Origin of the sequence: Lacihabitans sp. LS3-19, assembly GCF_024343575.1 — a bacterium.
Lineage (GTDB): Bacteria > Bacteroidota > Bacteroidia > Cytophagales > Spirosomataceae > Leadbetterella.
In genome coordinates this window covers 115,344-173,014 of record NZ_RJUA01000120.1, presented here as the reverse complement: position 1 = coordinate 173,014, position 57,671 = coordinate 115,344, and the positions used below count along the sequence as shown (strand labels likewise).

At 35.0% G+C, this 57,671-nt stretch carries 50 protein-coding genes (2 of these 50 cut by a window edge); 21 read left to right on the top strand and 29 right to left on the bottom strand.

Features of this window, described 5'->3' with window-relative positions:
• Nucleotides 1-2,863: the 5' portion of an FG-GAP-like repeat-containing protein gene (locus EGI22_RS18355; protein WP_255069899.1), read on the bottom strand. 776 nt of this gene lie to the left of the window's left edge; the window shows 2,863 of its 3,639 coding nt (coding positions 1-2,863); the start codon lies at nt 2,861-2,863; its stop codon lies beyond the left edge, outside the window.
• 179 nt (nt 2,864-3,042) lie between these two features.
• Between EGI22_RS18355 and EGI22_RS18350 the strand changes: the two genes are divergently transcribed.
• Nucleotides 3,043-6,210, top strand: a complete 3,168-nt coding sequence (locus tag EGI22_RS18350) for a two-component regulator propeller domain-containing protein (RefSeq protein ID WP_255069898.1) — start codon at nt 3,043-3,045, stop codon at nt 6,208-6,210.
• A 66-nt stretch (nt 6,211-6,276) separates the two neighbouring features.
• Nucleotides 6,277-6,924 carry a response regulator transcription factor gene (locus tag EGI22_RS18345; RefSeq protein WP_255069897.1) on the top strand — a complete coding sequence of 216 codons (648 nt, stop codon included), beginning with the start codon at nt 6,277-6,279 and terminating at the stop codon, nt 6,922-6,924.
• A 410-nt stretch (nt 6,925-7,334) separates the two neighbouring features.
• On the opposite strand, the gene EGI22_RS24185 is transcribed toward EGI22_RS18345, so the two are convergent.
• The gene (locus EGI22_RS24185) at nt 7,335-7,541 is read right to left on the bottom strand and encodes an ATP-binding protein (RefSeq protein ID WP_369010884.1); all 207 of its coding nucleotides are present in this window, start codon (nt 7,539-7,541) and stop codon (nt 7,335-7,337) included.
• Nucleotides 7,542-7,744: 203 nt separating this feature from the next.
• On the opposite strand from EGI22_RS24185, the gene EGI22_RS18340 reads away from it, so the two are divergent.
• A complete protein-coding gene (locus EGI22_RS18340) occupies nt 7,745-8,728 on the top strand; it encodes an exo-alpha-sialidase (protein WP_255069896.1) in 984 nt (327 codons plus the stop codon).
• A gap of 38 nt (nt 8,729-8,766) precedes the next feature.
• On the opposite strand, the gene EGI22_RS18335 is transcribed toward EGI22_RS18340, so the two are convergent.
• The 7 genes from EGI22_RS18335 to EGI22_RS18305 all read right to left on the bottom strand — a co-directional run bounded on the left by EGI22_RS18335 (nt 8,767) and on the right by EGI22_RS18305 (nt 14,568).
• Complete coding sequence (locus tag EGI22_RS18335; protein WP_255069895.1) at nt 8,767-10,035, bottom strand: NAD(P)/FAD-dependent oxidoreductase; 1,269 nt, start codon at nt 10,033-10,035, stop codon at nt 8,767-8,769.
• A gap of 27 nt (nt 10,036-10,062) precedes the next feature.
• Nucleotides 10,063-10,614 (bottom strand): ferritin, encoded by a 552-nt coding sequence (locus EGI22_RS18330; RefSeq protein WP_255069894.1) that lies wholly within the window; start codon nt 10,612-10,614, stop codon nt 10,063-10,065.
• A 10-nt stretch (nt 10,615-10,624) separates the two neighbouring features.
• Nucleotides 10,625-11,296: a flavodoxin reductase gene (locus EGI22_RS18325; protein WP_255069893.1), complete on the bottom strand. Its 672-nt coding sequence runs from the start codon at nt 11,294-11,296 to the stop codon at nt 10,625-10,627.
• A 237-nt stretch (nt 11,297-11,533) separates the two neighbouring features.
• Entirely contained in the window at nt 11,534-11,848 is a 315-nt protein-coding gene (locus EGI22_RS18320; RefSeq protein WP_255069892.1) for an HPF/RaiA family ribosome-associated protein, read from the bottom strand.
• Between the two features lie 30 nt (nt 11,849-11,878).
• Nucleotides 11,879-13,051 carry a hypothetical protein gene (locus tag EGI22_RS18315; protein ID WP_255069891.1) on the bottom strand — a complete coding sequence of 391 codons (1,173 nt, stop codon included), beginning with the start codon at nt 13,049-13,051 and terminating at the stop codon, nt 11,879-11,881.
• Nucleotides 13,052-13,324: 273 nt separating this feature from the next.
• Nucleotides 13,325-13,831 carry a PRC-barrel domain-containing protein gene (locus tag EGI22_RS18310; protein ID WP_255069890.1) on the bottom strand — a complete coding sequence of 169 codons (507 nt, stop codon included), beginning with the start codon at nt 13,829-13,831 and terminating at the stop codon, nt 13,325-13,327.
• 134 nt (nt 13,832-13,965) lie between these two features.
• Nucleotides 13,966-14,568, bottom strand: coding sequence for a hypothetical protein (locus EGI22_RS18305; protein ID WP_255069889.1), 603 nt, complete (start codon nt 14,566-14,568; stop codon nt 13,966-13,968).
• A 939-nt stretch (nt 14,569-15,507) separates the two neighbouring features.
• Between EGI22_RS18305 and EGI22_RS18300 the strand changes: the two genes are divergently transcribed.
• The 6 genes from EGI22_RS18300 (at nt 15,508) to EGI22_RS18275 (ending at nt 23,668) form a co-directional block, all read left to right on the top strand.
• Nucleotides 15,508-17,757, top strand: a complete 2,250-nt coding sequence (locus tag EGI22_RS18300; RefSeq protein WP_255069888.1) for a tyrosinase family protein — start codon at nt 15,508-15,510, stop codon at nt 17,755-17,757.
• A gap of 15 nt (nt 17,758-17,772) precedes the next feature.
• Nucleotides 17,773-19,974, top strand: a complete 2,202-nt coding sequence (locus EGI22_RS18295) for a LodA/GoxA family CTQ-dependent oxidase (protein WP_255069887.1) — start codon at nt 17,773-17,775, stop codon at nt 19,972-19,974.
• Nucleotides 19,975-19,976: 2 nt separating this feature from the next.
• Nucleotides 19,977-20,414, top strand: a complete 438-nt coding sequence (locus EGI22_RS18290) for a hypothetical protein (protein WP_255069886.1) — start codon at nt 19,977-19,979, stop codon at nt 20,412-20,414.
• 9 nt (nt 20,415-20,423) lie between these two features.
• Nucleotides 20,424-21,539, top strand: a complete 1,116-nt coding sequence (locus tag EGI22_RS18285; protein WP_255069885.1) for an NAD(P)/FAD-dependent oxidoreductase — start codon at nt 20,424-20,426, stop codon at nt 21,537-21,539.
• Nucleotides 21,540-21,557: 18 nt separating this feature from the next.
• On the top strand, nt 21,558-23,150 hold the full coding sequence (locus EGI22_RS18280) for a hypothetical protein (protein ID WP_255069884.1): 1,593 nt from the start codon (nt 21,558-21,560) through the stop codon (nt 23,148-23,150).
• 86 nt (nt 23,151-23,236) lie between these two features.
• Complete coding sequence (locus EGI22_RS18275) at nt 23,237-23,668, top strand: hypothetical protein (protein ID WP_255069883.1); 432 nt, start codon at nt 23,237-23,239, stop codon at nt 23,666-23,668.
• Between the two features lie 36 nt (nt 23,669-23,704).
• Here the strand turns inward: EGI22_RS18275 and EGI22_RS18270 are convergent, their stop codons facing one another.
• From EGI22_RS18270 to EGI22_RS18240, 7 genes are all read right to left on the bottom strand, one after another.
• Nucleotides 23,705-24,799: an NAD(P)/FAD-dependent oxidoreductase gene (locus tag EGI22_RS18270; protein WP_255069882.1), complete on the bottom strand. Its 1,095-nt coding sequence runs from the start codon at nt 24,797-24,799 to the stop codon at nt 23,705-23,707.
• Nucleotides 24,789-26,702, bottom strand: coding sequence for a LodA/GoxA family CTQ-dependent oxidase (locus EGI22_RS18265; protein ID WP_255069881.1), 1,914 nt, complete (start codon nt 26,700-26,702; stop codon nt 24,789-24,791). Before EGI22_RS18265 ends, EGI22_RS18270 begins: the two co-directional genes overlap by 11 nt.
• Before the next feature lie 15 nt (nt 26,703-26,717).
• Nucleotides 26,718-28,715, bottom strand: a complete 1,998-nt coding sequence (locus tag EGI22_RS18260) for an FAD-dependent oxidoreductase (RefSeq protein ID WP_255069880.1) — start codon at nt 28,713-28,715, stop codon at nt 26,718-26,720.
• A 26-nt stretch (nt 28,716-28,741) separates the two neighbouring features.
• A complete protein-coding gene (locus EGI22_RS18255; protein WP_255069879.1) occupies nt 28,742-30,460 on the bottom strand; it encodes an alpha-keto acid decarboxylase family protein in 1,719 nt (572 codons plus the stop codon).
• A 726-nt stretch (nt 30,461-31,186) separates the two neighbouring features.
• Nucleotides 31,187-31,849, bottom strand: a complete 663-nt coding sequence (locus EGI22_RS18250) for a rubrerythrin family protein (RefSeq protein WP_255069878.1) — start codon at nt 31,847-31,849, stop codon at nt 31,187-31,189.
• Nucleotides 31,850-32,150: 301 nt separating this feature from the next.
• A complete protein-coding gene (locus EGI22_RS18245; RefSeq protein WP_255069877.1) occupies nt 32,151-32,567 on the bottom strand; it encodes an SRPBCC family protein in 417 nt (138 codons plus the stop codon).
• Between the two features lie 157 nt (nt 32,568-32,724).
• On the bottom strand, nt 32,725-36,474 hold the full coding sequence (locus EGI22_RS18240; RefSeq protein WP_255069876.1) for an AAA family ATPase: 3,750 nt from the start codon (nt 36,472-36,474) through the stop codon (nt 32,725-32,727).
• 461 nt (nt 36,475-36,935) lie between these two features.
• On the opposite strand from EGI22_RS18240, the gene EGI22_RS18235 reads away from it, so the two are divergent.
• Nucleotides 36,936-37,148 carry a hypothetical protein gene (locus EGI22_RS18235; RefSeq protein ID WP_255069875.1) on the top strand — a complete coding sequence of 71 codons (213 nt, stop codon included), beginning with the start codon at nt 36,936-36,938 and terminating at the stop codon, nt 37,146-37,148.
• Between the two features lie 160 nt (nt 37,149-37,308).
• Here EGI22_RS18235 and EGI22_RS18230 read toward each other — a convergent pair whose 3' ends face one another.
• From EGI22_RS18230 to EGI22_RS18220, 3 genes are all read right to left on the bottom strand, one after another.
• On the bottom strand, nt 37,309-37,854 hold the full coding sequence (locus tag EGI22_RS18230) for a hypothetical protein (protein WP_255069874.1): 546 nt from the start codon (nt 37,852-37,854) through the stop codon (nt 37,309-37,311).
• Nucleotides 37,855-38,103: 249 nt separating this feature from the next.
• Complete coding sequence (locus EGI22_RS18225; protein WP_255069873.1) at nt 38,104-38,457, bottom strand: hypothetical protein; 354 nt, start codon at nt 38,455-38,457, stop codon at nt 38,104-38,106.
• A 12-nt stretch (nt 38,458-38,469) separates the two neighbouring features.
• Nucleotides 38,470-39,357 carry a DnaJ C-terminal domain-containing protein gene (locus tag EGI22_RS18220; protein WP_255069872.1) on the bottom strand — a complete coding sequence of 296 codons (888 nt, stop codon included), beginning with the start codon at nt 39,355-39,357 and terminating at the stop codon, nt 38,470-38,472.
• A gap of 551 nt (nt 39,358-39,908) precedes the next feature.
• Between EGI22_RS18220 and EGI22_RS18215 the strand changes: the two genes are divergently transcribed.
• The 3 genes from EGI22_RS18215 to EGI22_RS24180 are packed head-to-tail and all read left to right on the top strand — an operon-like array spanning nt 39,909 to nt 40,366.
• On the top strand, nt 39,909-40,115 hold the full coding sequence (locus EGI22_RS18215) for a hypothetical protein (protein WP_255069871.1): 207 nt from the start codon (nt 39,909-39,911) through the stop codon (nt 40,113-40,115).
• Complete coding sequence (locus tag EGI22_RS18210) at nt 40,108-40,254, top strand: type II toxin-antitoxin system RelE/ParE family toxin (protein ID WP_255069870.1); 147 nt, start codon at nt 40,108-40,110, stop codon at nt 40,252-40,254. Before EGI22_RS18215 ends, EGI22_RS18210 begins: the two co-directional genes overlap by 8 nt.
• Entirely contained in the window at nt 40,229-40,366 is a 138-nt protein-coding gene (locus EGI22_RS24180; RefSeq protein WP_369010881.1) for a type II toxin-antitoxin system RelE/ParE family toxin, read from the top strand. Before EGI22_RS18210 ends, EGI22_RS24180 begins: the two co-directional genes overlap by 26 nt.
• A 139-nt stretch (nt 40,367-40,505) precedes the next feature.
• On the opposite strand, the gene EGI22_RS18205 is transcribed toward EGI22_RS24180, so the two are convergent.
• The 7 genes from EGI22_RS18205 to EGI22_RS18175 form a co-directional block, all read right to left on the bottom strand.
• Nucleotides 40,506-40,709 carry a VF530 family DNA-binding protein gene (locus EGI22_RS18205; RefSeq protein WP_255069869.1) on the bottom strand — a complete coding sequence of 68 codons (204 nt, stop codon included), beginning with the start codon at nt 40,707-40,709 and terminating at the stop codon, nt 40,506-40,508.
• Nucleotides 40,710-40,751: 42 nt separating this feature from the next.
• Entirely contained in the window at nt 40,752-44,396 is a 3,645-nt protein-coding gene (locus EGI22_RS18200; RefSeq protein ID WP_255069868.1) for a PVC-type heme-binding CxxCH protein, read from the bottom strand.
• A 111-nt stretch (nt 44,397-44,507) separates the two neighbouring features.
• On the bottom strand, nt 44,508-44,867 hold the full coding sequence (locus tag EGI22_RS18195; protein WP_255069867.1) for a type II toxin-antitoxin system PemK/MazF family toxin: 360 nt from the start codon (nt 44,865-44,867) through the stop codon (nt 44,508-44,510).
• Nucleotides 44,857-45,078 (bottom strand): hypothetical protein, encoded by a 222-nt coding sequence (locus tag EGI22_RS18190; RefSeq protein ID WP_255069866.1) that lies wholly within the window; start codon nt 45,076-45,078, stop codon nt 44,857-44,859. Before EGI22_RS18190 ends, EGI22_RS18195 begins: the two co-directional genes overlap by 11 nt.
• Before the next feature lie 71 nt (nt 45,079-45,149).
• The gene (locus tag EGI22_RS18185; protein WP_255069865.1) at nt 45,150-46,271 is read right to left on the bottom strand and encodes a Gfo/Idh/MocA family protein; all 1,122 of its coding nucleotides are present in this window, start codon (nt 46,269-46,271) and stop codon (nt 45,150-45,152) included.
• 5 nt (nt 46,272-46,276) lie between these two features.
• Complete coding sequence (locus tag EGI22_RS18180; RefSeq protein WP_255069864.1) at nt 46,277-46,441, bottom strand: hypothetical protein; 165 nt, start codon at nt 46,439-46,441, stop codon at nt 46,277-46,279.
• Nucleotides 46,442-46,446: 5 nt separating this feature from the next.
• Complete coding sequence (locus tag EGI22_RS18175) at nt 46,447-47,283, bottom strand: sugar phosphate isomerase/epimerase (RefSeq protein ID WP_255069863.1); 837 nt, start codon at nt 47,281-47,283, stop codon at nt 46,447-46,449.
• A 138-nt stretch (nt 47,284-47,421) separates the two neighbouring features.
• On the opposite strand from EGI22_RS18175, the gene EGI22_RS18170 reads away from it, so the two are divergent.
• From EGI22_RS18170 to EGI22_RS18150, 5 genes are all read left to right on the top strand, one after another.
• A complete protein-coding gene (locus EGI22_RS18170; RefSeq protein ID WP_255069862.1) occupies nt 47,422-48,288 on the top strand; it encodes an AraC family transcriptional regulator in 867 nt (288 codons plus the stop codon).
• A 23-nt stretch (nt 48,289-48,311) separates the two neighbouring features.
• Nucleotides 48,312-50,180 (top strand): AAA domain-containing protein, encoded by a 1,869-nt coding sequence (locus EGI22_RS18165; RefSeq protein ID WP_255069861.1) that lies wholly within the window; start codon nt 48,312-48,314, stop codon nt 50,178-50,180.
• 9 nt (nt 50,181-50,189) lie between these two features.
• Complete coding sequence (locus EGI22_RS18160; RefSeq protein ID WP_255069860.1) at nt 50,190-51,176, top strand: glycosyltransferase; 987 nt, start codon at nt 50,190-50,192, stop codon at nt 51,174-51,176.
• 118 nt (nt 51,177-51,294) lie between these two features.
• Nucleotides 51,295-51,753, top strand: a complete 459-nt coding sequence (locus EGI22_RS18155; protein ID WP_255069859.1) for a DinB family protein — start codon at nt 51,295-51,297, stop codon at nt 51,751-51,753.
• Nucleotides 51,754-51,765: 12 nt separating this feature from the next.
• Nucleotides 51,766-52,317 (top strand): DinB family protein, encoded by a 552-nt coding sequence (locus EGI22_RS18150; RefSeq protein ID WP_255069858.1) that lies wholly within the window; start codon nt 51,766-51,768, stop codon nt 52,315-52,317.
• A 49-nt stretch (nt 52,318-52,366) separates the two neighbouring features.
• On the opposite strand, the gene EGI22_RS18145 is transcribed toward EGI22_RS18150, so the two are convergent.
• The 3 genes from EGI22_RS18145 to trpS are packed head-to-tail and all read right to left on the bottom strand — an operon-like array spanning nt 52,367 to nt 54,320.
• Nucleotides 52,367-52,795 carry a DUF2147 domain-containing protein gene (locus tag EGI22_RS18145; protein WP_255069857.1) on the bottom strand — a complete coding sequence of 143 codons (429 nt, stop codon included), beginning with the start codon at nt 52,793-52,795 and terminating at the stop codon, nt 52,367-52,369.
• A complete protein-coding gene (locus EGI22_RS18140) occupies nt 52,792-53,343 on the bottom strand; it encodes a phosphatase PAP2 family protein (protein WP_255069856.1) in 552 nt (183 codons plus the stop codon). The genes EGI22_RS18145 and EGI22_RS18140 overlap by 4 nt, the downstream gene beginning before the upstream one ends.
• 2 nt (nt 53,344-53,345) lie before the next feature.
• Entirely contained in the window at nt 53,346-54,320 is a 975-nt protein-coding gene (trpS, locus tag EGI22_RS18135; RefSeq protein ID WP_255069855.1) for a tryptophan--tRNA ligase, read from the bottom strand.
• A gap of 55 nt (nt 54,321-54,375) precedes the next feature.
• On the opposite strand from trpS, the gene EGI22_RS18130 reads away from it, so the two are divergent.
• From EGI22_RS18130 to EGI22_RS18120, 3 genes are all read left to right on the top strand, one after another.
• A complete protein-coding gene (locus EGI22_RS18130) occupies nt 54,376-55,035 on the top strand; it encodes a DUF2461 domain-containing protein (protein ID WP_255069854.1) in 660 nt (219 codons plus the stop codon).
• Nucleotides 55,036-55,334: 299 nt separating this feature from the next.
• Nucleotides 55,335-55,625 (top strand): hypothetical protein, encoded by a 291-nt coding sequence (locus EGI22_RS18125; RefSeq protein WP_255069853.1) that lies wholly within the window; start codon nt 55,335-55,337, stop codon nt 55,623-55,625.
• Nucleotides 55,626-55,735: 110 nt separating this feature from the next.
• Nucleotides 55,736-57,671, top strand: partial view of a TonB-dependent receptor gene (locus EGI22_RS18120; RefSeq protein WP_255069852.1) — the 5' portion only. 497 nt of this gene lie beyond the right edge of the window; only the first 1,936 of its 2,433 coding nucleotides appear in the window; its start codon is at nt 55,736-55,738; its stop codon lies off the right edge, out of view.

The following is a 57,671-nucleotide window of genomic DNA, read 5'->3' as shown; positions in this document are numbered from 1 at the left end:
CAATATCCTGCTTGCCATCGCCATTGAAATCACCAATCGCTACCGAGTAAGTATAACCACCGACAAGTACATCAGGGGCGACTGTGAAACCACCCAAGCCATCACCCATGCTAATGGAAACAGTATTTAAAGTTTCATGTAATGTTGCAATATCCTGCCAGCCATCGCCATTGAAATCACCAATCGCTACCGAAGTACCACTAACAAGTCCAGGAGGGGCGGCTGTGAAGCCACCCGACCCATCGCCCAAAAGGATAGTACTAGTAGTATTTGGTCCAACGATGGCTATGACCATATCCTGCTTACCATCCTTATTAAAATCGCCAATGGCTACCGACCTGGGCGTATTGCCCACATTTACTGTAGATACGATGCTGAAACCACTCGACCCATTGCCCAAAAGGATAGAAACGTTGGCAGAACCCTCGTTTACAACCGCTATATCCTGCTTGCCATCGCTATTAAAATCGCCAATAGCTACCGAGCGAGGTTTGGTACCAACACTTATCTCGGCTATGGTAGGACTACTGAAGCTACCTAAACCATCTCCTAATCGAATGGAAATATCATTCGAATTATAGTTGGCTGTAACAATGTCATGCTTGCCATCGCCATTGAAATCGCCGACGGCCACCGAGCGAGGATTAGTACCAACAGTTACATTAGGACTACTGCTGAATCCACTTGTGCCATTGCCCAAAAGGATGGAAACGTTGGCTGATCCATAATTTGCTGTAGCGATGTCATGCTTGCCATCACCGTTGAAATCGCCAATAGCCGCCGACTGGGGTTGAGTCCCGACCGCTACATTGGTGGGGGATGAGAAAGTGCCTGGGCTACAAAGAGGGTTGGTAACAGTCAAGGTGAACATGCTTATAGTATATGTGTCGGGTACTTGAACGGTTACTACAAAACTTCCTGTTTGTTTGGCATCGGTTATGCGTACCACGCCTGTGGTAGCATCTACTGACAATACCCCCGTAAAGTTGGTGTTGGTTTTGGCTGTGATATTGCTGGCATGTGTTGGGGCAGCCGATGGGGTAACGGTGGTGTTTTGACCTGCTATCACACTCACGTTAGGATAAGAACCTAAGGTGGGTGCTGGTCCCCCTTGAATGGCAAATTTGTATAGATTTACGTCGCAATCGTCATTTATTATATTGACCATAGCTGTTTTAAGTCCTGTTGTATTGGGTGCAAATGTGATGGTAAAAGTTGCCGAATCACCCGCAGCTATGGTAGTAGGTAGGGTTATCCCCCCCAACGTAAACAAGTTGGCATCGGTGCCTGTTAGAGTGATAGCCCCTGTGGGAATAGTCAATGGTGCGAGACCACCAGTATTTTGAATGGTAAAGCTACGCACTAAGTTATTACCCACACTTACTACACCAAAGTCGGTATGGTCGTTTACAGTGGGGGTATTGTCGCCATTGGTAATGGTGGTGGCATTGCCTTGTAGGTTGATTTCAGCCATATTTTCCGACCCATTACCCAAAAGGATAGAAACGCTACCAGGATCAGAATTTCCGTAAGCAATATCCTGCATTCCATCGCCATTGAAATCGCCAATAGCCAACGAGTTAGCAGAAATACCGACATATACCTCAGTAGGGACCGTGAAGCCCCCCAGTCCATCGCCAAAGAGGATGGAAATATTATTTGAAGAAGAGTGGCTCACAACAATGTCCTGCTTACCATCGCCATTGAAGTCACCGACAGCCACCGAGAGAAGATCCGGATTAAAAATTGAATTAGGAATAAATCCATAATCAAAGGATACCCCACCATTGCCTAATAGGATCTCAAGTTGGCTCGACATATTCTTTACTTTGGCAATATCTTGCTTGCCATCGGCATTGAAATCGCCAATAGCCAACGATTCTGAACCATACACAAAAGGGTTGACACCCATGGTAAATCCACCCAACCCATCGCCAAAGATAACGTAAAGGCCACCTTCGCGGAAAATCGTGACAATATCCTGCTTACCATCGCCATTGAAATCACCAATAGCCAACGACCAAAGTTCGTTGCCAATTCCATTATCGATATCTACATTGGTGGTACTAGAGACCCCGCCTGTGCCAGTGCCGTAAAATATTTTAACTCCAGCATAGGTGATTCCATTAAAGTTAGTAGCTGCTATGGCAAAATCCTGATTACCATCGCCATTGAAATCACAAATAGCGAACGAATTAATAGTTCCAAATCCATGAAAACTTTGAATGTAACTACTGCTGAATCCACCCGACCCATTGCCCAAGAGGATGGAAAAGGTGTAAACGCTGATATAGGCAATATCCTGATTACCATCGCCATTGAAATCACCAATAGCCATCGAACTAATTCCATCAGCACGTACATCGGGACTACTGGTGAATCCACCCAACCCATCGCCCAAGCGGATGGAAATGTTACCTCCAGTTGATAGGGCAACATCCTGTTTACCATCGCCATTAAAATCGCCAATAGCCACCGATTGGGAACCACCAGTCGCTACATTGGTGGGGGTAAAAGAGCCTGGGCTACAAATAGGCTTGGTAACAGTCAAGATGAAAGTGCTGGTAACATTGGTGTTGGATATCCTCACCGTTACGCGATAAGTTCCTGCCTGTTTGGCATCAGTGATGCGTACGACACCTGTGGTAGGATCTACAGTCAATAACCCCGTAAAGTTGGTTGTCGAAGCAGTGATACTGCTGGCACCCGTAGGGGCTACCGAAGGTGTAACGGTGGTATTTTGACCCGCCACCACACTCACATCAGCATAAGTGCCTAAGGTTTGTGCAAAACTTGGCATCACCGCCAAACACAGTAAGATGGTTATTGCACTTTTGAGTCTTAGAAATAAACGAGTTTTCATGATAGGTATCGTACATAAACTGTTTTTTATTGCAAAAATATCTTGAAACAATACCACTGACAATCGTTGATTCTATTGATTTTTGATTAATATTGTTGTGAAAAATCATTGATACCAATGAGTTTTGATTAATATTGATTTTAATGAGCTTTGATGAACACGAATTCTAATTGCAAAATATGAAACCATTTATTGTGCTTCTTTCAAGGATTACAATTACCTCTTTTTTGATTTTTGCAGGTGCTGTCAATCTTTTTGCCCAGCAAAAAGTTTTACATCAATCTTCCAGTGAAATCAGGGAAATAGCGATGCAACATTTATCTACAGCCGAGGGGTTATCTCAGGGTATGATAAATGAAATGGTAGTTGACAAATTGGGCTACCTATATGTAGCTACCAAAGAAGGCTTGAACCGTTTTGATGGTATTTCTTTCAAAGTTTATCGACATACACCAAAAGACACAAAATCTATAGCCGATAATTTTGTATCAGCCTTATATGTAGATGAAAAAAATCGAATTTGGGTAGGCACTTATAACAGCGGTTTAGATTGCTTTGACCCAAGCACAGAAACTTTTACTCATGTAAGTCTAAATCAATTAAAGGAGAAAGGCTCAGGTTTACATAATATTGCTTCGATACAAAGTGTTGGCAATGGTCGTATAATTGTATGGATTGGTGAAAATTTAAAAATAATTGAATTAAATACATCAAAAAAAAGCATTCATTTAAGAGAAATTGAAGATTTGTACCCTGGTCTTAATAGTGCTTTTCAAGGTAATTTTAAGAATAAAAGTATAATTTGTCAATCTAATGGTTTGATTTGGATAAAAAGTGGGAAAAACATTTTTCGCTATTCAGCAAAAGGTTTAGAGCATATATTGATAGATAAACCGCTACAAAATGATTTCTTAACAACAGAAAGGTTATGGGAAAACCCTCATACCAAACAAATGTGTTTAGTATTGGAAAATAGCATATTACAATTTGATAATACTACAAATAAATTTTTGCCATGGCTTGTCTTGCCTTCACCTTTTTCATTTTCAAACTTGATATTTGCCGACCGTGAAGGGAATATTTGGTCGACTTCTAAAAATAAATATTACCTTAGGATTAACACGAAAACTGCATCATTTGAATTAGTTGAGCCAACGTCAATTGGTTTGAATGATGGTACAATCATGCTTAAATCAAAAGTAGATAACCAAGGAAACATTTGGCTGGGGTCAAATGGCTGGGGTTTGTTTAAAATATCACCAACCTATATTTATTTCAAAAAAATAAAACCTTATTCCACCAAAAACTTTTACTATGCGTGGCCCTTTCGCATTTCAAAAAAAGGACTCAATGCAGTTTACGACCCCATGTTAATTGCAGATTGGGCTAATAAGATTGAACGGACAGACTTGTTTGGAAAAGGTTTTAGAAATTCTGAATATAAAGAACATTTTGCTGTAGATGGCAATGGCAATTATTGGTATGCAATGAGCAATATATTGAATAAAAACACTGTGATTTTTAAAATGGATGCTTTTTCTGGAGCTTACAGCATAATGAAAGAAAAAAAATCAACCGTTTCTGATAACGGATTCAGAGATTTTCAGCCTATTTTTTCAGACAAAAAAAATCGAATTTGGGCAGCAGAACATAGCAGATTAGATACTGCTAAAATATATTTATTTGAGGGTGGTAAAACGACTAAAGAATTTATCCTTCCAATTCTTCAAAAATCACCTTCAGAACAAAGAACAGTTAGTGATTGGGCCGAAGACCAAGACGGAACAATTTGGTTGGCAACCACCATGGGCTTATTTGCACTTTCACCCGAAACGGGTCAATGGACAGTATATAGCGAAGGCGGAGAAAAAAACAAATCTCTGTCGTTGAATAAATTACTAAGTGTATGCCTTGACCCAAATCAACCTCAAAAATATATTTGGATAGGTACAGAGGGCGGCGGACTAAATAGACTTGATAAAACAACAGGCATCATAACGATTTTTACTATTAAAAATGGCTTGCCAAACAATGTAATCTATTCGATTCAAAGTGACAAACATAAAAATTTATGGCTGAGTACCAACAATGGATTTTGCCTTTTTAATCCAAATACATTGATATGTCGAAACTTTGATAAATCGCATGGTTTGGAAGGAAATGAATTCAATCGCTATCAATTTAGTAAATCAAATACAGGCGAAATATATCTTGGCGGAGTTGGATTTAATATTCATTTCAATCCCGAAGATTTTTACAATTTAACACCCCCTGCAAAAATTGTGATTAATGGGCTTAAAATCTTGAACAAAGAAATAGGAATTGAAAATCAAGATAAACTAAAAGAGCCAATTATAAGCAAAGCAATAGAGTACACCAAAAAAATCACATTACAGCACAATCAAAGTATGGTAAGTTTCAATTATGCTTTGTTAGACCTTAAAAACCCTTCATCTAATTATTATAGATATAAGTTGGTAGGGTTATATAACGATTGGGTTGACAATGGAAACAAAAACGAAGCTATTTTTACCAATCTTAGCCCAGGTACCTATACTTTTATGGTTTCAGGGCAGAACGGCAATGGCGTATGGAGCAAACCAGCCCAAATGCAGTTAGTTATTAAGCCCGCTTGGTGGCAAACTTGGTGGTTTTATACCATTCTTTCTATTGGTTTTTTAGCCTTACTTTATTCGTTTTTTCAAAATAGGGTTTCAAAAGCTGTTGAGTTGGAAAAACTCCGTAATCGTATTGCCCAAGATTTACATGACGAAATCGGCTCTACACTCAGTAGCGTTAGCATTTATAGCTCTGCACTATCAAAGTCATTTAATAATTTGCCCAAAAAACAATCAGAAATTATTGATAAAATATCTGATAGCACCATCAATATGATGGCGACAATGAACGATATTGTTTGGAGCATAAACCCAGCTAATGATTCATTTGAAAATTTGATAAATCGCATGAGAGCTTATGCTTCTTCGGTTACAGAAGCGACGCATATTAAACTTAATTTTGAGAATAATTTAGATAATCACAAAATTCAAATCAGCATGTTACAGCGAAAAAACTTATATCTAATTTTTAAAGAGGCTGTTAACAACTCGTTGAAACATTCAGATTGCACCCATTTGAGTATTAAATTGTCAATAACAAACAAAAAATTAACTCTTTTTGTATCCGATAATGGAAAGGGACTGGTAGGTGAAAATAATTTTGAGCCCAAAATGGGAGGTAATGGTTTTACAAATATGCATTCAAGGGCAAAAGAATCTGGTGGTACAATTAGTATCCTTTCAAGTCCAAAAGAAGGAACAAGCGTTCAGTTTTGTATAAATGTATGATAAATAGCTATAAAAATCATTATAATCAATGATTTTTAGAAAAGGTTAATTAATCTACTTTTGTTTATGAAATATAGAATAGTAATTTTTGATGATAATAAAAGTCGTCGAGATAGCTTAAGAACATTAATCTCAATGATTGATGACATGGAATGTGTGGGAGAGTTTGAAGATTGCCGACAAGTTTTGGATAAAATTGCCAAAAGTCAGCCCGATTTAGTGCTGATGGATATTGATATGCCTCATGTAAATGGGATTGATGGTGTGAAGATAATAAGAACTGAATATCCCACCCTTAAAATTATTATGCAGACTGTTTTTGAGGACAACGATAAGGTATTTAGAGCCATTTGTGCTGGAGCTGACGGTTATATACTCAAGCAGACTGCTCCCAATAAATTATTAGATGGTATGCGTGAAGTAATGGAAGGTGGAGCTCCCATGAGTCCAACAATTGCCAAAAAAGTATTATCTCTTATAAAAATACCAGACAAAATATTTCGTAAATCAGATTTTGAACTAACCAAAAGGGAACTTGAAATTTTAAAATTTTTAGCAATGGGATACAGTTATAAAATGATAGCCGAGGCTTGTTTTATTTCATACGCTACTGTAAATACCCATATCTCTAATATCTATGCCAAACTCAAAGTTGAGTCAGTCGGAGGGGCTGTCTCTATCGCAATCAATAAAGGACTTATAAAAATGGAATAATTCCCTATAAAAACAACTGTCCTTATATTAATTAAAGGGTGTTTTAAACTTAGTCTTATTTTAAGTATATTGATGTTATTATGGTTCAAATTATTTTAAGTATTTACCTTTTTTGAGCTTTTGCTAACTTCCAAAAATGTCCAAATCAGATTAAAAATTAATTGTAAATATCCGCGTCATTTTTTCTTAAGAGAGTATTTTTTGTTTTCTTTCTAAAAAGAAAAAATCAATTCTAATGTATTTACTTTCGAAAATCCCCATTTGGATAAATTTTCATTCCTTAAATTAAACAAGCCAAAGACTCGGCTTAAAGTACTAAAAATCAATATTTTAAAATATTGTCGAGGGGTATAAGTTATTAGGTTTGGCGATTTCCAATTTTGATTAAATTTTATATTTAAACCAAGTTACTACTGGAAATTGCGTTGCCAATATAATTGAGCTTTCCCTATGTCAATCTTCAATATTTGAAGTAAATAGAGTTTGGTTTGGATGTCTAATGGTTGCATACCCCAATCATCCAGGATTATTAGTTGCACTTTTTCTATTTTGGTAAGTTCTTTAATTAATGAGCCATCGCCTTTTGACAGCTGAAGAAGTTGCAGGAGTTTTGAAATTGATAGAAGCTACATTATTTTTTTAGAAATGGTGATTTATACCTAATCCAAATATTTTTTTGAGTTGAACTTAGTTTTGATTTTTTTTCGGAACTTGCCAATATCATTTTTACATTCCTTTTACATTTTTTTACAAAATACATCAATGTCAAAGTTTTAGGAATTATACCTTTACCTCATTATTTCACGAAATTTTTATTTACATGAATATTCTAAAGTTATTTTCAATTGCCATCCTTTTGTATTTTGCTAAGACTTCGAATTTTTTAGTTTCTAATGTGGCAGGCTCAAATGCAAAATTCAATACTGAGTCTGGAGTAAAAAATGTTATTTTTCAATCAATAGACAATGGAAAGACTTGGCAAGATATTAGTAAAGGTTTGCCAGATAATATGGAGAATTATGATTTTTTCTCCTTCGAAAAAGATCTTTTTATCCATGCTGGCAATGAAATATTTCAAAGGAAGTCTGATTTCTCTACACCTATATGGACTAAGGCATATTCTATGAAAGATTTAGGAGATGTAGCTGTTTGTAAAACTGGATTGTATGCTATTAGATATGATGGCATAATTTCAAAAAAACATTTTTCTGACAATTCATGGGCATCTCCCTATCCCACTTTTTATGAAAAAAATCTTAGGACAGTATATGAAACAAACAGCGGTGCGGTATTAATAGGCACAGACAATGGGCTTTTTAAATCAACAAATGAGGGCAAAACCTGGAAGAAAGTGCTTGAAAAAGGTTGGGTAATAAAAATTGTGGAGTCAAAAGGAGTGTTGGTAGCGACAAGCCAAAATGGAATAATACGTTCGACTGACGATGGAGAAAACTGGAATGTAGTGATAAGTGAAGGTGGAGTAGGCATAGATGTGGCCATTATCAAAGATGGATTTGCCGCTATTTCTTATAATACTATTACGAAGACCAGAAGAGTACGCACGTCTCATGATACTGGTAAAACTTGGCAAACTATAGACGAAGACCTTCCTCCTCATGACCTAATCGCAAACATTTTGCAAGTTGATAATTACCTTTATTGTGGCCATCCAAAGGGAATTTTTAGGTCACCAAATAAAGGGAGAAATTGGGACTTAATATTGCCTGCCATAGGAAATAAGGTATTTAGTGTATACTCTATGGGTAATATAATTTATGCTATTCCAAAAGCGGGAGGTTGTTGAAATGGCTTAGAATTGCTAAAGTAAAGGAAAACCAAATATTAAGCTTCTGTTGGTTCTTTATTACTTTGAGGTAATATTAAACGAAGAGAGGTATCTGTTGAAAAATAGGCCCATGCCCAATTTATAAAAATAATTAGTTTGTTTTTGACACTTAAGATTAGCATAAGATGAAGAAACATCCAAATCAACCAAGCGAAATAGCCATTGAACTTTATAAAAGGTAAGTCTACCACCGCCTTATTTCTGCCAATGGTAGCCATAGAGCCAAGGTCCTTGTATTCATAAACTAATGTATCTTTTCCTTCTTGTATTTTCTTGAAATTCTTAGCTAAATTCTTCGCTTGGTTAATGGCCACATTTGCTAACTGTGGATGTCCTTTCGGAAAAGCAAGTGTTTCCATAAAGGCAATATCGCCCAATGCAAAAATATTCCTGCTTCCTTCCACTTTATTAATTCGGTTTACTTTTATTCTATTTGATGGTGCAAAACAAGTAGCTGGCATTCCTTCTATTACGTTTCCTGTCACTCCGGCTGTCCATATAACTGTTTTTGATTTGATATTTTCTCCATTAAATAAAGATATAGTATCACCATCATAACTTTTAACAATCGTTTCTGCTATAAAACTTACGCCCATTTCGAGCAGATATTTCTGAGAAGCGATTTTTGCATTTTCACTCATATTATTTAAAGTATTTTTTGTGCCTTCTATCAATATGATTTTGAATCTTGAAAAATCTATTCCATGGTAATCTTTGGGTAAAATATTTTTTTTAATTTCCGAAAAAGCCCCTGCCATTTCCACTCCAGTTGGCCCTGCCCCTACAATTACCAGATTAAACAAACTTTCTTTGTCTTCCTCTTTGGCAGATATAATATTCTCAAAAGTTTGCAAAATGTGATTCCGAATAATTATGGCATCATAAGTGGTTTTTAAAGTAAATGAATGCTTGGAAATCTCGTTGTTTCCAAAAAAAATTGTCTTACATCCTATTGCAATCACCAAATAATCATAATCAAAATCCCCGATGTTTGTTTTTATTTTATTGTTTTCCTCATCAATGCTCAAAACCTCCGCTAGTCTAATTTGAACGCTATTGTTATTTTTAAATATGCTTCTTAAAGGGAATGAAATACTGGAAGGATCTAGCTGCGAAGTAGCAACTTGATAAAACAAGGGTTGGAATTGATGGTGATTGATTTTGTCAATTAGCAAAATATCAAACAAATTTTCATCTAGTTTTTGCACAAGCTTTAAACCTGCAAACCCTGCCCCAACTACAACGATTTTCGTTTTGATTACCATAATATTAAAAAAACAATACGCTTATGTTCAAGGATTTGCAGTAGTTACATCTTGGGCTGGAGTAATTTCTTGGGATGTATTTTCAATATCTCTATCGAAAGAATATTGGGCCATGTTGCTCATGTTTTCTCCACCGGCAATTTTTATTTTATCTAATAAATTCATAGCTAAAGTTTCTTCTTCAACTTGCTCGTTTACAAACCATTGCAAAAAGTTCCAAGTGGCCCAGTCTCCTTCTTCATGACTTTTTTTAACTACTTTATATATAGCTTTTGTATTTTCAACTTCCTGGCCAAATACTTTTTCGAAACAATTATACAAATTCAATGGGTTTTCGGGAGGGTTTGGAATAGAAGTCACCTCCACTTTGGCACCTCTTTTTAGGATATATTCCAATATTTTCATCATGTGGTTTCGTTCTTCGTGTGCATGTTTGAAAAGAAAATTTGCTATACCTGCATAACCTTGACTTGACGCCCAAGCGGCAAAAGACAAGTATATTTGAGAAGCATGTGCTTCTTTGGTGATTTGTGCGTTCAGTGCCGCTTCTATAGTTTTCGAAAGTCTGTTGGTATTCATTTGATTTAATTTAAAATGCTTCTTTGATAATTGATTTTTTGTTTACAGCCAAATCAGCGAGTTGCTTTTCGATGGCGTCCATCATTGGCGGTGGTCCACACAGATAAAACAGTTTATCTATTCCGCCACAGTTGGTTTTTATAAAATCTTCGGTGATATATCCGTTGGCATAACCTTCTACTTTTTCATCTGACAGTATATTGATAAAATTGTAGCCTAGCAATTTGTCGAATTCTGCTTCAAGAATAATATCAGCCTTTTTTTTATTGGCAAAGATTAGTTTGTTGTTTCCAATTTTATTTTTTGCTTCCAGATCTCTGAAAATAGAAATAAATGGAGTAACCCCAGCCCCTCCAGCTATGAATGTTCCCTCTCCTTGATAAGAAATCGCTCCAAAAACCGAATGCAATATCAATTCGTCTTGGATTTTTAGCTTAAGCAATTCGTTAGTCACATTTTGGTGTTTCGGATAGGTTTTGATAGTAAACTCGAGGTAGCTATCTTCAGGCAAACATGTAAAAGTGAAGGGATTTTTCTTAGTTTTCCATCCCTTTTTATTAATAGAAATTTCAGTGGCTTGTCCAGGTGTGAAACTGAAATTTTCAGGCTTTTCTGTTACAATTTTTAAAACATCATGTGTGACGTGATTAATGGCTTCTATTTTTACGATATGTTGCTGCATAATATTTAAATTTTCATGGTTTAAAAAATAGTCTATTGATAGTCAGGTATTTAGATTGAATTAACCTTTACATTTGACTAAAATTTTTAAGTGTATATTATTGATAAAATAATCTAAACTTAGGTAAAATGATGATTATTTTTTATAAAAATTTCATCTTTCACTGATGAATTTTTCATAGAGCTAATTTATTTCTGGTAAAGTAAATTTTACTGCAACAGACTCAATATTAAAGATTTAATAATTTCTTTCTTTCCCACTTATAGTTTCGAGCGAAGTTTTGAGTTTGTCTAGAGCACCACTAACTGCTTGCTCAGAGGTATCTGCCTGATTTGTTACTGCAATTGGCTGCTTTCCCTCCTGCCTAGCTTCCATCATACAGCGTATGTCGTTCAGCCCCTCATTTTTCCCATTTTCGTCAGAAAGATGTACTTCTATTCGGGTTATATTCGAACTAAACCTGCTAAGTCCTTCTTTTATCTGAGTTAAAAATGGATTTATATTTTCCTTACTCCCACTTATGGTTTTATCTGTATTAATTTGAACAGTCATAATTTTATTGATTATTTATTTGTAAATTCCCTATCTGCCTATTGATATATTAATATCGAAATATGGCAGCCAAACCTGTTTAGTCGGCATTTCGGAGGCCTGAATGACTAAGACCTCCGTTCCCATTTTATTAGACATTGTCGAAATATCATCCAAAAGATCATCTGTCTCAGGGTCATTTATTGAACCTTTTTCTATTGCTCCTGTATCACTATTTGTAATTTTGCCTGGTATTATTTTTCCAGCCTCAACAATTAAAGTAGCTACTCTGCCTGTAGAAGCGGCCGCCGATATTATTTCTAAATCATCACTTGCCAATTTATTAGCCTTTGCCAGTGAATATTGCTCACCTAGTTTTTTGATTTTTAAAAGATATACAGGCTCCATTAATTCCCAGGCCATTTCTGCCAACACATTAGCGGATATATATTCTGGATTTTTAAGTATGCCCTCTTTTAAAAGAAAAGGATTTTTACTAACCTCATGGAAAAGCGAATGATGCTCTGGCAATGCCGCAAGTATGAGTGGAAGACCAGAAGGTTTAGAATAGTTTTCTAATAAATCTTTGTCTATAAATCGGTAAAATTTCTCTGTGTCCACATCAATTTGGTCTTTTTTCCCTCCATCACCGTGATGCATACCCTCGCCTCCAACATGTACTCCTCCATATGATCCAGTTGTAGAATACTTTTCTGTAAGCTGTTTGCCCAATACTTCCGTTAGTGTTTTTGGCATTTCTTCTGGTAGCATAATTTCTACCAAACTATTCCTATTCCCCTCAAAAAGTTGAATTCTATCAAGGCTTAAGCCTAAAACTTGGTAGCGGCCCACAGTTTGTAAATATTGACTGAGAGGTTTTGTATGGAAACTTTCAGCCACTATAGCTAGTTTTTTAAAGCTCATTTGCAAACCAATAATTTTAAATATTCCATTGGCACTAAAAATCGCAATACTCGGGCTAGTATGATCCCAAAAGTCTTTATTATTAATGAGCAACTCAAATGGTTCAAGGTATTGTGCGACTTCTGTTAAGGTATATATTTGCATTAAAGAACCTTCCAATTGCTTTAGTAGATGTTTGTATTCAATTGGGTCTTGCAGGTTTTCGGGATGCGTTAGATGCGTAGGCATGTAAAGGGAAATACAGGTTTCGCTATTTACCTTCCTTAACTCTAGCAATGTTTTTTTACTTAATATTTCCATGATTTGGTTTGATTAAAATTTATATAAATACCTGAAATACAATCTCTTTGCTGTTTTTTTTTAATGGAAAAATTGTTAGTATTTATGTTAATCTAATTTGAAAAAAAAAATTCTAGTTCAAATTTTTCAGTAGTTTGAATGGGTTTTATTTAGGTAATAAAATAGCTGGATGATTCTGTTTTTGAATTGATTATATTTGAAAATTTAGTTCAAGTACCAGATATTCAAAAGCTAATTTCGAATCTAAAATTGAGTTGGAGTCCAAATCTTCAATTAAAACAAATAGTTAAACTCTTCTCGGTCATAAAAACCACCTGAGGTATTTTTTCCATGAATCGTATGGTCGCCCATATAATAGCCAACAATAATCATTTCATATTCAAAGTCTATGACATCTCCTTTTTTAAAACGTTTTGCTTTGGAAAAGGTCGCACTATCTATCTTATCAGTATTAACTATTTTATTCTCCTTATCTAATTTTGCCATGCCGATAGGTATAATCAAATGGTTTTCACCTTCCTTGTTCAGAAACTCATGCACTCCACCATTTGCGGCATCTTTATATGTTTTAAAACCTTCTTCTATTAAAGATTCATCAACTTCCACGTCAAGATACACCACGCGTTCGGCAGATTTACTAACCAAAAGATGGTCCACTTTCCCAACAACTCTGTCGTTGGCATCTTTTACTTCCCAGCCCCGTACATCGCTGTAGCCTTCGGCTACTTTGTAATCTGTCAATTCATCAAGATTAAAAAGATTTTTTTCTGTAACTGTCATAATTTTAATTGTTTAAGGATTATTTCGGAATAATAAAAAAACTCAATTCTTTTGGCTCATGTTTTCAGAACAACCGGAACGGCTGACTTAAGCTTGGGGTTTGTACAGAATATTTTGTTCTTTCAGAAAATCCCTTAATTCATTTTTTGAAGAAGCTCAGCTGCCTTAGCAAAATAATTTTTTACGGCATCTTTTTGATCCAAGGTCAGAATACCCGGTTTTATAGATTCTGAAGCATTTTTCAAATCTTCTACCTCACTCGCCAAACTTGGATATTTAGCCTTTTGTATGTTCTGCAATACTTTTGAAAGCATATCATCAGCTTTTCTAATATTGTCCGCATGGGTTGTTTCAAAAGGGTCAACGGTAATCATTTCTGAATATTCTTTCACTTTTTCCATATCCGCCTGCACCTCAAAGCCAACTTCATTGGCCATTGCTTCCGTGGCCCCTATAAGTTTTAATAGTGCCTCATTGGTATAGGCATGATCTAGACTCATTAGTTTTTTGGAATCTTCAACGAAATTTACATAAGCCACCACAGTGCCATTGTTTTCATTTATCCCTATCAGATTAGGTGCATATGTGCTGCTGTTATATACTGCTTCTGTTGCGGTTTCTGAATTGTTTTTGCTGTCACGAAATACCAAGAAGTAAATCAATAATGCTAAAATTGCTAGACCGGCCACAATCCAAGGCCAAATCTGTTGTTTCTGTTCTATCTTTATTTCTGCCATGATTTTATTTAGTTTAATGGTTTAAAAAATTGGTTTTCTCTCGAATTCTGAAAGCACAAAGTTCAGAAACTATGTAAGTAGAAGCGTTACATAACTATGGTTAAAGCTTACATCATTCACACATATCCAATGTGAATTTACTTTTAATTGGCATTTAAAATTGCTAAGAGTAACCTTATAAGAAGAGTTGATTATTTACCTATTTAATAAAATACTAAATATGTTGGCTAGATAAAAAACAAAAAATATTTATTCAAATACTGAATAAACGTCTTTTCAACTTATCCAACTTATTGAAGCACAATGAATTTTTTCATCTTATTTAATGATTCAATTCATGCTAATTTCTACAGTTAAAAATGCTTCAAATAAATAGTTTAAGTTTTCTTTGTTTTGTTTTCAAAAGGCTATTGAATTTGAAGGTTTTTATCTTAAAAATTTCCTGCAATTATTTCTAGAAACAAGAAAATTATTTTTCCCAAAGGAACTCAGCCATTTTTTATAAAACGGGTATTTATACGCTGTTTCTTAATTTAATAACTGAATACTTTTACAATCAGAAATTAAGTCATGAAGCTAATAAATGTTTTACCTAATAAATCGACAGCCGGATTTATTCAAAGTTTACTATGCCAAATAATTCTAATCTATAGAGTTTATTTATGAAACCTGTGTTTATGAAAACTTCATAGTAAAGCCTCTGACGTATTTAATTATTCATCATTTATGCATCCTTATTAAGTGTGTATGAAAATTCTTTGATGTATTTAATATTCTTTTTTTGACTAATTCTTATTTGTAGAATAATACCCAATAGTAAAAACAAAAAGGCAATTTTTAATAATTGAATAAAATTCAATTGTTAAAAATAATGCTTATAAGACTGGGTCGTAATTTTCTGATAAAGAAGTATTTAAATGTTATTTATTGTAAAAAAATATGAATCAAGAAACAAACCTAAAGTCAAAGTATAGTCAAGTAGTTGATATACTTAATGAACTACAAGGCGAAAAAGTACCCAGCTATCAATGCTTACATGCATTTTGGCTTAATCCTGATGTTTTCTTAAATGCCTCATTGTATGGCCAGCGGCTCATAGCTCCAAAAGACGGTGAAGGTACTATTTTGGAAACAAAAAAATGCTGTGGTTCCACAATGGATGCTGCAATCCCGATCCAACCAGTAGCCCCAGAAAAAACCGAAAGTTGCTGTGGCTCGCAAAACCAAACCCAAGGTGAAGCATTAGAGAAAATGCCTGACAATTCTATCAGTTGTTGGCCATCGGGTGGTCCGGGTGGAGGTGGTTCTGGAGGAGGCGGTCCTCAAATTAAAAGAAGCGAAAAGTCAGGCATAATTTTGGGACTTAAAGGAGAATATCCTTTTGATGGTCAAATGTTTCCGAAGTTACTTTGGGATACCCAAAATGTAGCCAATGCAGATCAAATAAAAACTATAGCAGACTGGATAGATTCAGATTGTCCACTGGATATTGAGTCGGAAAATGAAGGAAAGGCGATTCAAGCACAGTTATCAATTAGGAGTACTTTACATGCTTTGGCACATGGTGAAGCCTTGCATAAAGTTTCGTTAAACAAAACCAACGTAGATCAAAAAGAGGCAAAAGGATTAAGTATTCGTAAAGAAATTAGCTCTTTAAATCCGGAAGAATTGAGAACCTTCAGAGAGGCTTTGAGCTGTATGAACCAATTCAATGATTATTGGCAGGACGAGCGTAGTTTTAATTATTGGGCACGAATCCATACCAATTCTTGTCAGCATGGTTGGGAACAATTTGTAACTTGGCATAGGTTGTATCTTTATTTTTTCGAACAAAAACTAAAAGATTTCAACCCAGATATATCTTTACCCTATTGGTCATATACCGATTACAGTGATGTAAATAAGACATCATTCAATAATTCGAAATACGATTTAGGTGTAATACCAGAGGCTTATGGATGTTTCTTAAATACAAAAGGGCTAATGTCCCTAAAAAATGCTAATACTGCATCAAACAACACACTATTTAGTAGCAAAGAAATTGCAGCTTTTGAATCTTTGACAAAAAAGGGGACGGTTTTCAATTCAGGTTTGAGGTTTTTGAATGCAGCAGGTATTGAATATGAAATCATCAATAAAAACAATGCCGCCGTTTGGTCAGATAAAATCAGAGCAATTTATAAGGTATTATTAGATGTAAATCCTCTTTGGTTTGCCAATAGATGGCCAGGTTCTATGGGTCCTCTATCTACTTATCCTACCAAAGAAGATGTAGATTTGATTTTGACTATTAATAATTTTGGAGATTTCGGAGGTGGACCTTCTTATGACCACCATTTTGGTTCATTGGAAAAACTACACAATGGAATGCACAATTTCTCTGGAGGAACTAATCCAAATTTTCCGGGAAATGCAAACGACAATAAACCCAATAAGGAATGGGTAGATAAATATACAAAATTAAATTTAAATCCTGACCCTCAGAGTCTTGAGAATCCCCAATATGGTTGGATGACAGACAATAGAGTGACTGCCTTTGATCCATTGTTTTGGGGACATCATTCTAATGTAGATCGGCTTTGGTCAGTTTGGCAAGAATCTCACAGCGGCACACCGCAAGAAATGAACGCTTCTTTGGCTCCTTGGGCTTTAAATGTGCAAGATTCTATGAGTATTCAAAAGTTAGGCTATCAATACATGAAAGACTCCGTTTTTTACAAAGTCAATAATTCTTTGGGCTTAGTAAAATTTAAAAGTGAGCCAGCACCAGTTTCCTTAAACACTTTAGATACGCACAGGAAGGCTGAAATCAAATTGCATAGAGTTCAAAGTGGCAATTTGCTCAATGCAAGAATACGCGTTTTCTTAAACACCCCTGGTGCCAATTCATCTACGCCAACTGTCGGAAACGAAAATTTTGTTGAAGAAATCAACACTTTTAATGGCTCGTGTTATGGAGGTCCAGGACACTGCAACTTGCCGCTGGAAAACACCAGAATATCAGACCATAGGCCCTTACAACATCATGAACCTAGAAACTATAAAATCGATGCGACAGATGCGGTTAATAGAGTTTTAAATAAAGGGGATAAAAACATCACAGTTCAGCTGGTAGTCACTGGCTTAAATGGCCAAGTAGAGACCAATGCGGTATTTATGGAAGGGGTATCTTTAAATTTTATGGACTAAAAATCAATAATAAAAATGAGTATTTCATATACAAACTTTAAAATTCATCCAAGTATCGGTATCGCCAGATTGGGAAATTCAGATGAAAACTTTTATCTATCACCAGAGCAACCAGGTGCTTTGCCTATAGCCTGTGATGACATGGGAAGAGAAAAAATGGATGAAAAAGGAAATCCTATAAGAATTAAGTCTTTTAAAGATGGTGGCGACCTTTCAAAAATTTTGAAACAAGGAGCCCGCTTTAGGATTTTTGCCTACAAGGATGAAAATGATACAGACGGAAAAGAAATTGAAATTGGCGGAACCTATGATTTCATTTATCAAAACTCTGTAACTGCACCCGTGGTAGTTAAGGGAAAAGTTACGGATATAGACTGGACCGTTCATTTGGCTAATAAAAAATCGTCTTGGTATGAATTTAAAGAAACAGACGGACAGCAGGGCTATGCCCCTAATCACCCACTTAGAAACCCTGAGATTACGCAGCCAGACTTGCGAAGACAGTTAATAACAGATCCAGGGCCATTAACTGTTAATCTTAAACAAAACAGAGGGGCATTTGCCAAATATGGCTCGGGGAGTAAGAAAAATGATTTCAGCAAAAATAAGAAAGTAGCTTATCCTCAGTCGTTTCCACCTGATGATATCAAACCTAATCCAATAGAAACATTAGGAAATTTGATAGTCAATGAACAAGACAAAAAAATCAGATTAATAGTATTGGGTGGCAATGGAAACTCAGGATCTACTAAAACGCCTGTAATTACTAGTTTTGTCAATAACGATGGTTGGTTTGATGACATTTCTGACGGACCCGTAAATGCCACTATTGAATACACTTTTATGACCACAACATACGACGGAGATAAAAAGATAGAAACTCCTACGAAAGGCACGATGCAGGTTCAGGTACCTTCGTGGGTGGTAGTTGGATATCCAAGGTATATTCCCGAAATGGAAGACATGATTACGATGGACGAGACCATGCACGATGTTTTTGTACGAAAGCTAGCCTATAACCCTCAGATTTTTGGTGTTCCACCGTTCGATAAAGCAAGTAATAGCCCTAAAACACAAGAAGAATTAGATATTTGGAGGAATTCTGCCAAATTTAATCCTGACTATTACCCTAAGTTTTGGAAAGATATTTGGCCAATATTCCGTAGACCATATGAGCAAACCACATATACTATGGTTTTTGACCCAAGCGATGGCGGCGATCCTCACAACTCTGGAACTGGCGGTAATTTAAGTCCTGAAAAACTGTCGATTCCACCGAGCAATGGCCAAGATCCAAATCTAAAACTTCGACTTTTTATACTGGGTATAATGAGAGGAGAAAATCAGCTGAATCAATATACTGTTGAAAGTTTAAGCAAAACACCCAATAAACCTAGGCTCATGCCTATGTTGTGTGGAAACAACCCGCTTTCCAATACCGCACCAGAAAAATTCTTGGCGGTAAGAGAAACCCAACTATTCTTTTTAAAGCAATGGGCAGCAGGAAAATTTGTAAATGAATGTATGGAATGGGGAGAAAGCAATCCAAATTGTAAAAACCCATGGGCTTTACCTCCAACTACAGGAGTTGAAATAGACCGAGGGGTTCTTGGCACTGCATTAGGCGGGGCGTTTTGTCCTGGCGGCGAAATGTCGTGGATCATGCAAAATCCCGCGATTTATAGTGAACCCTATCGCATTAAGCATGCCCCCTATTTGGCTGGTGGCTTAACAATACCAAAACCAATAGCAGACATTGATGGTAGTGCCGCACCCGATTTGTCAAAAGGCTTGGAGCCAGGTGATATAACCAAATACATTGGCGTGCCATGGCAAGCAGACTTTCACGAGTGTACCGACAATGATACAGATATCACCTACGAAAAGTGGAACAATTTGAATTTAGATTCTATTGGCGACCCTATACAGCAGCGAATTGCCTATAATATTCCTTGGTGGCCAGCTCATAGACCTATTGTTGTTTCTAATTCTGCCAATGACCCTCAGGTATATTGGGCTTCTGGAATCCCTGACAACAATGCAGGCGATTTGCAAATGGTGCAAGCCTGGAAAGATCTTGGATTTTTAATCAAAAACGGACCTGTAGGTGACAACGGGTTTTACCAAATAGAAAGAAACAACGATGCCTTAGGCGATCCTGTAAAACCAGGGGATTTAAGTCTGGGACAAGAAATAACAAGAACAAAAAACATATAAACATGAGCAATAATAGTTTTGGTGTTCCAGAAATCCTAACTGGATTGTGGACCTACAGAAGTTTTTTAAGTGATCCTAATATCGATGCAGATTTTGATTCCTTGGAATTTGGAAGAGGAAACATAAAAATCAATGAAGGACCAATGCAAACCTTGGATGGATTGATATACGGACCAGGCTGGGAACTGAAACTTGCCGGTTCTATCGGCTACGGAAATCCATTTACCTTACAATTTCAAGGAAAAGGAATAGTAGGAGGAGCTGAGTGGATTTATAATTATGTCGGATATTATGTGCCCAATTGGGTAAACGGCGTGGATCAAAGGCCTGCCATTGTGGGTACAATAGTTAGGGTTATTCCTCATCCAACGGGTAACCAAGGCCAATCCACTGCACCTGCTGGCGTTGTGGCTCAATGGATTGCCGTAAAACAAAATTAACTTAACAAAATGGAGGAAGGTTTCACCTACGATGTGGTCATATTGGGCGGTGGAGTGGCTGGTTGTGCTACTGCCATTGCTTTAAAAAACCATCAAGAATCACTAAAAATAGCGATTTTAGAGCGTGATGGTTTTGTAGGAGAAGCTTTTCGTGTTGGCGAAACATTACCACCGCATGCCGGCCAACAATTACAGCATTTGGGCATATTTGAAAACTTTAATGCTTTGGGATTCAATCGCTCCTTTGGTACATCCTCAGCTTGGGGATCTTCTGAGCTGAAAACCAACGAATTCCTGTTTTCGCCATTTGGCTACGGCTGGAACATAGACAGAGGTTTGTTTGATCAATTTATGATAAATGAAGCCAAAAGTAAAGGCGTTACTTTTTTTCATAAGACTAGCTGCTATGATGCGGCCTGGGAAGGTGAAAAATGGAATTTAAAATGCAAACAAGACGGAAAAGAAAAGCAATTCATTGCCAAGTTTGTTGTTGATGCTACAGGCAAAAAATCAGCTTTCTCAAAACTCCAAGGTGCCAGTAAGCTAGTAAAAGATCAGCTAATTGGAATTTATAGGTATTACAGTTTAAAAAATATACCTAAAACTGACCTTCAATATGGTACTTGTATAGAAACAAATAGCATGGGTTGGTGGTACAGTGCTACTTTACCAAATGATACCTTGGTCTTGAGTTATTTAACTGATGCTGATATTGCCAATGATTTTCAATTCCGCAAAACTGAGGTTTTTGACGATTTAATGAAGGATTCTAATTATACTTTTAAAAGAATAAAAGGGGCAGAAGTTATTTCAGAAATCAAAGTTGTGGCTGCACATACGCAGTATTTAAACAACGTAGTCGGCAAAGGCTGGTTAGCTGTGGGAGACGCCGCCTCAAGCTACGACCCTATTTCTTCTTTGGGTATATTTAAGTCTTTGATTATGAGTAGATTTGCTGCATTTTCTATATGTGATAACTTGAAAGGAGACGTCAATGCATTAAAGAAATATGAGCATATTGTAAAACAAGATTTTGAAGCATATCAATCTAAAAAAACAGCCTATTATAACCAAGAAATACGATTTAAAAATCATTTTTTTTGGAAAAGAAGACAATCATTTTAAACATAAAACAAAAAAAACATGAAAACTAAATTACTTTTTAAAACAAGGAAAAGCCCTTTCTATTTCTTGTTAGTTCCTTTTGTCTTAATCTTTTTTATTACTTCATCTTGCAAAGAGCAAACGGAAGCAACAAAGTCGCCCATTGCACTTTCGCCAGATATTCCTGTCGACGTAGACCCTGTTTTACAAGCTGAGCTAAAAGCCAAAAATGATAATTATTATCAGTTAAATCAGGCATTCAATAAATATAGTTGGCAAGCAATAGTAGCAATATTTTGGCCTTATGGCAAAGACCAAAAACCGATGCCTAGTTTTACGGATAAAGGCAAACCTTATTGGCTTACTTGGAAAGAGGCCATGCAAGTTTATCGTCCAGACGGTGGTGAGCCAGCTAAATGGGATGGTAAAAGAATTGGTAAAGACCTTGGCTTAGAAAACGGGGCTGTTGCCGAAGAAGACATCAGGATTTATTTATCATCTGAAACGCCGGCTCATAAAGGAAAGGCTAAGTTTAGAAACTTTGCTGACGAAACCGACCAAGCCTTTGCAGGTGAGTTATTTGACCAAAACGGAAACGTGGTTTTGTATGAGGTTTTGATGAACAAAGCCGAATATGAATATCTAGTAGCCAATAAGTTGTACAATATCAATGGTCAAATAGAATTTACGAGTAAAAATCAAATTGCCAATTTTCCTCCAGGAGATTTTAAAACAAATCAAGTTGGAGCTGTAGAGATAAAATTTGCTTGGAAAGTACTCCAAGAAACCGATATCAAAGAGAGATATTTTGTAAACAAAGGCTATGTGGTGGATGAAAAAACCAAGAAACTCGTCATTAAAGATTTGGGAATGATTGGCTTTCACATTAGCCAAAAAACGCCTACCGGCAAGCAGTGGGTTTGGTCTACTTTCGAACAAATTGATAACTTAGATCAGAATGTAGTGGATATCAATGGAATTAAAAAAACTATTCACCCTACGCTGACCGATCCTAATTGTGAGCTTTGCCCCGTTAATATCAATGTGGTAGACGCCAATGGAACTCCGACTACCTTTACTTATAATTCAAATGAGCACAGCAATTATTGGCTAATCAAGGATAACCCCACTAAATTTTATGCCAATACCAATATATTCAAAACACAAGCAAAACGCATGATTGATATTCCTGTAAGAGTGCAGGATTTAAATAAAGAAATGCAAGCTTATTTTAAATCACAAAATAGTGTATTTCAATATTACCAACTCATTGATACACAATACCCAATAGACCAAAATGTTTTGCCAGCTAATAGTACCGAAAAAGGTTATAAACTGCCTGAATCTGCAACCAATAAGCCAGGTGGAAACCCGAACTTGGCATTTTTGACCAATATTACAATGGAGACATTTTTTCAAATAGGAAACCAGCCGGCATCAGCTTTTATGGAAGCAAATCCCAAAAGCGATATTCAAGTATTTGGAACTGAAAGCTGTATGGGTTGCCATTCAAGTGCGGGAATCTATAACGGTGTTGGCAAAAACAATACGCCTACCACTTTGCCTCAGTTGTCAGGAGATTTCAGTTGGCTACTAACGCAAAAAGCACAATGGTATAAACCCAAAAAATAGATAAACGTTAAAGAAAATTGCAAGCGAAGCGAATGACAATTTGCTTCGCTTGCTTCTAATTCTATTAAAACTTAAACACTTATTTTATGGAAAATAAAGCAAAAAGTACTTGTTCATGTTCGAGCACCAAAATTCCTGATACTAAGAAAATGAATGCTCTAAACATAGTTTCCGCTATATTTCTTTTCTTGTTTCCAAAGTGTCCCATCTGCTGGGCAGCCTATGCTTCTTTTTTTAGTTTTATAGGTTTGAACCATATTAAGTACAATTCCAACTGGAAATATGCCATATTATTGGTCTTTCTATTCGGCAGTTTTTTACTCCTCAAAAGACATTTTCAAAATAAAGCTTGGATAAATATCACCTTATATGGTGTGGGTTTGAGTCTTTTATTTGCAGTTCGATATCTGAATTTTTCACAAATTGGTTGGTTAGTCTTGATTTCCTTATTGATGATGGCCAGCAATATCAAATTTAATTCTAAAATTTCTGGTAAATTCAAGTTCAATCCGATGTAATGGTTTTTAAAACAGAATTTCGTGCTTAAGCGAAACTTAGAAATATTTAATTCTATTTTTCCAATATAAGCTTTCAGGCCATCTTTTTTCAATATCATAATGTTGAACTAACTTTTCCATATAGGTTGCAAAAGCACTTTCCAAAATATACCTATAAGCGTTAAATCCGTCTTTATTTCCTAGAAGATAATCTGAAATTGCATTTCCGGCATAATAGCCTGATCCTAAGGCCGAAGTAATACCGTAAGAAGATATTGGGTCATAAGAAAAAGCGGCATCCCCTACCGCCAACCAATTTTCTCCAAAAGGAATACTTAACCTGGTAGTTCCTGCAGGTATTTGCTTTACGTTTTCTAATGATGATCCAGAAAGCATTACAAATTTGTATAAATGTATAGTACTTTTTAATTCTCTTTTTAAAAATTGAGGCAAATCTTTCTTTAGTGGTATTAGGTTTTGCAATGTAAAAAACATAATATTAAGCTCATTATTACCTAATGGTGCCACATAAAACCAACCGTTCTCAGTAGCTTCTACAAAAATCTGCTGTTCGATTTGCTCGTTTAATTTTACTTTAAAAATTAAAGCAAACTGGGTATCCAAAGTCTGTTTTAAATGACCTAGCTTTATAGATACAGAAGCCTTTCTTCCTGTAGCATCTACAATAAAAGAACCCGCTAATTTAATAATTTTAGAATCTTTTTCGATTTCAACTTCTATTCTTGATGGCTTGTTTTCAATGGTTATTAATTTAAAACCTTCATAAAGTATTGAAGATGTGGTTTTTACCCGGTCTCGTAATTGTTTCTCAAAATATTGTCTGTCTAATAAGTATCCGTGGCCAAAAACTCCTTTTAGAAATTCCTTTTGCTGGAGTTCGGTATCGCCCCAACAACTCTTGTTTCCATAATAAGGAATATGCTTGGAATGCTTTACTAAATCTAAAATATTTAACTGTATCAAAAGCTGTTTGGCGTTAGGTGGTAAGGCTTCACCAGCTTTAACTTTAGGTTGATTATCTGCTTCAATTATACAGTTTGAAATTCCTCTTGCCGTTAAAGTCAAAGAGGTGGCGATCCCTGCTGGGCCACCACCTACTATTATAACCTGGTAATTAATTCTATCGCTCATCACGGGCAAGGGTTCTTCGAACTCTACTACTTTTTGGAGCCGAAGCTTTTAATAAAAATCTTCTTTCAGCGGCTGCCTCTAAGCTTGGGATTTCTGCTTTTTCGGCAAAAAGTACCTGGGCGAATGTAGGGTCTTTGTCTTCTTCCCTAAAATTTCTGCCTTTTTCAATCCAAGCTAATTCTGGAAGATATTCATTTTCACTGTTTGGTGAATTTTCTTCTTCTCTTGTAACAATTCCTAATTCATTCCATTCTTTTACCATTAGATTGATTTTTTTTAGATAGTCGCCGTCTATATCTCGCAACCAATCCTGCCTGTAATCAAAATGTTTCAGCCGTTGAGCTATATTTACAGTGCCATCCTTCATTCTTAAGTACCCGTCTTCTGCAAGCACTTGATTTGGCACGCGTGCTGCCCAAAACGAAGGCAATGGAAGATAATTGGAGACTGTGTAACCCGAAAGACAGCTGGCTTCGTCTGTTTGCCAGGGTACGCCCAACCATCTAGTTAATGACCCAGGACCACTTACAGAACAAGGCCCATTTACACCTAGTGCTATTTCTGGGGTTAACTCAGGACCAAAATCTAATTTTGTAGGCACACCTTCAGCTACAATTTTTAGTCTATAAGGTTTTTGCCACATTTGTTTTTCTCGCATAGGCCAGGTTAGTTCTATTCCTGGATGAAATGGCCCACCAAGACATTCTTCTAGCGGTGCTTGATTTAGGGAATCAATTTGTTCTTGTGGACTAAGAAGCTCAAATTCGGTTGGTACTGTAGGTTTACCCTCTATAAAGTTTCCAGAAGCCCATTTTGACAACCAATCATATTGAGTAATGGTCAAAGGTAAATCTACCATTGCAATTTCAGGCCATTCAGAAAATCCGTCGCCATAAAATGGGGGAACTTTTGCAGATGATAAATCCGTAGATTGTGGATTTCTAAACCAACTAAATACTCGCTCTCTAATTGATTTTGAACTTTCAGATGGGTCTTTTAAAAGATTTAATAGCTTTGGATCTGTAAAATCAGATGGGGAGTTTTTTCCAAAAAGCATAAAGAAACCTTGGTTAACCCATTGCGTATTGGTCATACGTTCAAAAATCGGATATATATGTTTCCAAAACTCTAGGCAAGCCTGAGCAGGGTTAGGATAGTTCATTTCTCTTATAAACATATCCTGAACCACGTCGTTCATCGTAACCACGCCATACAGACCTGGACCAAAATTTGGCGGTGTTACTGCCACCACTGCTGGTTCGGCCACTAAGCTTTTTCCATTTATTTCTACTGTTGCTCTAATTACACCGTCGCAGGTATCATCATGCCAGCCATCGTTATTTGCAAAAGTGGTTGCAGGAATATTGTCTTTTGAAGCCGCACCTCCGTTACCAGAGAAAAATAGTAAGCGACCGTCTTCATCGGTTTGCAAATGCCCCAAGTCTACTTTTGTACCATAGAAAGAGCCATCGTCAAAATGTGGACTTGTTTGGTTTTGACCTTGGATAGTTCTCTGACTCGGGATAATGGCCAATTGACTTCTATCAGACCCAATAACATTATTGTTTCTCGGCAATGATGGTGATTTGCTATAATTTCCAAGATCCATGGCATTGTTAAATTGATACCAAGCAGCTTTTACATTTGCTACATCAACCGTCCATTTGATGGTTGCCATATCAGATTTTACTTCGCCCAGAGCTATACCTGCTTTATCAAAAGCATATACTCTGAACCTTGCTACTTGTTTTTTTATTTTGCCAAATCGGTCTTTATACCCACCATCTGGTGTTTTTTCCATGCCAGGTATATCCGAAGCGAGAAAATATGCATCAGAGTTTCCTATTCTTGCAATACCTATCGGAGGATAGATTGCTAAACTGTTAATTTCATTAATATTCATTTTTCTTTTGCTTTATTATTCTGGACAAATAAATGGATAGTGTTTCTCGTCTATAATTGGTTTTATACTAAAAAAATCATTTAAAACCGATTCTGAAGTACAAAAAGCTCCCTCTACCCAAGCCTGGTCATTTGAGTAGGTTTCACCTACGATAAAAATATTGCTGTCTTTTCCATGAATCAACTGCGAAGGCTTTCTGATTTTTCTTTGCACATCGCCTAAATTATAATGCGACTTATATGCATGGTAACCCGCATTAAACGGCGGGAGAGACCAGTCCATGTACTTGGTTTCGAGTGGCTCTGGTACTGATGAATAATCAGACTGAGGACCGAAATGTAATGCTGCCAACTGTTGGCGTAACATTTTTATCATTACCGGCGGTGCTGCTCGTGGTCCCTCAAGTGGTTGTATGTCTCTTGATTCTGGAATTTTCCTTTTTGCGAAAGGCCCAAGTTCTAGCGGTTTCCAAAATGTGGTGTACACTATATCATCATAACTGGCCAATATGCCATAGACTTTTTTACCTTTCTTATTCAAAGCATTGTCTCCAAAATATACCACCTGTCGGATTGGCATATCTGTTATACTTGGCCCAATCGTATCCAATTCTGCCACCGCTAAGATTTGATTTTCCTCCTTAATGCTTAATCTCTCCTCTGTTTGTGATTGAATAGCCTCTAAAAAACTCGCTTTATCATTATACGAAGTTCCGATAATTTGAAATGGTTTTTTAGCGTTTTCAATTGCTTTTAAATATTTAGCTGGAAATTTCTCCTTTTCTAATTTTCCAATTCCTTCCTTGGTTAAGAAATAGCTCGTAAGTTTTGCTGGATAGGTCGGGCCGCCGGTTGGGGTGTTTCTCCACCATGGTTCGTCAAAAAACATTCCTATTTTATAAGAAGGCTCCATCATAACAGACTCAAGGTACAATTGAACTTTTTCATCATTCAGAACATCCAAGCCTTCTTTATCGCTGTATCTTGTGGCTTGAGCTACCAATTCTATGGCCGCTCTTGGCATGGCTAAAAACGCGGCATCACAAGTTTTGCTTTCTGATAAATTGTCAGGTGCTGCCCGAGTGGCAGTGGTGTAATTGATGCCCTCTTCGGTATCAAGTATTGAGCGAAGTCTTGTATTTGGATGATATTCTAATATTATACCTTTCTTTTTTGCTAACTCGACTACTTCATTAAATAAACCATCAAAAAGACTCGAAAAGCCCTTGACTAGGGTTTTGTACTCAGTTCCTGGCGTAAACTCATCGTTGACATTAAAGGATTGTGCACTATGGCTATTTACTACATTCGATGAGTAGCCGTTGCCGTCTGACAAATAGGAAAAGCCCTCTTGGCCTAGTCTGTCATAGCCAAGATTCCAATAGCCGATATCTTTCAATAAGTCGCCTTTTTTGAAAATTGCACTCTCTGCTGTTTCAATATTTATTTTTCCTTCTTCATAAAACCTGCACCACTCTCTGCGAGTGGTAGGACCCGACTCTTGTGTTATAGCCACCGTCTGGATAGTCGTAAAACCATCATCTGGTGGAGCATCGGCTCCGTAGTTAGCGGAATTATATGGTGCTGACTGATTTGAATTGATGTCTGATATATACATGTTTTTAGCCCTCAAAGACATCAGCGGGTCTGCAGATTCATTAAATGGCACAGAATATTTTTTAAGATCTAACTTGTGAATAGTTTCAGTAACCACTCTATGGCCAGCACCCATTGGAGAGCCGTCCCAGTGCGAATACCGCATACCACCTAATTCTAAATAGGAATTTTCCTTATTGTCTTGATAATGCCAGGTGCATACTCTAGCACCCGGAGCTCTTGTACCGCTTTGTTTTTTAGAAAAATCGTACTGCCCCCAATCGTATAATTCCAATACGTCGCCTGGTACCAGCATTTTCTCATTATTTTCTTCTTTCGATTTACCGTCGAGCAATCGCCAAGCCGTGTAAAGTCCTGCAGCTCCAGCTCCAAAAATGGAATAAGTTTTTTTATTCATGACTATATATTTTTTTGTTATAATTTTTATTCATTTCCCAGCCTAGCCATCTGCTGAGCAAGGTCTTTTTGTGGTATTACGATTTCCACCAAAGTCGGTAGATTTGTTTTTTCCTTAAGTTTATGCAATACTTTTTTTAAGTCTGATATTGTTTCAGCACGATAGCTATTTGCTCCAAATGCCTTTGCTAATGCTTGATAGTCCCATTTAGGTAGAATATCAAAGGCATCAAATTTGTGCTGTGGACCGGCCTTAAATGAGTTAATATCCACATAAACTTGCTCTATCGCATAGACCCCATTGCTCATCACAAATATTATGGCGTTTAATTTATATTTTACCAATGTAGAAAGCGATTGTGCTATCATCATAAAACCACCATCTCCAGCTACAGTCCAGGCTTGTTTTCGGCTTCCTAGCTGAGCACCCGATGCTGCTCCTGTTTCAAATCCAATACATTGCCAAGCAGCAGACGATATGTAGGTATTTTGAGACATTCCGTAAATATTAGTAGCCACATACATGGCCGAACTTACGCCATAAGTCATTATTATTTCATCTAGCATTTTATTCTTTTTCAGAAATGCCGTTGTTTGCTCAAAAAACCGATTATAGGTAATAGTTTCATCATTTTCCTTGTATTTCGGGTCAGAATTTGAGCTCCATGGCTCTGGAAATTTTGGCTGAGCAGGGGCTTTTAATGTTAAAGGATATGCTTTGGCTTTTTTAAATAGTTCTATTAAACCATCAAGAAAATCTCCAAGACTGACATTTTGATAAGTAAAATAGCCCGCTCGCATTTCTTGGGTAGTGCATATTATCATATCTGAAAACTTATTTTCGACCAACCATAGGTAGTCGTCAGTGATGATGGTCCCTAAAGAAATTATACAGTCGGCTGCTTCTACTATTTGGATGACCTCCGGAATGGAGGCTTGGTCGGCATAAGTTCCAATAAATTTATCGCCTTTTTCGTCCAGAACAGTCTTTCCTAATGTGGTGGTTGTGTATAAAAAACCACTTTCTTTTATCAATTTTTCTAATTTTTCTGCCAAACCATGTCTTAGAATCTCAACCCCGGCAAAGATTAAAGGCGATTTTGCCAATTGTATTTGACTCCAAGCTTGTGTTAAGGCATTTTGAAGAGACGCAGGCTCACTTTTAGGAACAATAGCCTTGAGTTTGGTATTTGATGGTTTCGGACATGGTTCTGCCCAAACTTCTTTATAGCAGGCAATATACACAGGACGCTGGTGCGTAAGAGCCGCTATAATAAGCTTGTCGATTTTTTCAGGAGCGTTTGCAGATGTGCTTAAAGTTTCTGCAGCTACAGTAACCCTCTCAAAAATCTCTTGGTCAGCATTTAAATTCCCCGTAGAATGATGGTAAAGTACATTATACATATTTCCGATTTGGCGAGCATCTGCACCAGGCGAGGCACTAATTACTATAACTGGGCTACGCTCCACATATGCTCCAGCTATGGCATTTAAGGCACTGTATGTACTTACGCCATATTGTAATGACACAGCACCAAGGCCTCTGGTTCGGCCATAGGCATCAGCTGCGTATGCCGCATCTAGCTCATTTGAGGTGCCTATAGTTTCTATGCCTTCAAAATCCTCTAGAGCTTGTGTAAAGTGTTTTACATAATCTCCCGGTATTTGGAATACCTCCGTTACATTTAATTGTAACATCCTAGTAAGCAAATAGTCTGCCACTGTAAATTCTTTTTTAGTTTTCATGTATGCTTATTTAATTTTTAAACATTCTCTCTAAAACTCCAATTTTTTACCATTTATAATCTAATCTTGGACTTCAAATGGACAATAGTTTTACCCATAGAACAAGTATTAAATATGCCCTATTTTTGAATCCTAAGCATTTAAAATTTCTTTATCTAAGTACTATTTTAGCTTTGATGGTTTACAATGTTTTTATTATAGATGTAGGATGAAAATGGAATTTTGAAGGGCTTTTATTTTGCTTACTTAAATATTTCTTGAAGATATTTAAACGCTCAAATTAGCTTTCATTTATTTGGCTTGGGCTATATTTTTTAATTGTGAATTTGATAAATAATACAATCTTTTCTTTGACGATTGTACAAAATCAATAACTAATCGCTTACCTTATCAAAAGTAACCACTGCTTTTAATAATTCCAAAAAGTAGTTCAAAATCAGGTATTTATACCTATTAAGGCAGATGTTTTCCGCTAAAAGGATCTAAGAAGTAAATAGCCAAAACATAGGAAAGCATTAAGTTTAAAGCTTGAGATTTTTAAAAAGTTGGGTGTGCTGTATTCTAAAAATACTTTCCCTGATGAATTTTATCAGGAGCGGAATATTCGTAGGTTTTGTTTTTGAAAATTAATAATATATGGGATTGGAAATCCTATATTATCTAGCTTAGACAAGTATTTGAGAACTTGCCAAATAAGGGTCAATGGAGTTTTGCCCTAAAAATATCTTATTGAAACACAATAAATTTTTCTCGGTCAGTTAGTGAAAAATCGCAATGCCTTGGAGCGTCCGTATAGATATTTCCGCAGGCAGGACAAACGTAATATTTTGAGGGTAAACTATTCAATGTATTGCTATTGATATCTCCAAGAGCTTGCTCAAAAAAGAACTTATGTTTTTGTTCGGTTTTCATCGCATAAGTGAGACTTAAATGAGCTATTAAGTCCTCGGCGATTTCTGCTGTTTTTAAATAATCTGGATATTTTGTTTTAGCCGCTAAGGTTTCTTCTTTTATATTGTTTTCTAAATTCTCTTTGGTTGAATTTACCTGGAACTGAGGCGTAAATATAGGCAAAGTACCTCCGTCATCCTCTATTACAGCTTTATGATTTATAGCATGAATATTTTCGGATGCAGCCGCTGCATTATATAGCAAAGCCACATTGTGAAAGCCATCTTCCTCGGCTTTCTTTGAAAACGCTTCATATTTTGCTATTGAGGTCTTCTCAGCCTTATAGGCCGACAGCATATTTTCAATGGTTTTCTCTTTTGCCACCTTACGTTGTTCACTTGTTGGCGTTTTTTCAATCGTTTTATTGTTGCATGAGAAGATAAGAATGCAACAAAACATTCCTAAAAAAATACTAGAAGAAGTGAGATTCGATTTCATTTGCTTATAATTAATTAGCTGCAAATTAAACCTTTATCCTTATTCTGTATGTTATGCAATTTTTCTTTTAAATTGTAAAATTCTCACTTTTCTTCGGTTATGCTTAATAGACTTCGGCGTTTTTTGGTATAAGTAACTAGATATTTCTATTCACTAAGAAAAAATTAATTGAGCATTCTTAAAAATCAATTCCATTGATCCTCACTCCGATTGAGAAGAAGGGATTGGTCGACAATAACCTTGAGGTTTTAGTGAAAATATTTCTAATTTTTTAAAATTGATTAAGAGAAAGAGCCAAAATTTAAGAGGGAATTCGCTTGAGCTTCTCGATATTTTTAAAAAGCTGAGTATGTTGTTTTCTGAAAATACTTTTCATTATGAATTTTATCGGGAGTGGAGATTTAAAACTTATTTGTTCAGTAACGACCGTGTAATCGCCATCTTTTTTCAAGTTAAATTCCATTTCTATTTTTGTCATTTTCATTACCGTAGCCAGAATTTTTACCTGCTTTTCTTGCTCGTTTTTTTCGATTATTACAGGATAAGTAAACGAAAACGGTATAAAACCCAATTTCAAAGTCTCATGGACCAAATAATTTTCACCTCCCCTATCATCCATTTTAGAAATAACAGGATGTACCGAAACAAACTTTTCCATATCGGTCAGATACTCAAAAATTAGGTTTGGAGGTTTGTTTATGGTGAAGGTTTGGGTCATTGATGGTTTGTTTTTTAAAGTCAACAAAAAAAAGATTAAAACAAATTCATTTAGAACTATTATTTTAGATTGTTTTCAAACTTATTAATTTTAAAAATATGCTTAAAGTTTTTTTTTTGAATGATAATTAATAAGAAATAAAGCTTATGGATATATTTTATTTAAAATCTTCATAGAATTCACTTTTCATCTCATCCTTAATTCTTAAATTACAATAATCAATCTGACGATTTGCAAATTCTTTGTGTTCAAAATAATTTAATCTGTTGGGAAGTCCATTAATAACAGAAATTACATTCTTCCATGTCTTTTTTTCACTTTCTAATTTTGGTATTCTACTTCCAGAATAACTTTGAAAACTTTGAATAATTTCCAAATTCCTGAAAATCTCAAAATCACTATTTAGTTTAAGAAATCTTTCAAGAAACTCCATTTTTAAATCAGGATATTTATTGCAAATGATGCTAAAAACAACAACTATATATTTGTCGTTTATGAAATTTTTATCTATTGTAGATTCCAAATATTTTATTGGCTTATTTCCGTGTTTATCTCTTGCAGGCGAGAAAAAGGAAGCTACTGCATTCTCTGAAAAATAATAAGTTTCAGAACTTATATAAAATTCAAATATTGAGTCAATTATATCTATGTAATTATCCAAATCCCAAATAAAATCAAAGTTCTCATGCCCTAAGTCATGATATGATATTCTGTTTGGAGAATTAAATTTTAAAAGTCGAATTAAAACATTTGAATCAAGTTGCAACAAAGTTCTAAGTAACTTTTTCTCATAGTCGAAATGTTCCTCTATATCATTTGAATATAAATAAGCTTCAATTAGAGTTTCAATTGAGAAATTGTTAAATGAAAAACACTTTTCAATAAAATGCTGACCAACACTAATTTTAACTTGTTCCGTTTTAATTTTTGATAAAGCAATTTCAAGAATTTCAGAATAAATTTCTTTTTCTTCCTTTATCGCCTTATACTTACTAGCGAAAGTTAAATCCCAGAAAATACATTGTGAGTTCAAAGATTTAATTGAATCCAACAAATCTGAATATAGCAGTGATAAATGCTTTCCACTTATATTATCGACATTTAATGTTTGATGAAAACAGAACTTCGTATTTTTATTTAAACCAATAATTAATTTATAAAGCTCAAAATAAAGTTGTGGGGCGGTTTGAAAAAAGCGATTAAAAATGTAAGCAAGATTGAGGTTAAAACTAAACTTTGTGAAGTTGAGGCTAAGTGCTTTTAAAAAGAGATTTGCATCTGTTTCGGCAAGATTCCCAAATATTGTATTTAAAGAATTTTCATATTGCCATACTAGATTTCCTCGACTTACTTTTTTTACATTTTCTAATATTAAAGAAACATTGGTGAAAAGAGAATCATATTTAATTATATCAAAATCGCTACAAAACTCTTTTAGTTCCTTTTGATGAACTTTTTCCTCTTCTTGCCAACCTAATTCTTTTTTTCGTTTCCTGTCTCTTTTTAATACTTCTGCTAAATGATACAGCTTACTGTTATATTCACTTTTAATTGCATTAGAATAATCAACTTTAAGCCAGTCTAATCCTTCAAGTACATTTTGAAGGACAAAACAATCTTCAAATTCTTCAGGAGAAAAATGTTTATTAATTATCTGATAAATAAAATGTAAGTCATGTTTTAATATATCATCGGAATGTTTGTATTCATAATAATTTAGCCGATAAAATATTTGCAATACAATTGACTTATTTCCAGTTTGTAAAAGATAATTAAAACATTTAGTTCTAAATGATTTTATCGAATCTGAAAGCCATAAGTGATACGTATAAAATGTTATTGTTCTACCATTTCCTTCATCTTCTCTATACTCTAATTTTAAAAAACTTGGAAGTATTTCAGTTAAGACATTTTCATAAATTGCTTTATTTTTATTAGTTTGAGCATTTGCAATCAAAAAATCAAAGAGTATATGCTGAATGCGATATCCATAAATATAACCTAATCTCGAAAAGCTGAATTTCTCTTTTAGAGTATAAATTACAGCTGGCATTTTAGATGGAACTTTTATTGCATAATAAAACATAAGCTCCAATGCATCCTTAAAAAGTTCATCACTATGATATCTGAATCGAGATAAAATTTCAAGGTCTTTCCCCGTTCCATATGAGAATTCATTTAATTCATAACTATATCTATATTCTATTGTTGATTCCGCTTCTTGATTATCAATTTGTTTTTTTAAGAAATTGATTACTTGTGGACTTAAATAGAACCAAAATAAATCAAGATACTTTAATGAATTTTGATTTTCACCTTGCTTCTCAATATCGAACCATTTTTTTAGAATTAATGGTTTTAACTTTTTCTCTATATGCTTGTAGTTGAAAGTATTTATAACAGGAACAATAGTGTCAGTGATTCTGTTTTCATAGTCCAAGTAATTATTAAGAAAGAAATTAAAACTTAAAGTTTCGTTATCAATGACAGCTTTATAGAAAATATAAGTTGAAAATATCTGGTCTGATATTTTGACAACTTGTTGTTCGAACAAGTCGACTAATTCGGATTCATGCAGAGTATAACAAATCTCCCAAAACTTATTCTCTTCAACTTCAAGACTTTTAAAAATAAAATCACATAGTTCACGATTTTCTCTGTCAATCCGTGAAAAGAATGATATTAGAGCTAATGATTTCTGAGTAATTGGTTCTTTTAAAAGTTCAACTTCTTTAAATAAAGGTTCAAAGTATTCATCATAAATCTGGGATACGTCATTAAGCTCTAATATATTTTTAGCTTTAAGAGCAACTTTTGCACACATAATTGCCAATCGGGCATTTCCTTGAGCAATTTTTAGAATTCTATCAACATATGATGGTTCATTAATTTTAAAATCATCCGATTGAATAATATTTTTAATTTCATCATTTGAAAACGCTCCAATTTCAATCGATGCAGAATCGTAATTTATAGCAATTGACTTCACCTGTGGTAATGCATAATCTCTTACAGTAACTATTACCTTTAACGTTCTTGAAGCTCTTTCTTCAAATAGACTTAATATCCATTGGAAATTCTTGGCTAACCTATTTGCATCATCAACTAACAGTACATATTTTTTATCAATTCTGACAATAGTCTTAAGGTCTTCCCATATTGGAATCCCTTTATTTCCGATACATAAAAAGGAGAATTCATTTTTATCTGCATAAAGTTTTGCAAGTTCAATTGCAAACTTTGATTTTCCAGTTCCAGGAGCTCCATGAACTAATAATAAATCATTTGTTTCTAAATGCCTTAACCCATCTTCTAATTCCTTAACCCTACCAAAAAAGATATTACTTAAGGGTGTTGAGATTTTATTTTTTTCATAGTTAGCAATAAATTCAGAAGGTTCTTGAATTTGACCAGTTCCTACTTTGATTCCAACGTAAGTTCCTAAAATTGGATAATCAAGTACTGCAAATGCTAAATCTCTTATCCCTTTTAAATCAAGAATACACTTGGGATTATGTTTTTTACATAACTCTTCAAGATTTTTCTTTTCAACTGGTTTAATACGTTCAGTAAAGCATAAAATTACTTTATCAATTTCTTCTTTCTTTAAACAAGTCTTTGAAGTATCGAAGCAGTTTTCAATATCTGATTTTAATTTATTGTAAAAACTTTGACCTTTTTCTAATCTTTCTCTTGTAGTATATTCAGCAAAAATTAGTTCATTTTCAGCACTAGTAAAATATGAATCAGGAATACCTTTTCTTGACTTTTCTTTACCAATAACACTACCAATCGGTGTGATTGTATTTGGATTCAGTTTCAGATACAAAAAATGATTACAAAATTCTTGGAAGATGTCTCCATTAATTCTATCTAGAGCATTTTCTATTTGTACAGTGTCTATCATTTGCTCTAGTGAGTTAAGAAAAAAAATATTTTTTTCAAAATTGAGTTATTTACCATTGCTTTTGGACATATAAATGTTCAGTTTATGAATTATATTTTCATGATTATCGAAAAGTAAATAGTGTATTTTAGGAAGATTCAAAGGATTCAATTTTCGATACTTTTCTAATTAATTTCTATTTAATAAATTTAGATGATCAATAATTAAATCGTCTATTTACAGAGATTCATTAATTTTTCATTAATAATTTTCTTACAAACAAATATAGATATTGAGAACTTTATTTACAATAGTTTATTGGCCTTTTGGTTATTACTTGTTTAGGTTTAAAAAATGGGTTTCAGAATGTTTGTTTTTGAGTTATTTTACCAATTATCTTTTAGCATAATTTGGCTTTGAATTTATAGGCAACAATTTTAGCATTATTTGGCTAATAAAATTACCTTTGCTTATTTTACGGCATGTTAAAGTACACCTTAAAACGGGCCAAGGGTAAGAACCGCGTAGAGCAGATTACTGAAAAGTATGAGGATCGCACGCTTTTGCAAACCCGCAGTGATATTATCAGTGATGAAATGGCCAAGATTATGCTAAAACATGGCAATTGGAAGAAAGAGGAAGTTCGGCTGCGTGATGGTACTTTTTATGTTCAGATGGTGAAAAAGATATTTTAGAGCATCTTGATTGCTTAAAATTTAGTTTTTTAGATTAGTTTAGAATTGTTCAATTGTATTTTTATTTCGCTTTAATGCTATTATAAACAGAAAAACCGTCAAAAATGACGGCTTTTCTAAAATCTGAAAATATGTATCAAAAAGCTATTCCTTTTTTAGCTTAAATTTTTGAAGTTTTGGACAAATTATAATTTTCATCAAATAATAAGTGCAGTTTCTCTTTGCCTTTTTTGATTTCTATGTTGTAAAATATGCTTTTTTTGCCATTTCTTTTTAATGTTATGGATTCACTATTCTTTGCAAAATGCCATCCTGGGTATGTTTCTACGATGGTTTTATCGATTTCAATAGGCAGGGCTACGTCTTTCATTTTGGAGCGATAGCTGATTAATTTCCCGTCTTTATCATACATGGCCATGATTTTTTCATCTTTTCCCATCAAGTTTACCTGATATGCATCGAACTTTTGATTAGGATCAATGTTTAAGTTTTCTTTTACCACCCAAGTTTCGCCGACCAATTCTAATGGAAGTGCCTTGTAAACTATGCTTTTCCCATCTAGAAAGTCAGACTTTACTTTCGAAATTACCTCAATAGGCACCACGTTTTCTTTAAGCTTTATGGTAAATAACTCGGTATCTTGTGCCGATACTTTGCTAGCAAGAGCAGAAGCTAAAATGGCTGATGTGATGATTATATTTTTCATTTTTGTAAGTATTTAATTTCTCTCAACAAACCGTATGTTGATTATACTTCAAAAGTGAAAACACAGCATCAATTTGGACTCAAAATGAAATTAAATGATCGTTAAAAATTAAAAAAGCAGATTAGTTTTAGTCGTGTGAAAATTAAACATTCCCCTTTAGAAAATTAACGGATTATTAGAGCATAATACTCTATTCTGCCTTATTGTAGTTCCAATAAAGCAATTTGGAATATCAGTCACAAAAGGCTTTTATTCAGCCATTTCCCAATAACATTTGGCGATGTTTTCGTTGAGCAATGGCATTTGCATCAACAATAGATTTAGGCCTTTTTGGGTCATTTTCCATTCTATCAGCAGCGAATTGGTTTGTTCATCATAAATGTAAATTTTACAAAAATGATGTTTGCTGTTGATGCCTGCCAATTGACATACTTTTAGGCAATCTTGCAAGGCTTGGGTAAGACTTTCTTCAGACAAACCTCTAACCAAAGGCACCTGATGAAGCGAATATTTGCGGTTAACATCAAAAAAAGCCTCTTCAAAATTCTCTATGACTTTGGCTTGAGGATTAGAAAAATAGAGCGTAATGTCATTTGTTCTCATGATTTTGAAATTTTATTGTTCCGATTTCAGTTTTTCAAAAAGTTCCTTTTGAGTTTCAGTAAGCTTATCAGGTATCAAAACTTGGATTTGTACATATAAATCGCCGAAGTTACCCTCCTTTCCATACACGGGCATTCCTTTGCCTTTTAGTCGTAAAGTTTTGCCGTTTTGTGTTCCCGCTTCTATCTTCATTTTGACTTTTCCCGTCATGGTTTCGGCCAAAATCTCTCCACCTAGTACTGCATCATATACAGAAACGTTCTGCGAAACATAAAGATTGTCGCCACGCCTCTGGAACGGAACCTTATCTTGAACTTTGATTCTGACATACAAATCCCCACGCAAAGCCGCTGTACTTCCTTTAGCTCCCTTGCCAGCAATCTTCAACAACTGGTCGGTATATGCCCCAGGTTTAGTGCTTATTCTTAATTTTTCGCTTTCCACATTGATGATTCTGCTCGTTCCTTTGTAGGCTTCATCTAAGCTGATGGTCATCTCGGTTTCGTAGTCGCCACCTTTTCTATTTCTAGGTCGTTGCCTTCCACCCGAACCAAAAAACTGCTCGAAAAAATCAGAAAAATCTCCGTCATTGCTAAATCCGCCTGTGTTTCCGGCATATTGTCTGCCATTTCCACCGAAAGGATTTCCGCCTTGTTGCTTGCCGTATTGTTCGTATTGTTGCCAGTTTTCGCCCAATTCGTCGTACTTTTTACGTTTTTCAGGATCGCTCAAAACGCCATTGGCTTCGTTGATAAGTTTAAATTGTGCTTCGGCTATTTTATCATCTGGATTTTTGTCTGGATGGTATTTTACGGCCAATTTCCGAAAGGCTTTTTTTATCTCATCCTGCGAAGCTTTTTTGTCGATGCCGAGGGTTTTATAATAATCTTTGTATTCCATGCTTATGTAAATTTTGCTTCATAGTAATAACAAAATTTATACGATAATCATTGCTTTTTTCTTGAAAAAGATAAAACAAATTGGCGGCATATTTTTAGAAAATCCGTTTCTATAAATTATTGGAAATTAATAAATAATGGGCGGATTATTTGTTTTTTGTTGAATTTGGTTGAGGTGAATAATTTTATGTACTTCGCTAAGTTTCAGACTAAGTGGAAGTTTACTTAGGTTTTAGATTAGAGAAATATGAAAATGTTTTATTGGTCTGAAGACCAATTGACACCGCACCTTAGTCTGAAGACTAAGGAGAGCTAAGAGCTAAATCAATCTTTATTTTGCGTATATTTTCTTTTTTGACTAGTTTTGTTAAGGAACAATAAATTATTTTTGCTCGGGAAACCTAAAAAAAAGCATAAACTAACATATAGAATTTAGGTTTACTTTTTAAACATGTTTGATAAATTAATAAATATTTAACTGTTGAAAATATGTTTCCAGAAAAAATAGATTTTAGAGGTTCTTTTTTATATTAAATTTCAAATTTTAAGAGAATGGTAAAAGTTCACCCTCAATATATTAAAGATGCAAATGGCGACAAATCCTTTGTAATTCTTTCAACCAAAGAGTTTGAAACTATTATGGAAGAATTGGAAGAGTTAAAGGATATAAAGCTATTCGACCAAGCTAAAAAAGAAGATACAGGAGAACGTATTTTGTTTTCTGATTATTTAAAAAGCCGAGAATCCAAAAATGCCTAATTATACTGCGGTTTTATCTAAAAAAGCACAAAAACAGCTGGATAAACTTTCTGATAACATTGCCGCACCAATCATTGAAGCTATCCTGGGCTTAGAATTAAATCCGCGTCCTGTTGGCTATAAAAAAATTAAAAGGTAGAGATGGATTTAGGGTTAGAGCGGGCGACTATCGTATAATTTACGAAATATTTGATAGTGAACTAATTATTGATATTATTACTCTAGGAAATAGAAAAGATATTTACGAATAAAAAGTACTTTGTGTTTCTTTTGGAAAATTGATAGTGAAATATGGTTGAAAATTGAAATAATTGGAAAATTTCATTTTCGGTCTGAAGACCAACTCACACCGCACCTTAGTCTAAAGACTAAGTAGAGCTAGAACTTAAATCACTTCACAATTCTCTTAATATACAATTGCTCGACTTTGGTTCTTGCCCAAGGGGTTTTTCGGAGAAAAGCTAGGGAGGACTTTATGCTCGGGTCAAAGTGGAAGCAATTGATTCTGACCGCTTGGTACATTTCGTCCCAACCGATTTTGATGACCAATTCCTTGATAATTTGTTCTAAAGTAATACCGTGTAAAGGATCCATAAAATATAACCTCCAAGTTTTTAGGCTTGGAGGTTTGCTTTGTTATTTAACAACTTTCATTACGCCGTTCATCAATCTCCAGTGCCCTGGAAATGTGCAAATATAAGGGTAATTTCCGATGGTATTGGGTGCTTTAAATGTCAGTTTGAAACTTTGCTCAGGATTAACCAATGGCGTTGAAAATAATACTTCGGACAGTGCCGGAACATAATTTTTCTCTGCTCCTTTTTCGTCCATCATCATTTTGTCTGCTGCAGTTCCTACTTTCTCGTTGGTTTTTGGTTTTATAATTACCAAATTATGTTGCATGGCATCAGGGTTTTCAAATATCAACTCAACAGTTTGCCCAGCTTTAACGGTAAACTCTTTCAAGTCATATTTCATTGCTTCTTTTACAGCTTTTATTCTTATAACTTTTACATCACCTGTAAGTTTTGTTTCTGCAATCACATTCCAGCCTTGCAGCAATTTGGTAAGTTTGGCATCCTGCGTTTTATTTAATCCAGTCAGAAAAACCTTATCCGTAGGATTAACTTTCACATCTTTGATTTTATAGTTCCAACCTTCCGAAATAGCCTTGATCACAGCGGATTTTCCTTGAGCATCCAAAGTTTGAGCGTTTCTTATAGCAGCCACCAAAGATTTGACTGGTGCTACCGAAGCATAAGACCTCAAGGCTCTTTCCATCGAATAAGTGTTCATATTAGCAGGAGCAGCGAAGTTTATTTTTTTGCTTAAAAAGTTATTCTTCTCGTTGCTTTCATTGATCTCATTGCCTTTGTCCAATACGATTCCCAGATTGTATTCGCCGATAATGTCGGTGTAGAAAGATATATTTCCAACCCAAGGCCCATTGATATTTTTGGTTATGGCGACCGTTTCGCCTGCATTTATACCCTCTTTAAAGTTTCGGCTCAACTGATCTACTTTCATGCCCATGCCCTCAAAAGTCATGTCAAGACTGACAAATTTATCAGCTGGCAAATCTATTTTTCCTTGGTTTTTTACATTTACAGTCACTGTTATTCTTTCACGTGCCGAAGGATTTGTTGGGTCAATGATAATATCGGTAATCAATAGGTCTATACCTTCCGCTTTTGTCTCGGCTTTAGCTTCGTGCATCATTTTACTGTGGTCATGGTTCATAGGCATGTCCATAGGTTTGGCGTTCAGCTTTGCACTTTTGGTTTGATTGGCAAGATGTTTTTTCAATAATTTTCCATCATTTGCCGTCAATACACAAGCAAAAGCATCAGGCAACCAACGATCTTCCACCTCAGTAGATTTGTCCATTCTTTCAAAAAACACCTTTTCGGCTTTGTCATCCAGTGGCGATTTTGAAAACAAAAGCAAAGCATTAAGAACTACCAAAGGATCTTTGTCATTCAACAAATCATTTTCTAAAACCAATTCAACAGACTCTTTTGTGAAATCCATCACTTTCAAAGTGTTTTTTCTAACATCCGAAGAAGCATGTTTTAGGCCAATTTCAATAATATTATTATCGATAGCATTTAATCCTTTCAATGTCCACAGAGCATGTATAGCTGGAGCATTTATGCCAATTTCGTCTAAACTTTGGTCTTTTAAAATAGCTATTAATTGCTCTTTTACATCGGTTTTGCCTCTTTGAACCAACAATCGCTGGGCTTGCATTCTCCAGAACATATTGTCGTTTTTCAAGGCTTTTAATAAAACATCAGGATGATAAATTGACAATGCTAAAGGCGTATATTCAGGAGCCTCTTTGGCTGATACTCTGTAGATTCTGCCATGTGTAAAATCCCTTAAATCAGTATCGTAGGCATTTCCTGTACCATTTTGAAAACCCTTCGGTACGGGATTGTGCTGAATAATGAAACTGTACCAGTCTGCTACCCAAACTGCACCATCGGGGCCAACCTCAGCAAATACAGGTGAAAACCATTCGTCTGCACCAGCCATAAGGTTGAAACTTTCTTTATCAAAAAAGTCCGTCCCTTTTTTCTGCATACTGTTTTGGTGCAAAATATGGCCCGTAGGTTCTGAGACAAAAGCTATATTGTTCCAGTATTTTTTTGGAAATGATCTAGCAGTATAAAAATTATATCCAGCTGCCGCTGTAAATCCTCCGAAAGCATCCACTTGCCTAACTTTGTTAGTTATGGGTTTCATATCACGATGGGTATCCGTGCTTCTGCTGCCATTGTCAACTCTGTTTTTAGAATTGAAATAACTATGCGGAATGGCCATGTACCAGCCGTGGGAATTGTTGGCAGTAGAACCAAAAACATCATTGGTTTCGTTGAAAGACATTCCCCAAGTATTGTTTGATGTAGAGGTCATCCATTCCATTTTACTGCCGTCGGGCAAAAACCTAAAGAATGCTTGACCGAAATTTAAAGTATCGGCTCCGTCAAATTTGCCTTTATACCCTGAATAACCCACGCATCCCCAAATCCAGTTGTCGAAGCCATAATGTAGGTTTGAAGGCCCAGCGTGCGTATCTCCGGTACCAAATCCTGAAAACAAGACTTTCTTTTTATCTGCCTTGTCATCGCCGTCTGTATCTTGTAAAAACAACATATCTGGAGCTTGAGAAACGATCAAGCCACCATTGGCGAAAACCATTCCTGTCGGTATGCTTAAGCCATCTGCCCATTTCGTAAACTTATCCGCTTTGCCATCTTTGTCGGTATCTTCACACATCAAAATATAGTCAGAACCGCCTTCTTTTTTTCTTTCGTTAGGGTAATCTTTGGTTACCAACACAAAAAGGCGGCCTTTTTCGTCCCAAGTGATAGCTATCGGGTGCATTACATTCGGTTCAGCGGCAAACAATTCTAAGTTAAAATCTACCGGCACTTGAAGATGCTTCATTGATTCCTCAGGAGAAAGTGGAAACTGTTGCAATTGCGGTCCAGGACGTTGCTCATAATTGGGCAAATTAGCCTCTCTGTATGTAAAAGCGACTGGATTTCGGGCATTAAATGCTGCCAATGCCTCGTCATTTACTGACCATAGAATGGCTTTGTAAAGCATTTCTTGAAAGTCTGGGTTAGACCACGTTCTGTCGTCATGACCGTAGGCTGTATAAAATACCTTTCCTTTGCCATGGGTTCTCGTCCATGTATAAGGTTCGGTTTTAGTGTCTGGTTTGTCTTTAAACTGATCCGCTTTGATTTCTCTTGTAGCCAAAACATTATTATCGGCCTCAAGTTTGGTATGCAAATAGGTTTCGTCATAAGCCGTGAAGGGCTTCAATCCTTGCATGATGGGATGATTTGGTTGAACAGTTTGGGTAGTTATAGAGTCCATGGTATGTCTCCAAAACTGTCCCCCTACCAGTTTTACAAATTCTGGTGAATTTCTAAAACAATAAGATGCACAATGGATGGGCAAAAAGCCTTTTCCTGAAGCCACAAAATCAAGCAAAGCTTTTTCTTGAGCAGGGCTAATTTCGTCCCAATTGGCATATAGCATTACTGCATCATACTTATTTAAGGTTTTCGGATTCAGATCTGTCAAATCATCTGTATAAGTAACATTTACGCCTTTTGGTCCAAGTGCCGCCATAAGTGAAGGCACTCGCTCTATGGGTTTATGGTGGCCATTGTCACCAAGAAATAGGACTTCAAGTCTTCGGCCGGTTTGGGCGAAAGAGCTAAAAAATGAAAAGAAAATGAAAAGAAAAAATAGTTTTTTCATATAATTTTGGTTGAATAAATGAAATAATATGGAAAAATATTTTTTAAATAATATGTCTACATTTTTATGAAACTGCATTTTGTAATTATTTTAAAAAATTCTTTCCCATTTTTAATTGTCTAAGTCTAAATCTAAAATTGTGTTTAGCCGTAAGGCTATTTTAGAAACATATTCTATGGGCAACTCACCTAGTTTTTTAAATAAGCGGGCATTGTCAATAGCTCTAATTTGGTCCAGAAGTACATCGCAATCTTGTTCTAACAAACTAACATCCTCAGCTTTTACTCTAATTCTTAAAAACTCTAAGCCATCAATTAGATTCGTAGAAAAAGGGCAAATTATTGTAGATGCATGAGAGATATCATTTAAAAGATCGGTTTGTAATATCAAAACAGGCCTTACTTTTCCTGGTTCGGTTCCTTTCTGAGGATTAAGATTAGCTAACCAAACATCCATTCGTTTAATCTGCATCTTCAAATTCCTTTAAAATTTTAAGATTATCTTCTTTAACTAATTTGGATTCTATTTTCAATTTCTCGGCGATTAATTCTCGTTTTTGTATTTTATTATAGAAAATAATAGCTTCGTTTATATACCTATTTCTCGGTTTATTAATTGCATCAATAATTTCATCGATTTCTTTAAAAGTGTTGTCTTCTAGTTTTAATGATATAGCCTTCATAATTTTAATATTATTTGTATATACTTTTTATATATACAAATGTAATATTTTTGTTTGTGCTTTTTCTATACTTAAACATTAAAAAAATCAGGTACTCTAATCAATTCTCCGCCTTGCATGGCTGACTCATGAGCCAATATTCCTACGGAAGTCCAGTTGGCAGATTGTGCGGCATTGGGAAATGGATCACGATCTTCAACCAAAGCCATCAAAAACTCATGTGCCAAATGTGGATGCGAACCACCATGACCACCGCCTTGGGCAAAGCTCAAATGCGTGTTTTCGTCACTATCATAAACACCTTTTCCCGTAAATGACTGGATCTCTTTTGGCAAAAGTTGAGCATAATCTGGCGTTTCGACTCTTTCTGGTATCTCAGGTTCAGGTTTTTTGGCGGTATGTATTACATTCGGTTCGCCTTCTATCAATGCCCACTCAAATGATTTTTTAGAACCATAAACCTCAAAACTCTCACGGTATTGACGAGCTACATCAAATAACGATCGGTAAACGTATGCACTTAAGTCACTGTCTTTGAACTTAATATGAGCAGATTCTACTGCAAAAGGCGAATTGTGTATTTTTATTAAATCTTCAGAAATGGTACCTGAACCAAAACAAGAAACGTATTCTGCCTCTAATTTCAAAAGTCCGGCAACGGGTCCAACACAATGAGTAGCATAGTGCATAGGAGGCAATCCTGGCCAATAGTCAGGCCAACCTTCCATATCTTGCTGGTGCGAGGCTTTCAAGAATTGAACTTTGCCTAATTCGCCTTTCTCGTACATTTCTTTTACAAACAAAAACTCGCGTGCATATACCACGGTTTCCATCATCATGTACTTTTTGCCCGTTTCTTGAGTTGCTTTCACTATTTTCATGCAATCTTCTACGCTGGTGGCCATTGGTACTGTACATGCTACGTGTTTGCCAGCATACAATGCCTTAAGCGACTGTTCTGCGTGATTTGGAATCGGAGAATTGATATGAACAGCGTCAATTTCTGGGTCTTTTAGCAATTCATCATAATCAGAATATCGTTTTTCTATTCCGAAAGTATCTCCTATTTTATTAAGACTTTCTGTGTTTCTCTGACAAATAGCATACATGTTGGCATTTGGATGACGCTGATAAATCGGAATAAATTCAGCTCCGAAACCAAGTCCAACGATGGCAATGTTTATTTTTTTCATTTTTATTAAGAATTAAAGTTTTTATATTGTTTTGGTCCAACAAAATATCCAATTAATTTTCTATTCTTTCCAAAAGTTACAGCAATTACTTTCCCTTGATTTACTATTTCAATAACTCTATATAATTTTCTACGAAACTCTGTCGATGTCATTTCTATTATATTTGTCATAGATTTTACAATTTTATAATTCTTTGTAAATAAGCAAACGAATCCTTCACTAACTGTTCTTCAGAATCAAACATTTTCCGCCAAATATTAGCCGCTGCAAGTTTTTCACTGAAAGCTTCTATACTTAGCATTCCTTCATAATTTATACTTTTTAGAGCTTCCAAAACTTCTGGAATTTCAACTCTTCCCTGCCCTAATGTTCCTCTGTCGTTTTCTGATAACTGCACATGCACCAGTTTATCACCGATTTTTTTGATTGCCTCCGTCAAACTTTTTTCCTCAATATTCGCATGGAAAGTATCAAACATAATCTTGCAAGCAGGATGGTCAATGTAGTTTACCAAATCTAGCAATTCATCAGAACAAGAAACCAAATAACTCTCAAATCTATTCAAATATTCTAATCCTAGTTTAATCCCAAGACTATCAGCATATTCTGCCAAATCCCAAAGGCCTTCTTTGGCCCATGCTTTTTCTTGATTTGTAGCTTTTGAGCCCGTAAAAACTCCCAAAGCTGAATGAAAAGGGCCTGTTAATAAATCTGAGCCTAAAATCATTGCACAATCCAAAGCCAATTTGTTTCTTTCTAAGGTTGACTTTCGTTCGTGCGGTTCTGCACTTATAAAACTCTCTCCTGGCCCGTTTATAGTTACCGCAATTCTATCTAAGCCCAATTCATCTAGTTTTTTACGCCAAGAATACCAATGTTCGGGATTGGTATTAAAAATAGGAATCTCAACTCCATCGTAGCCTATTTCTTTTATTTGCTCTAAAACCGGAAATAAACGCTCGTCTATTTCGGTGCCCCAAAGCAAAAGATTCATCCCAATTTTATTTTTCATCAAAGCCTTTCTATTTTAAATACAATATTATAGAAGAATTTTTCAAATTCTATCCTCAATTTTTGCCAATTTATCCTGAATATTGACTATTTTTGACTATCATAGTTTAATTTTAGACAAAAAACAGTATTGCCATAAATGCCCATAGTTTTAGAAAAAAATATTGAAAGTCAGCTAGAATCCATAACTGTTTTGGATTTGAAAGAAAAGCATTTTGACCCAAATTGGCATTTTCATCCTCATTATCAATTATTTACTGTATTGAAGGGGACTGGGACCAGATTTATTGGAGATAATATTCAGCATTTTGAGGAAGGCGATACCGTATTTCTTGGTCCAAATCTTCCACATCTATGGCGAAGTGATAAACAATATTTTGATGCGGATTCAAAAGACTCAACTCATGGCATTGTCTTATATTTTTCTGAGGATTTTCTGGGAGAAAACTTTTTCGAAAAACCAGAGATGAAACCATTGAAAGTCCTTTTAGAAAATTCAAAACGTGGAATATATTGGTCAGATAATTTAAAAGAAAAGGTTATAGATTTTTTGAAAGAAATTCCAGCAGTCTTTGGATTTGAAAGAGTTTTGAAATTATTAGAATTATTACATTCACTCTCTCAAAATACTGATTTTAAATATATAACAAATCCTGACTACGCCAATTCTTACAAAATTTCTGAAACCGAAAGAATGCAAAAGGTCTATGATTTTGTGAGTCAATCTTTCAAAGAAAACATTAAACTGAATGAAATAGCAGATAAAGTAAATATGACAGAAGCCGCTTTTTGTAGGTATTTTAAGAAAAGAACTAACAAGACTTTTGTGGATTTTGTAAACGAAATACGCATTGGAAATGCCTGTAAATTACTTAAAAATAAAGAAATGAGTATTGCTGAAATAGCCTTCGAAAGTGGTTTCAATACGATGTCAAACTTTCATTTTCAATTTAAAAAAGTTACTTCTCAAACCCCAAATGCTTATTTGAAGGCCAATATTCACTAAATTTGTAAAAAAAACTGTCCTGAATGGATTATTTCAAAGATCTTGCTGAAATCCTTAAAATTGAAAAACTTGAAGACCAAGCACAATATAAAAAACTTACCGAATCAGCATCTATTGGCGAAAGGCGAGGAAATGGTTTAACGTGGTATCCGGTGGCTATTAGAGGCCAGGAATTGGGCAGAGGAGATTATCTTACGGTGGAATTTGAGCGAACTACTCATCAAGATTTGTCTCATCAATTTCGTTTTGGTGTTCCCGCAATATTGTTTTCCAATCACGACCCCAAAGTTGACAAAATAGAAGGTGTGGTAACGCATCAAGGTGGAAATAGACTTAAACTGAATATCCGTACAGACGAATTGCCTGACTGGAGTCGTGATGGCAAATTAGGCCTTGAGGTGCTTTTTGACAATACTTCTTATGAAGAAATGTTTTCGGCATTAAAAAAGGCCTCAGATGCTGAGAATATAGAAGTAATTAAAGGCAACAAAACGCCTACTTTTAATGAGACATTGCCTTATTTTTCTGAAAAAGACCTAAATGCTTCTCAAAACAAAGCAGTTGAAAAGATATTGAATGCCAATGAATTAGCAATTGTTCATGGTCCTCCTGGAACAGGTAAAACTACAACTTTGGTTGCTGCTATTTGTAAATTAGCCATAGAGAAAAACGAAAAGATTTTGGTAGTTGCACCGAGCAACACAGCGGTAGATTTGCTTTCAGAAAAACTTTCGAATGCCGGACTAAACGTAATGCGAGTAGGCAATCCAGTAAGAGTTTCAGAGAATCTATCTGCACTTACGATGGACGGCAAGATGAGAAACCATCCTGCCTACAAAGACATCAAAAAGCTGAAAATACAGGCCAATGAATACAAAAACATGGCCCACAAGTACAAACGAAGTTTTGGAAAAGCTGAGCGTGATCAAAGGAAGGCCTTGTTTGATGAGGCCCACAAAATCATGAAAGAGGTGGAGCAAACCGAACAATATATTCTCGATGATTTGTCCTCCAAAACACAGGTTGTTGCTGCCACTTTGGTTGGTTCAAATCATTATACAGTTGCAAAAAATCTATATGATACCATTGTTATAGATGAGGCAGGCCAAGCTTTAGAACCTGCGTGCTGGATTCCGATTTTAAAAGCCAAAAAGGTTGTTTTGGCTGGTGACCATTGCCAGCTTGCTCCTACCATTAAGTCTCAAGAAGCTGCAAAAAAAGGATTAGAAAAAACACTTTTAGAAAAACTGGTAGAAAAACATCCTTCTGCAGTTGTTTTATTAGACACCCAATACCGCATGAATGAACAAATTATGGCTCATTCGTCTAAAACTTTCTATAACAACGACTTAAAAGCCCATGACTCTGTGGCGTTTAGAAGAATTTCCGAAGATTTACCGCCAGTTCAATTTATTGACACTGCGGGATGTGGTTTTGACGAAAAACTAGAAGGAACTAGCTCAACCAACCCTGAAGAGGCCGCTTTTGTAATTAAAAGAGTAGAGGAATTGTTTGAGAAAATTGATAAGAACAAAGTACCAAGTGTGGCTATAATCAGTCCGTACAAGCAGCAAATTCAAATTTTAAATGAATATCTTAATTCTTCTGAAATATTAACAACTTATGCAAAAAACATCTCTGTAAACACCATTGATAGTTTTCAAGGTCAAGAACGTGATGCTGTTTTTATATCTATGACAAGGTCAAACAATGAGGGAGAAATAGGTTTTGTGGCTGACACTAGACGCATGAATGTGGCCATGACAAGAGCTAGAATGCTTTTGGTTGTGGTAGGCGACAGTGCCACAATTGGTAATTTTCCTTACTATTCTGATTTTATCGAATATACACAATCTATTGATTCATATAAAAGTGCTTGGGAATTTCTATAAATTGCATAAATGAGCTCAATAAAAGTTTCAATATTAATTCCGGCAAGAAACGAAGAGAAAGTTTTACCCTTACTCTTTGAATCATTAAATGCTTTGGATTTTCCGAGGGATTCATTTGAAATTCTTTTTGGAAATGATGCTTCAGCTGACAAAACAGGAGAACTTATAGAAAGTTTTGCCATAAATAAACCTTGGATTAAAGTCCTGCATATAAATGAATCAAAATCAGTTTTAAAAGGAAAAACAAGAGTTTTGGCAGAACTTGCAAAAATGGCAAAGGGTGACTATTTGTTTTTTACAGATGCTGATATCGTTTTACCCAAAACTTGGCTTTCGGGAATGCTTTCAGAATTTGAAAATGATGCAGAAACTGGCGTAGTGGTTGGCGTAACTGCGATGAAAACCAACAATTTAAAATCTGCAATGCAATCCTTAGAATGGCTTATTGTGCTCTCTATCAATAAGTTACTATCTGATAGAAATATTCCAACTACAGGTATGGGAAACAATATGGCAGTAAGTAAAAAAGCTTATGATGCCGTTGGTGGATATGAAAAAATAGGTTTTTCTATTGTTGAAGATTATAATTTGTACAAAAATATTATAGACAAAAGATTTGGATTTAGGCAGGCTTTCAAAAACGAGGTCCTGGCTTATACCTTACCACCTTCTAACTTTTTTGAACAAAGGCGTAGGTGGATTCAAGGAGCGATAGAAAATAACCCTGGACCCATGTATCTGGGAGTGTTACAGGCTTTAGCATTACCTATTTATATCATTCTTTTTTATTTCTCACCGCTTTGGGCTTTTACTTTATTCGGTTTTTCTAATTTGGTGTATTTTGGTTTTACTATGTTTTTTGAAAGTAAACTAAAGATCAAAGGTTATTTAAAATTCATTCCGATATTCTCAATCTACCTTCCTGTAGCTTGGTTGGCTCAATTTATGTATTACTTTTTTACAAAAAAAGCTATTTGGAAAGGCAGGGAATACTAAATCAATAAATTTTTGGGTTCTGTTTTTTTCTAAATAAAGGTCACTTAGAGTTTTTAATCCTTTCTTTTTTGGGTTTAAACATCTTTTTTATCATTTTTGCAAATATTTCCAATAAAAGATGAAGGCACTAGAATTAATCATTGACAATCTTGATACTGTTTTCAGAGGCGATGCTTGGCATGGCCCTTCTGTGATGGAAATAATTAATAGTTTGCCGCTCGAAAAAGTGGATGAAGTACATAATTTTTCAAGTCAGACGATTGCACAGCATATTTTTCATTTAGCTGCATGGAGAAAGTTTGCCATTGAAAAACTCAATGACAATATCCACTATTCTTTAGAAACAGATGAAGACAATTGGGGAAGTGCAGAAGTGACTGCTCCTCAGAACTTTAGTTCGCTGATTGACTATCTAAAAAATCAACATTTTGAGCTAATCAAAGAATTGGAAAAGTATGACGACGATTTGCTTACCCAAAATGTCCCGGGTGAATATTACAATTTTTATAAACTCTTAAACGGAATAATTCAGCACGATACCTATCATTTGGGTATGATATGGGTCTTATGGCAATAAAACTACTATAATATGGCGACTGTAAACCAAAACATTGAAAATTTAAAAAACCTCCTTAACACAGCTTTTCATGGTGGAGCTTGGCACGGGCCATCGGTTCTTGAGCTTACCAAAGGCTTGTCAGTTAAAGAAGCATCTTATTCTGCAGGAAATGTACATAACATTGCGGAATTGTTATATCATATCACGAGTTGGAGGCTTTTTTGTGTAAAAAAAATGCAAGGAGACGAAGCTTATAACATCAGTGATGATAAAGCAAATTGGGGAAATATTGGGAAAATTGACCAATTTGAACTTGAAACCTTAATGATGGAGTTGACATTGAGTCATGACGAACTTATAAAAGAACTGGATACTAAAACAGATGCTTTTTTACAAGAGATAGTTCCTGGTGCAGAATACAATTTCAATACACTGATCAATGGAATTATTCACCACGATTTATACCATTCAGGACAAATAGCAATTTTGAAAAAATTAGCCACAAAGAATGCCAAAGGTGGTGATGATTATCTGGAAAGCAGCCGGTATTTTGAAGATGATTTAGAAGACGATTTTATATAAAAAAAAGCCTTTCAGCATTCCTGAAAGGCTTTTTTTTAGCTATTTTCTATTAATCAGCCTTTGTAAATTTCGAAGTTCTTCCCATCAGTGAGATACCAATATATCCTCTAACATCCAGTTGGGTTGGGCTTACTAGCTTCATATTACTTGAGTAAGTTTTACCATTTTTTGGATCATAAATACTTCCATCTTCCCATGCTTTTTCTCCGTCTTTTTTGAAGTTTTTAAGGAAAACCAATCCCATTAAGGGAGCAGATTTCAATTTAGCATTTGGATTAAATTCGTCGGTACGAGGCTTTCCGTTGTTTAATGGATCCTTTAGCCATACTATTTTCCCAAAAATTTTGCCGTTGGTTTCGTAAAATTGAACGCGGGCAGTTTTTTCTTCATTGTACCAAGTGCCTTTTGTAATATCTTGGGCTGAAAGTTTGAAGGAAAGTGAAATAAGCGTGAAAACCAATAAAAGTGTTTTTTTCATAAGGAAGTTTTAAGTTTGAATAGTTTATAAATTGATAAAGAAATTACGATTCCAATGCATCCACCTACCAATATATCAATTGGATAGTGAACTCCGAGATATATACGACTGTAACTTACGATTATTGCCCAGAATAAAAGTAAAAATATCCAAAGGTTTTGCCTTCTGAAAATCAAAAAGATAGACATAAATAAGGCAAAACTATTGGCAGCGTGAGAGGAAGCAAAGCCAAACTGCCCACCGCATTTTCCAACTAAAATCATTTCTGATAAAATTTCATGGCAAGGTCTAAGTCTCTGAAAATAAGGTTTGAATATCCCAGAAGCAATAAAGTCACTTAAAGCCACTGAAGCAATAATAATTAATATAAACTTTATAGCATTTTGCCAATTAAAGTTTTTAAAAAATAAAAAGATGATCAAAACATAAAGTGGTATCCAGACTTTAGATGCAGAAAAAAACAGCATTGTTTTATCAAGCCAAAAGTTATGATAACTGTTAAGCCATAAAAATGCATTTTTGTCCCATTCTAAAATTTGCTCAATCAAAATCAATCAAATTTTAAAGTTTTTCTTACTTCTGCTATCGTTTTTTCGGCTATTTCTTTGGCCTTAGCTTCACCCCTACTTAGCATTTTCTCCAATTCTTTTGGATTGTTCATATAGAAATCAAACACTTCTCTTTGCTTTTGATATTTAGAAAGTATCAAATCCAAAAACTCCTTTTTGGCATGACCATAGCCATATCCGCCTGCTATATAATTGTTTCTCATAGCTTCAATCTGCTCATTACTAGCTATTAATGCATATAATTTAAAGACTAAACAAGTATCTGGATTTTTTGGCTCTTCTAATGGAGTAGCGTCGGTAACAATTCTTTTTATTTGTTTGTAAAGCTCTTTTTCAGGTAAAAATATATCAATATAATTATTGTAGGATTTACTCATTTTCTGACCGTCTATACCTGGAATAGTCATAACTGACTCATTTATTAAAGGTTCGGGCAAAACGAAAACTTCACCAAATATTCTATTAAATGCTGCCGCTATGTCTTTTGACATTTCTAAATGTTGCTTCTGGTCTTTTCCCACAGGCACAAAATTGGCCTGATACAAAACGATGTCAGCCGCCTGTAGAATTGGATAGGTAAACAATCCCGCATTTACATCAGCCAGTTTATCCGATTTTTCTTTGAACGAATGTGCATTGGCCAGCATCGGATATGGTGTAACACAGCTCAAATACCACATCAATTCGGTGTGGTAACCCGCCAATTTAGACTGGCGATAAAAAAAGTTTTTTTCTGCATCAAAACCACAGGCCAACCATGCCGAGGCAACCGCTCTGGTATTTTCATGCAAAACACTAGGGTCTTTGACGGAAGTCAGTGAGTGTAAATCAGCTATGAATAAAAAAGACTCGTTTTCTGATTTTTGTGATAAAGCCACAGCAGGTTCTATCGCTCCCAAAATATTTCCCAAATGCGGTCTACCGCTTGCTTGAATTCCAGTTAATATTCTCGACATATTTTATATTTCGCTTTTTTGCACTTAATTTTTCACAAAATTAGACATTTATTACATGATACAGGAAGCTACATTTGAATTTTTAAGAAAATTAGAAGTAAATAACAACAGGGAGTGGTTTTTGGAAAACAAAAATGAATATGAAATAGCCAAAGCTAATTTCGTTGATTTTTGTGAAGAGGTTTTGGAAATGTTAAAAGTGATCGAACCTTCATTTGCCAACACACAAATAAAAGATTGCATATTTAGAATAAATCGGGACATTAGATTTGCAAAAGATAAGCGTCCATACAAAAACAATCTTTCGGCTGGATTTGGAGCAGGTGGTCGAAATTCTGGAAAGATCGACTATTATTTTCAATTGCAAAATGGTGAAACAATGATAGGTGCTGGTATGTGGCAACCTTCAAGTGAAAACTTAGCTAAGTTTCGTCAGGAATTAGATTACAATCCAGAGGTTTTAAAGGGCATAATTGATACGCCAAAATTTAAAGATGCTTATCCAATTGTACACGGCGAAAAACTAAAAAGAGCACCTAAAAATTATTCAGAAGATCATCCTGAGATAGAATTACTAAAACATAAAGAGTTATTTTTTGTAAAGAAGTTTTCGAATGAGAAAGTTAAGCAAAAAGACTTTTTAAAACAGTTATTTTATCATTTAGAGGTAATAAAACCATATATCGACTATTTAAATGAACTGTTTTATAATTAATTTTTTATTGCAAAATATTATTTGGTAAATATCAATAATTCCAAAATATTATAAAGAATCATTAATTAATACAATTTTTAAAACAGCATCAGTAAATTTGAACATAAAAATGTAGTTTTTTACAAAAAAATCAAAATTTGATACTTTTTTTATTGCATTATTTTAATTTTTTTATATATTTTTTAAATTTTATCATAAAAACAAACCTATTTTTTGAAATTTACTCAAAATTATATTTCGATTTATTTGGATTACACAAAATCTTTGTGTTAAATTTGTATCAATAAAACGATATAACAATGAGAAATTCTATTGAAAAAGACAGCTATCAATTATTATTTAACATTCTGATATTTTTTGGTGTAGTTTTGAGCATCGTATCAGTTTTGCTTTATATCAAACCTGAAGGTTTTGCTCCTAAGACACTTAGTGTTTCTACAGCATTGCTATTTTTACTAACAGGTGTTACGTTATGGTTAAGAACAGATTATTTGAAATTATATAATAAGTCGCAGTACCAAACTAAGAAAATCCCTATGTGGTTTTCTGCTGGTGCATCTATTTTGTTTGGCATTTTTATTTTAGTGTAGGCACAATAATCCAAAGGAAATTTCAAGAGGCTTTTGCCTCTTTTTTTTTGCCCAAATTTTAAACATTTTAAATCAAAATTTGGTTAAGGTATAAATCATATATTTTTTAAATGAAGTTTCTTTACACATTCACATTTATCTTAATTTGTTCTTTGGTTTTTGCTCAAAAATCAGGCAGTATAAATGGTAAAATTGTCGACAAAAACACACAAGAGGTTTTACCATTCGTAAATTTACAAATATTGGGTACTTCCAAAGGTGCTACATCTGATGATCTTGGGAAATTCAGAATCACCGACATTCCAGTTGGCACACATAATATAAAGTTTAGCTACGTTGGTTACAAAGACCTAATCTTATATAATATCGTCATAAATTCTGGCAATGAGAGCACTTTTCAAATTGAACTGGAACAATCATCAAACAACCTAACGGAACTTGAGGTTACCGCAAAAAAGGAAACGGCATTCACTGGAACCTTAGAATCTCCATTGAGTATTCAAAAATTAACAGCAGAGGAAATAAAAGCCAATCCAGGTGGCAATTTTGATATTAGTAAAGTAATACAAATTCTTCCTGGTGTTGGAGGTGGAGTTGGTGGTGGTAGTTTTAGGAACGATATCATTATCAGAGGCGGTGCTTCAAACGAAAATGTATTTTACCTTGATGGAATTGAGGTTCCTGTAATTAATCACTTCCAAACCCAAGGAAGCAGTGGCGGACCTCAAGGAATGCTGAACGTTAGTTTTATAGAAGATGTAAAATTGAGTTCTTCGGCTTTTGACGCTAAATATGACAATGCTTTGAGTTCTGTTTTTCAATTCAAGCAAAAAACAGGTAATCCAAACCAACTGCAAGGCAATGTAAGGCTAAGTGCTACTGAATTAGCAACAACATTGGAAGGCCCAATAAATGATAAAACAACATTTTTAGCTTCAGCTAGAAGATCATATCTTCAACTATTGTTTAAAGCTATAGATTTGCCGATTCGCCCTAATTATTGGGATTTTCAAACCAAAATAACACACCAGATTGACAAAAAAACTTCTTTGATTTTTGTAGGCTTAGGTGCTATAGATGAGTTTAGTTTTGCTATTCCTGAGGATTATTCTGCTGAAAAAGCCCAAATTATCAATTCTTCTCCTTCCATAAATCAATGGAATTATACTGTCGGAGTTTCATTAAAACGTTTGATAAACAATGGCTATTGGAATTTGGCCTTATCAAGAAATATGTTTAATAATAATATAGTTAAATATGAAGACAACGAAGCTCCTGAAAATTCTCCGAAAACTTTAGATTTAAACTCTCGAGAAGCAGAAAATAAATTGAGATTTGATATTAATCAAAACATCAACAATTGGAAGATTTCTTATGGTCTTTCTTCGCAGTTGGTAAAATATACCAATCAAACTTTTAATGTAATCAGAAAAGAAGTAATTGATGCAAATGGAAATCTTGTGCAACCAAAGGTTAGCATAAATTTCGAAAGTCCATTGAATCCATTCGTTAAATATGGAGCCTTTGTGCAAGTTGGAAAAAGGATGAGCAAATTTGGATTCAGTGGTGGATTAAGGACAGATATGAATACTTTTACCACTTCGGGTAGAAATCCGATAAAGACATTGTCTCCTAGGGTTTCTATGAGTTATTACATTAATAATCAGTGGTCTATAAATGCTTCAGCTGGTAGATATTCAAAACTGCCACCGTATACAATTTTAGGCTTTGCCAATTCAAAGGGTAGCTTGGTAAATCAAAATGCCGAGTACCAAATCAGCAATCATTTGGTGGGTGGCGTTGAGTTTTTGCCTAACGAAAGCCAAAGATTTACCCTTGAAGGATTTTATAAATATTACCAAAATATGCCAATTTCTAAAGCTAATGGCATTTCTTTGGCAAATCTAGGAACTGATTTTAATGTTTTGGGAAATGAAGAAGTATTGTTTACTGGCAAAGGAAAAACTTATGGAATTGAGTTTTTTGCACAGAAAAAATTAACAAAAAGATTTTTCGGCGTATATTCTTATACTTTTTATAGAAGTT

Bases quoted from the DNA above. Each gene is read 5' to 3' on its own strand.
- EGI22_RS18350 (WP_255069898.1), top strand. From the start codon at position 3,043: ATGAAACCATTTATTGTGCTTCTTTCAAGGATTACAATTACCTCTTTT.
- EGI22_RS18345 (WP_255069897.1), top strand. From the start codon at position 6,277: ATGAAATATAGAATAGTAATTTTTGATGATAATAAAAGTCGTCGAGAT.
- EGI22_RS18340 (WP_255069896.1), top strand. From the start codon at position 7,745: ATGAATATTCTAAAGTTATTTTCAATTGCCATCCTTTTGTATTTTGCT.
- EGI22_RS18335 (WP_255069895.1), bottom strand. From the start codon at position 10,035: ATGGTAATCAAAACGAAAATCGTTGTAGTTGGGGCAGGGTTTGCAGGT.
- EGI22_RS18330 (WP_255069894.1), bottom strand. From the start codon at position 10,614: ATGAATACCAACAGACTTTCGAAAACTATAGAAGCGGCACTGAACGCA.
- EGI22_RS18325 (WP_255069893.1), bottom strand. From the start codon at position 11,296: ATGCAGCAACATATCGTAAAAATAGAAGCCATTAATCACGTCACACAT.
- EGI22_RS18320 (WP_255069892.1), bottom strand. From the start codon at position 11,848: ATGACTGTTCAAATTAATACAGATAAAACCATAAGTGGGAGTAAGGAA.
- EGI22_RS18315 (WP_255069891.1), bottom strand. From the start codon at position 13,051: ATGGAAATATTAAGTAAAAAAACATTGCTAGAGTTAAGGAAGGTAAAT.
- EGI22_RS18310 (WP_255069890.1), bottom strand. From the start codon at position 13,831: ATGACAGTTACAGAAAAAAATCTTTTTAATCTTGATGAATTGACAGAT.
- EGI22_RS18305 (WP_255069889.1), bottom strand. From the start codon at position 14,568: ATGGCAGAAATAAAGATAGAACAGAAACAACAGATTTGGCCTTGGATT.
- EGI22_RS18300 (WP_255069888.1), top strand. From the start codon at position 15,508: ATGAATCAAGAAACAAACCTAAAGTCAAAGTATAGTCAAGTAGTTGAT.
- EGI22_RS18295 (WP_255069887.1), top strand. From the start codon at position 17,773: ATGAGTATTTCATATACAAACTTTAAAATTCATCCAAGTATCGGTATC.
- EGI22_RS18290 (WP_255069886.1), top strand. From the start codon at position 19,977: ATGAGCAATAATAGTTTTGGTGTTCCAGAAATCCTAACTGGATTGTGG.
- EGI22_RS18285 (WP_255069885.1), top strand. From the start codon at position 20,424: ATGGAGGAAGGTTTCACCTACGATGTGGTCATATTGGGCGGTGGAGTG.
- EGI22_RS18280 (WP_255069884.1), top strand. From the start codon at position 21,558: ATGAAAACTAAATTACTTTTTAAAACAAGGAAAAGCCCTTTCTATTTC.
- EGI22_RS18275 (WP_255069883.1), top strand. From the start codon at position 23,237: ATGGAAAATAAAGCAAAAAGTACTTGTTCATGTTCGAGCACCAAAATT.
- EGI22_RS18270 (WP_255069882.1), bottom strand. From the start codon at position 24,799: ATGAGCGATAGAATTAATTACCAGGTTATAATAGTAGGTGGTGGCCCA.
- EGI22_RS18265 (WP_255069881.1), bottom strand. From the start codon at position 26,702: ATGAATATTAATGAAATTAACAGTTTAGCAATCTATCCTCCGATAGGT.
- EGI22_RS18260 (WP_255069880.1), bottom strand. From the start codon at position 28,715: ATGAATAAAAAAACTTATTCCATTTTTGGAGCTGGAGCTGCAGGACTT.
- EGI22_RS18255 (WP_255069879.1), bottom strand. From the start codon at position 30,460: ATGAAAACTAAAAAAGAATTTACAGTGGCAGACTATTTGCTTACTAGG.
- EGI22_RS18250 (WP_255069878.1), bottom strand. From the start codon at position 31,849: ATGAAATCGAATCTCACTTCTTCTAGTATTTTTTTAGGAATGTTTTGT.
- EGI22_RS18245 (WP_255069877.1), bottom strand. From the start codon at position 32,567: ATGACCCAAACCTTCACCATAAACAAACCTCCAAACCTAATTTTTGAG.
- EGI22_RS18240 (WP_255069876.1), bottom strand. From the start codon at position 36,474: ATGATAGACACTGTACAAATAGAAAATGCTCTAGATAGAATTAATGGA.
- EGI22_RS18235 (WP_255069875.1), top strand. From the start codon at position 36,936: ATGTTAAAGTACACCTTAAAACGGGCCAAGGGTAAGAACCGCGTAGAG.
- EGI22_RS18230 (WP_255069874.1), bottom strand. From the start codon at position 37,854: ATGAAAAATATAATCATCACATCAGCCATTTTAGCTTCTGCTCTTGCT.
- EGI22_RS18225 (WP_255069873.1), bottom strand. From the start codon at position 38,457: ATGAGAACAAATGACATTACGCTCTATTTTTCTAATCCTCAAGCCAAA.
- EGI22_RS18220 (WP_255069872.1), bottom strand. From the start codon at position 39,357: ATGGAATACAAAGATTATTATAAAACCCTCGGCATCGACAAAAAAGCT.
- EGI22_RS18215 (WP_255069871.1), top strand. From the start codon at position 39,909: ATGGTAAAAGTTCACCCTCAATATATTAAAGATGCAAATGGCGACAAA.
- EGI22_RS18210 (WP_255069870.1), top strand. From the start codon at position 40,108: ATGCCTAATTATACTGCGGTTTTATCTAAAAAAGCACAAAAACAGCTG.
- EGI22_RS18205 (WP_255069869.1), bottom strand. From the start codon at position 40,709: ATGGATCCTTTACACGGTATTACTTTAGAACAAATTATCAAGGAATTG.
- EGI22_RS18200 (WP_255069868.1), bottom strand. From the start codon at position 44,396: ATGAAAAAACTATTTTTTCTTTTCATTTTCTTTTCATTTTTTAGCTCT.
- EGI22_RS18195 (WP_255069867.1), bottom strand. From the start codon at position 44,867: ATGCAGATTAAACGAATGGATGTTTGGTTAGCTAATCTTAATCCTCAG.
- EGI22_RS18190 (WP_255069866.1), bottom strand. From the start codon at position 45,078: ATGAAGGCTATATCATTAAAACTAGAAGACAACACTTTTAAAGAAATC.
- EGI22_RS18185 (WP_255069865.1), bottom strand. From the start codon at position 46,271: ATGAAAAAAATAAACATTGCCATCGTTGGACTTGGTTTCGGAGCTGAA.
- EGI22_RS18180 (WP_255069864.1), bottom strand. From the start codon at position 46,441: ATGACAAATATAATAGAAATGACATCGACAGAGTTTCGTAGAAAATTA.
- EGI22_RS18175 (WP_255069863.1), bottom strand. From the start codon at position 47,283: ATGAAAAATAAAATTGGGATGAATCTTTTGCTTTGGGGCACCGAAATA.
- EGI22_RS18170 (WP_255069862.1), top strand. From the start codon at position 47,422: ATGCCCATAGTTTTAGAAAAAAATATTGAAAGTCAGCTAGAATCCATA.
- EGI22_RS18165 (WP_255069861.1), top strand. From the start codon at position 48,312: ATGGATTATTTCAAAGATCTTGCTGAAATCCTTAAAATTGAAAAACTT.
- EGI22_RS18160 (WP_255069860.1), top strand. From the start codon at position 50,190: ATGAGCTCAATAAAAGTTTCAATATTAATTCCGGCAAGAAACGAAGAG.
- EGI22_RS18155 (WP_255069859.1), top strand. From the start codon at position 51,295: ATGAAGGCACTAGAATTAATCATTGACAATCTTGATACTGTTTTCAGA.
- EGI22_RS18150 (WP_255069858.1), top strand. From the start codon at position 51,766: ATGGCGACTGTAAACCAAAACATTGAAAATTTAAAAAACCTCCTTAAC.
- EGI22_RS18145 (WP_255069857.1), bottom strand. From the start codon at position 52,795: ATGAAAAAAACACTTTTATTGGTTTTCACGCTTATTTCACTTTCCTTC.
- trpS (WP_255069855.1), bottom strand. From the start codon at position 54,320: ATGTCGAGAATATTAACTGGAATTCAAGCAAGCGGTAGACCGCATTTG.
- EGI22_RS18130 (WP_255069854.1), top strand. From the start codon at position 54,376: ATGATACAGGAAGCTACATTTGAATTTTTAAGAAAATTAGAAGTAAAT.
- EGI22_RS18125 (WP_255069853.1), top strand. From the start codon at position 55,335: ATGAGAAATTCTATTGAAAAAGACAGCTATCAATTATTATTTAACATT.